Here is a 57,671-nt window from a genome sequence, read left to right as displayed (position 1 = left end):
AACTGGGACTGAACGTTCTTTTTGTAGATGATCTTGCCCTTTATCGTGAGCGTAAAGTGCGTATTCTCAACGGAGCGCATACGGCCATGGTTCCTGTGGGATACCTCTATGGGCTTGAAACCGTTGGGGAAACTGTGGAGAATGACATTACCGGAGCTTTCGTGGCCGCGGTGATGTATGAAGACATTGCGGCCATGGTGCCCATGCCGGCGGCAGAAGTGAAAGCATATGCCGACAGTATCCTGGATCGTTTCCGGAATCCTTTTATCCGTCACCAGTTGCTGAGTATCTCGCTGAACTCCATGAGTAAGTTCAATACGCGTCTCATGCCCACCTTGAATGACTATGTCGTCAAAGGTGAAAACCTGCCTGCCAAGATCCTCTTTTCATTTGCCTCCCTGCTTTATTTCTATCGAGGTAAGCGGGGCGACGAAATCATTCCACTATCCGATGATCCTCATGTGATGGAAGTCTTTTCAAAACAGTGGCAAGCCTGGGAAAATAACGAAATCTCTCTGGAACAGCTGGTGACCGAGGTGCTGGCCATGGAATCAATCTGGGGCCGAGACCTGAATCAGCTAAAGGGACTTGCCCAGGGTCTGGTAAGTCACTTGAAAAACATTACTACCAAACCCTATGCGGAAGCCCTTCAGGAGGTGCTGAAATGAAACCCGTCATGCAAATTCATTCCCGGGACAACGTGGTTGTGGCACTGAAACCGCTTTCAGCTGGAGAAGCCATAGCCATTAACGACAGGCAAATCCTGTTGCAGGAAGATCTTCAGCCGGGTCATAAAATTGCTCTCACTGCCATTGAGGCCGGTGAGCATATTATTAAGTATGGGTATCCCATCGGCCATGCCGTTAGCCCCATCAGCCCGGGCAGTTGGGTTCACTCCCATAACATGAAAACCAATCTTTCTGGTACCATCAGCTATACGTATGAGCCAAAACAGGAAACCATTTCCACCATTGATGGCCCTGCCACCTTTCAGGGTTACCGTCGGAAAAACGGCCTTATTGGCATCCGCAACGAGCTGTGGATTGTGCCCACTGTGGGGTGCGTCAATGGCATTGCCGAAATGATGATCAATCGGCTGGGAGAAGAAGTGGACTTGAAAAAAGTGGATCATGTGCATGTCTATAAGCACAGTTACGGCTGTTCTCAATTGGGCGATGATTTGGAAAACACCCGCACTATTCTGACCAACCTTGTGAAGCATCCCAATGCCGGCGGCGTGCTGGTGCTGGGTCTTGGTTGTGAAAACAACACCATCGACTCATTTCGGGAAGCCCTGGGAGAGGTGGATGATGAACGGGTGAAGTTTTTGGTGACCCAGAAGGTAGGCGATGAAATTCAGGCCGGCGTGGAGATGCTAAAATCCCTTTACGAAACCATGATTCAGGACCGGCGGGAGGAAGCATCGCTGGCAGAACTTAAGATTGGTCTTAAATGCGGCGGGTCCGACGGATTTTCCGGCATCACAGCCAACCCACTGCTTGGCGCATTTTCCGACTACCTGATCAGCCGTGGTGGCACCACAGTACTCACAGAAGTGCCGGAAATGTTTGGAGCTGAAACCATCCTTATGGGCCGGGCGGCCTCGGAGGCTGTTTTTGATGACATTGTTCATCTGATCAATGACTTTAAGAACTATTTCATCGAACATAAGCAACCGGTATATGAAAACCCGTCTCCGGGGAATAAAGATGGGGGCATCACCACGCTTGAAGATAAATCTCTGGGGTGCACCCAAAAAGGCGGCAAATCACCGGTGGTGGATGTGCTGAAATATGGAGAGCGCCTGGAAAAAACGGGACTGAACCTGCTGAACTCACCGGGAAACGATTTGGTATCAGCCACTGCCCTGGGAGCTTCCGGCTGTCATATGGTGCTTTTTACCACCGGCAGGGGAACTCCTTTCGGTTCATTCGTCCCCACCATGAAGGTATCCTCCAACAGTGCCATCCACCAACTGAAACCCCATTGGATTGATTTTAATGCGGGTACGCTATTGGATAAACACACCATGGATGAACTTTTGGCTGAGTTTGTGGCCTATGTGGTGGCGGTGGCCAGCGGAGAGAAACTGAACCATGAAAAGAACGGTATCCGTGAAATTGCCATCTTTAAGACTGGTGTGACCCTGTAAAACCATCGATTCAACAAAATAATCTCAACACAAAATAACCACTCCCGGTCTGAGAGTGGTTATTTTGTGTTGAATGATACAAGATAAAGAACTTACTTTTTCTTGAAAGATAAGTACTGGAGGATCAACTGGCCGGCGAGAACCAGAAATATTCCGATGCCGGAAAATGCAACAATCCGCATCCATTCTTCAATGTGCTCAAGCTCATGGGCAATTTCTTCCAGTTCGTGAATCATTTCATCTGCCTGCTCGGGGGATATTTCTGCAAATACCTGTGGAACAGCAACCATGATAAAAGCAAGAATCATAAGAATTGAAACAGTTAAAAAGACAATTTTTCGACGTTCGACGGAAATGTGGTTCAACATTATAACGCTCCTTTCGGTCATCTTTCTGATTAAAGAGAATAAAGAAGTGATCATCATCGCATTATCGGCCGAGTAATGAAATCGATAATCAATTCCATTTAGATGATATATGCTGCATGTGGGTTTTGTCAAGGGTATCTGTTAAAAAACCGAATACGCAGAGAACAATGGTGATTGGCACATTGGCAATACATCGGGCATGAATGCCCTGGAAATAGATACAGTGATTGACATAAGCGAGAGAACATGGTACATTTTAAAATGATAATCAATATCAATAAAAGGAGGGGAGGTGCTCGGATGGACTGGATGGCGACATTTAAAATACTGGCTTTGATCATATTGTTGATGGTATTCGCCATAACATATCTAAAAGTTAAATCAAAAACAGTGCGTATTGACATTCCACATACCTGTGGAGGCTGTGAAGGGGATTGTCAGTGTCATGGAAGCAGTTGTCAATGTGGCAGGACATAGCTGAAGCAGTTTCGGGTTGTGGCATTACCCCTTCGCTGCCATATCGTCACCATTCATTCATGAAAGTGCATCCATAGTAGGTGCAAATGAATTGCAATCAAGCCTTGACCTGACAGGAAAGAAACGGTACAATAAGGCTCAAGTGCAATTCATTTGCATTTAATAAAGCGAAATAGATGGCATATTTCAATTGGGAGGCGTTATCATGAGTCATATCCATGTTCCTGACGGGATTATTCCCTTAAGCTGGGGAGCGGGCGGTTATGTGGTGAGTCTGTTAATAATGATCCTCATCATCCGAAGCATGGATGCAGCAGAAGCGCGTCAACGAATACCCGCAACCGCCATGGCGGCGGCCATTATGATCATCGGCATGTCGGTACCGTTATTTGTGGTACCGGTGCATTTGAGCCTGGCAGTATTAACGGGAATTTTAGTGGGGCCTAAAATGGGATTTCTGGCAGTTTTTGTGGTGAATCTTATCTTGGCCTCTTTTGGGCATGGGGGAATTACCATTGTGGGGTTAAATACCCTGCTGATTGGCAGCGAGGTACTGGTGGGTTCTGTTGTTTTTAAAGGTTTGAAGCAGCATCTTTCTGTCAGAAAGGGCGCTTTTGGAGCGACGATGGCAGGTGTGGCTCTGTCTATGGTATTGATGGTTTTGCTGGTGGGATCAACAGCGGGGTTCTCTGAAGTGTTGCCCCATCACCATCATGGTGAGCACGATGAACTGCCTGCTGTCACATTAACAGAAACACAAGAAAACGAGCCTCATGGCCATTCTCACCAGCATGGTTCCTTTCATGAAGAGCTGGAACGGATCCGCTATTTCACCTTTACGGGATGGGCAGCGGTTGGAACGATTTTTTTGGCAGGGCTGATGTTGGAGGCCGCAGGTACATCTCTGATCGTTGGTTACTTTCAGCGGGTGAAGCCACAATTAATTGATCGATAGGGTGACAACATGCATCTAGCAGAAATGGACCATTTGTCAGTGAATGGAAAAGGATTTTTTCACCGCAGGGGAACTTTATCTAAATTGGTCTTCACCATATTCATGCTGAGCAGCTGGATCATCAGCCGGGAACTCTCTCAGTTATTGTTGCTCCTGTTATTGATTCTGTTTTTTTTTGTGATGGGCAGCATTCCTCTGAAAAAGGTGGGGCATCTTGCCCTTTACCCGGCTTTTTTCAGCCTTATTTTTGCATTGATGATGGCACAGCAATCGTGGGTTAATGGCTTGGTGATTATCCTGAAAGCAGTGGGGGCGGCATTGACCATGCTGCTATTAATTGCAACCACCCCTTACGTTGACATCTTTGCCGCTCTCTCCAAGGTATTGCCGGGTCTACTGGTGGACCTCATGATTTTCACCTACCGGGCTTTTTTTCTTTTGATGGAGAAGATGCAGGCTCTGCTTAGAATTATTCGACTTCGGGGCGGCTATGATGCCATGACCCCTCTTAAAAATCTGCAGAACCTGACACGTGCTCTGGGAACCCTTGTGATACAGGCCTTCGAAATGAGCGAACGTATCTATCAAATTCTCGCCATTCGCGGTTACAGCGGCCGAATCCCGTTGAGGCACTCCCTGAAACCTCGTGGAACGGCAGATTTTGGACTGATGCTCGCTGGAATGGTCATTTTAATGGGAACGGTGATGAAATGGAACCTTTAATTCATGTAACTAATTTAAAACACGTTTATCCCGATAAAACCGCCGTTCATCTTGGCGGCCTTGATTTTGCTGTAGAGGCCGGGCAACGGGTGGTGATTATTGGACCCAATGGTGCGGGAAAAACCACATTGCTGGCCCACCTGCTGGGGCTTCTGGCCCCCACTGAGGGAACTGTGACAGTGCTGGGATGTCGTCCGCATGAATCCTTTCGAAAAATAAGGGGGAAAGTGGGCGTCGTTTTTCAGCAAGTGGATGAGCAAATAATTGGACCTCGAGTGTATGACGACATTGCTTTTTCTTTGCGCAATGATGGACTTCCAGAAGATCAGGTACTTCAAAAAGTGAAAGATGTGGCAGCGTCGCTGCAGATTAGCCACCTGCTGGAAAAAATTCCCCACTACCTCAGCGGAGGCGAAAAAAAGAAAGTAGCCCTGGCGGGTGCGCTGGTGACATTGCCACAAATTTTAATTTTAGACGAACCCTTTCTTTCCCTTGACCCGGAGTCCCGGCGGGAGATGATAAGACTGCTCAATCACCTGAGCAGGGAGCATGAAGTGTCACTGGTGATAACCACTCATGACATGGAAGTGGTGGGTGATCTGGCGGATGTGGTGTATGTCTTCCATCAGGGAAGCATCATTGCCCGGGGTACCCCGCGGGAAATATTTGGGCAGGTAAACATGCTGAAAGAAGCCAATCTGGAGCCGCCGGTGCTGGCAGAACTGTTTCACCGTCTTCATCAGAAGGGGATGAAAGTTCCGGTGCCCCAGAGCATGGCTGAAGCAGAAGCATGGTTGATAAAAGCGTTGCAAAATAAAGAAAACCCTGAAGATATTGGCTAAATAAACCATTATTTTCAGGTTTTTTTTAAAAGGTTCTATTTGCTAAGTGATGTTGAACAATCATTTCGGGCAAGATACCAGGCGATGCTGGATAATAAGGGAATCAAGGCCAGAGAAATAAGGGAAGCAAGAACCATGGGACTGACCAAATCATTCAACTGGCGAATGGAAGCTGCCTGCACGCCCAAATTTGTAAACAGCAGGATCCCTGGGAGGGCACCCAGAACGGTTGCTGTGAAATAGGTGCGCAGACGCATCTCTGTTAGGGCAAAAAAAGAATTGACTGCAAAAGAAGGGGCAACTTCAATGACGCGGAGAAAAAAGAGCAAGGCAGCCCCGCGGTGATGAGAAAGCCTGCGGATCCAGGCATATTGCCGCTGGTATTTTTTCTCAAGGGATTCTTTAAAAGCATACCGGCTTAACAAAAAAACCACCACAGAACCAGTGCTGTTGGCCAGCAACACCAAAAAAGTGCCGGGAAGCCAGCCAAAGAGAGCGCCCCCCATAAGGGTAAACATGCCACTGCCTGGGAAGGCAAAGGCCGCACATAAAAACCGAACGCAGAAAAAAGCACAGGCCGCCAACAAATAATGCTGTGACCGATATTCATGCAGTTTTGTCATCAAATGATGCAGCTTGGTGTGGTGGTGGCCCTGATTAAGGACAAGAAAAAAAAGGCCGGCGACAAAGATGAGTAAATAAACGATTTGAGCCAATCGTTGAGCAGATTTCATTAACTGTCATCCTTTCTTAACCAGTCCGGCAATCATTGGACAGATGCTTCTCCGATGCATCAACCTTCAGCTGGAAATTGCAACAGACAAAAGATCTACCGAAGGCCGGTGCGTTCACGACAAATGAGGTTTGCTGAAACCGCTTTTTAGTATATCATAGTTAAACGAGATTGAGAAGCGTTATCATATTTGACTTTTGAGAAGGCCTGTGGTACCATCGACTTAATTAAATGATTGTTTCACGGTGCCCGTCAACAACCAGACGGGCTAAAAGGGAAGTGGGTGAAAATCCCACGCGGTCCCGCCACTGTAATGCTGAGAGAAATATCAAAACCACTGTTGCCTGCAGGCAATGGGAAGGAGATATTTCATCGATGACGCAAAGTCAGGAGACCTGCCGTGAAATGCTCCAGATTTTCCACGGAAGATGGAAAGGAGGGAACGCCAAAGAGATGCTTTGTGTTGGCACAAAACCCTTTTTCATGACTTGCGGAAATGGGTTTTTTTGTGTTGTTCAGCAAATGGAATGGAGGCACAGAAAATGAAAATATACACGCGTAAAGGAGACAACGGCGAAACAAGCCTGTGGAATGGCGACCCCATCTTTAAAGACGAAAGCCGTGTGGAATGCTACGGAACAGTGGATGAGTTAAACAGCTTCATCAGTGTTGCCAGAGAAAGCATAGAGAATGAAGAGGTTGTCAGAGTACTGACAGACATTCAGTTGGAACTGTTTGTGGTGGGGGGGGAACTGGCAACCCGAAACCCAGAAAAATTGAAAGCGGTGGTGACACAGGAACATATATGGAGGCAGGAGAGAATCATTGACGTGTTCATGAGTCGGGTGCCAGACATTCACCGTTTCGTTATTCCAGGAGAAACGTTGCCCGGAGCGCATCTCCATGTGGCCCGCACTGTTTGCAGGCGGTTGGAAAGGCGTATTCTGTGGCTTACCCGGGAAGAAGAAGTCAGTGATCTGGTGCTCACCTATGTGAATCGATTATCAGACACGTTATTTGCACTGGCGCTTTATATGGACATGAATGAAACCAACAGCCTGCATGACACGGCAGCGAATCATTGAAGGCATAAAAAAATGATGCTGCGGAAATTCTCAATAAGCATTCAATCAACACGTGGCATGTCAGCTGTCATCAGCCAGCAGTCATCAGATCTTCAGCGAAGCGAAAAGAAATCGTTGACAACTAAAGGAGGAGAATGGATGCAGTTCATTAAAAAGAAGCGTGTTCTTCAACAGCAGATGCGCGTTACCGCCGGTTTGGCAGTGATGGGATTAATGGTAATGATGTTGATATTAACAGGATGCAGTAACAGCGCATCTCCTGCAACCCCACAGGCAGAATCTGACAGAGTGATGGAAGTTACCGATGAAGAGAACCATCCAGGTGATGAAGCATCTGATGAGCCGGTGGTTGTGCGTCTTTCAGGGGGAGATTACGGATATCCCCAGCCCTATACCACCCATTCCAGAGGGCCTGGGCGCTACAAGGTAAATCTAATTTTTGATCGATTGGTGGAAAAAGATGAAAATGGATTTGTTCCATGGCTGGCCAGAGACTGGGAAATCAGTGAGGATGGCCTTTTGCTGACGCTGTATTTGCAGGAAAACGTGATTTGGCATGATGGCACCCCTTTCACCGCAGATGATGTGCTGTTTACATTGGCATACAGCAAGGCATTTCCCCCTGTGGGCTATGGAGGCTTACTGACAGATGATGCCTTTGTAGAAGATGTCCGAAAGGTGGATGACCACTCCCTGGAGATTTACCTAAGAGAAGCTTATGCCAACTATACAGAAGAACTGACAGCGCTGCAGATCATTCCCCGGCACATCTGGGAAGGTGTGACAGACCCTGAAAGCCTTACCGGCAGCGAAGGTGTTATTGGGACGGGTCCCTATCAGCTGACCCACTATGACGCAGAGCACGGCACCTATCGGCTGGAAGCGTTTTATGATTTCTGGGGACCGTCTCAGGCAGTGGATGTCATTGAGTTTGTGCCTGTGAGTGATGAAGTTCTCGCCTTGGAAAATGGGGACATTCATTTGGCGAGTATACCGGTGGATGTCATCCAGCGCTTTTCAGACGAGTCGGTCTATGGCCTGATTGATGTGCCAGGCGTATGGGGCTACCGGCTGCGCATGAATCTGCAGCAACGCCCTGAGCTGCAGCAGCGTGAAGTACGTCAGGCTTTGGCTTATGCCATTGACCGACAAGATCTGGTGGATAAAATTGCCAGAGGAGCTGCCCTTCCCGGCAGTATGGGGATTCTCCCACCCGATCACCGGTGGTACCATCCGAACCTGAATCCCTATGCGCCCGATGCGGAAACTGCCAAAGCGTTGTTGGCATCTGCCGGGTATGAACCAGGGGAACTTTCCTTTACTCTTTTGACAGGACAAAACCAGGAAGTGCGCATGGGAGAGCTGATTCGGGAGCATCTGGAAGCCGTGGGAATCACTGTTGTCATTCAGTCAGTGGATAGTAATACCCGGGATCAGCGGTTGGCGGAAGGAGCCTATGAAATCGGTCTTACAGGACATGGAGGCTGGGCCAGAGATGCAGACTATCTGAGGGATCGTTTTGCACCAGCTGCTTTTGACTGGTCGGATGGTGTTCCTGGCTATGAGAATGAGTGGCTGACGGCTGAATTGAACCGGCAAATCACCATAATGGATGAGCAGGAACGAAAAGCAAGCATCATGGCGATTCAGGAAGCGCTGGCAGAAGATGTGCCTGAAATTCCCCTCTATTTCAATACCGGCAGCACCGTCTATCGCCGGGATATCTATGATGGTTGGATGCATATCTTTGACCATCACGAAGTGACGCACAACAAGCTTTCTTTCTTAAATCGATAAAGTGAAATTTTGTTTAAAGAAGGGTACTTGGAAGCGAGGTGGTCTCTCATGATACACATACAGGAACTGAGCATTCAGTATAACACGCCAACCGGTCAGGTGACGGCGCTGGATCACCTGACCCTTTCGCTGGGGCCTCATGAAAACTGGGGCGTTGCCGGGGAGTCTGGCAGTGGCAAAACCTCACTGGCATTGAGCCTTTTGGGGCTCATTGAACCGCCTCACCAAGTAACCGGAAAGATTCAAACGGCATGGGGAGATCTGAACAATTTTTCTTCCAATGAGCTAAAAAGATGGCGTTGGCGTGAAATGGCCCTGGTATTTCAGAATGCCCTTGAAGTCTTGAACCCTGTGATGCCTGTGGGGCGTCAAGTGACTGAGCCCCTTCGGGAAAGTCAGGGAATATCTTCCCGGGAAGTAGCAGCGGAAGCACGCCGGTTACTGTCTCTTGTAGGATTGGAAACCCACTGGGAATCTGCCTATCCTCACCAGCTTTCCGGTGGCATGCGCCAGCGGGTGCTGTTGGCCATGGCACTGGCCTGTGAGCCGAAATGGCTGGTGCTGGATGAACCCACCAGCTCTCTTGACAGCCTTTCACACCAGGCGTATTTGAACACCCTTCAGGAACTGCAGCAGTCTCTGGGATTTGCCATGATGTTGATCTCCCATGATCTGACTGTCATTCGGCAGATGACAGATCAAACGCTGATACTTTACGGGGGGCGCGGGGTGGAACAGGCGCCGACGGCCAGCTTGTTTCGGTCGCCGTCCCACCCCTATACCGCCGGATTGTTCAACGCCGCCACTGATTTGTTTCCCTACAAGGACTTGTGGGGGATTCCTGAGCGGGTGGAAAAAGAAGTAACAGATTCCTGCGGTGAGGCAGGCGTATCAGATGAAGTCTATGGATCTGACCACTCCGGATGTCTCTTTTTTAAACGCTGTACCCAGTCCCGTATCTCTTGCAGGGAAAAACCACCAATGCTGCAGATGATTGAGGAACAACATCTGGTGGCATGTCATCAGGGTGGTTTGCAAAAAGTACTGGTGGGCCGTCAATTATCCAAAAGCTATCAAATGGGGAGCCGGAAAATAGATGCGCTGCACCCCACCAGCCTTTACCTGCGTCATGGTGAAACCACTGCTTTGGTGGGGCCCTCCGGGTCAGGAAAATCCACCCTGGCAGGGCTGCTGGCCGGGTGGATTTCTGCTGACAACGGGGAGATTATTTTTCAGGGAGAACCGCTGAAGGGTCGGGAAGCCGCAAGGCGGGAGCAGGGCATTCAACTGGTGCTTCAGGATCCCTTCAGCGCGTTGAGCCACCGACTTACCGTGCGTCAAGCCGTGCTGGAGCCTTTGAAAATCAATGGTATCGGCTCTCGAGATACTCAGGAGAAACGTCTTGTTGATGCCATGAAGGCCCTTGGATTAAGAGCAGATGAATCCTTTCTGAACCGGTATTGCAGCTCTCTCAGCGGTGGTCAGTGCCAGCGGGTAGCCATCGCCCGAAGTCTGGTCATGCGTCCCCGGGTGCTCATCGCAGACGAAATCACTGCCATGCTGGATGTCTCCACCCAGGCAAATATGTTGCGACTCTTGAAAGGACTTCAAAACAGCCAGGGATTCACCTTGCTGCTGGTGACTCATGACCTGAATTTAGCCCGTAAATGTGCTGACCGAATATGGGTGTTGAGTCAGGGAAATCTGGTGGAGGAAGGGACTGCCCACGAGGTGCTTGTAGAAAGCTAACTTCAGGCTGTGCAAGGGATGATGGAAGCGGGGCTGTCTCATGGATAAAAGGAAAACTGTCGGACGGTTACTGACCCTCTGGGTCATTCTGACCTTAAACTTTGCCCTGCCCCGGCTGATGCCCGGAGATCCCTTTTTACATATGAGTGGTGAAAGCGGCGACGTTTTTACCACTTACACCAGAGAACAGGCAGACTACTACCGGCATTATTATGGACTGGATGAGCCATTGATTCGCCAATATGGGCATTATTGGTGGGGAATGATCAAAGGGGATCTGGGTTACAGCTATGCCTTTAAACAGCCCGTCAGCGAAATGATCCTCCGCCGCTTACCCTGGACCCTGCTGATTACAACAGGCGCCCTTCTTTTGAGTCTGGCGGCAGGTACACTGCTGGGAGCCTGGTCTGCATGGAAGGGCAGTCGATGGCAAGACAGCCTCTTTTATACCGGTTTTATGGTGATTTCAGAAATTCCAGCCTTTTTGGTGGGGCTGGCATTGCTGGTCACTCTGGCAGCGGGAAAAAACTGGTTTCCTTTGTCGGGAGCGAAAACCCACTTTATGGTGTACGAAAACTGGTGGCAGCAGATGGGTGATATCGGACGTCACGCGGTTCTCCCCATTTTGACCCTGGGCCTGACCCGGACGGGAGGGATCTACCTGCTGGTACGCAACAGCCTGCGTACCGTTCTGACAAAAGACTATATTCGTACGGCTAAAGCCAAAGGGCTGCGGCACCGTATCCTGATGGTCCACCATGCTTTGCGAAATGCCATGATTCCCCTGGTGACCCGGGTGGCCATGCAGCTGGGGACGTTGATGGGCGGGGCAGTTCTGGCTGAGAATGTCTTTCAGTACCCTGGTCTTGGAACACTGATGAGCCGCGCCGTCACAGCCCGGGATTTTCCTCTCCTGCAAGGGGTTTTTCTGGTGATGACCCTGGGAGTACTTTCTGCCAACTGGTTGGCTGATTGGCTTTATCAGCAGGTGGATCCCCGGCTGAAGAAAAACCATGCCAGGCGGCAGAAAGGTGGGGTATCATGAGATGGCAGTTGAGATGGACATCCATCAATAATGCGATTCGCTGGTTCACCCTGCCGGGGAAGCTTGCCTTACTGGTATTCTGCCTGCTGGTGTTCATGGCTGTGGCAGCTCCCTGGATTGCCACCCATTCACCTTATCGTTCTGCCGGCCCTGCTTTGTCCCCTCCCAGCCAGGACCACTGGATGGGAACAGACCAACTGGGTCTTGATGTATGGGCCATGATTCTCTACGGAGCCCGCACCAGCCTGCTGATTGGTATGGGAACTGCCTTGCTGGCAGGGCTGGGTGGCGGCGTAGCCGGAATCATTGCCGGTTGGTACGGCGGCTGGATAGACCGGCTGCTGATGAGGATGGTGGACATCCTCATGGCCATTCCCCGGTTGCCTGCCATGATTGTACTGGCCGCTTTCTTTGGCGCGGGCATGAAACAAATGGTGCTGGTCTTGTCCCTTTTTTCCTGGGCGGCACCGGCCCGTACCCTGAGGGGTACCACTCTGAGTCTTAAAGAACAGCCTTATATTCGCATGGCAGCCCATCATGGCGCCGGATTATTGCACATGCTGGGGCGGCATTTGATTCCGGAAATGATGCCGTTGCTGCTGATCAGCATGATCCGTCTTTCAGGACGAGCCATTGTGGCAGAGGCATCCCTGGCCTTTTTGGGGCTGGGAGATCCGACTTCCCGTAGCTGGGGACTGATCATCAACCATGCTGTCAATTTCAGGGGCATCTATCTCACCCCATACTGGCAATGGTGGCTCTTTTACCCCTGGCTCTTTCTCACCCTTCTGGTTACCAGCCTGGCACTGGTAGGGCGTGATCTGGAAACCCTGGCAGACCCACGAATGCGCTCCAGGTGACAGACTCCCCGGCACCTCAGAATCGGAAACAAATCATACGCAAAAGTAAGCCAGAGGTGCAATCAGATGAACAACGAATGGAGGAAACACAATGAACACAGAACAGCAAAAAGCCAGTCAGTCCTTCTGGAACAGTCGGGCACATCACTTTGACCAAAAAGCAGCAGAACGTTCAGCAGAACGGGAAGCGTTGGTGAGCCGTTTGGAAGCAGGGGGACTGATCAACAGTGAAAGTCAGGTGCTGGACATTGGCTGTGGACCCGGCACTTATGCGGTGCCATTGGCAGAACGCACTTGGTGGGTCACAGCACTGGATGTTTCTTCTCAAATGCTCGCGTTTTGCAAAGAACGGGCAGCAATGGCAGGCGTTAAGAATCTCACGTTGCTGGAAATGGACTGGCGTGAAACAAACCTGGAAACTCACCAATGGGAAGGTGCCTTTGATTTAGTGATGGCATCCATGTCTCCGGGTGTTCACAATGCGGAAACCCTGGATAAACTCATGAAAGCCAGTCGTAAAGCCTGCTATCTCAGTGCCTTCGTCAGAAGGAATGACAGTCTGGGAGATGCGCTGCACAGGCATCTTCAAGTGGATTCAGGACCATACGACGGGTTTCCTGCCCCCTACACCAATAAAATTGACTATACAGATCATGTGCTTCAGCAGCAGGGATATTCTTTTACCCGAAACCATTTTGACCGCCGGTGGGAACAGTCCATGAGTTTGGAGGAAGCCATTGATCATTACACCAAAAGATTGCTGATGAGCCACTCTTTAACAAAAGAGCAGCATAAGAAGATCGCTGATTTTCTGCAAACACAGGCAGTTGATAATGTGGTGACAGAAATAACCGATGTGACCGTGGGCGAACTGTTTTGGACTAAATAACGAAAGAACGTCTAAATGGTGTTGTTTAGCAGAAAAAGGGAAGTAAGAAGCAGTATTACAAAAAAAGGTCAAACAGGGATTCTCTGATGGAAGACACTTCAGCCATTGGAAGAATCCTTTTTACTGTGAAAAGAAGAAATCAGATAAACCATCAGTGGAAACATGAAGACCAGACAAGCAATCAAAAACAGCAGGCTGCCCCAGATCACCAGGCTATCCTGGGAGTGAATACCGGAAATGAGGTAAAAAATGCTGCAAATAATAAACAAAACCCACCCGACAAGTTGGCAGCTTCTGTCCAGGTTCATGATACCATCCCCCATGTTATGATCAACGGCAAAATGTCATCAAAGCGCTTGACGGTTAAAGCACCTGCCTTGCGAAAACCATCACTGTCATTATAGGGAGTATCCAACCCAATGAACTGGGTGCCGGCTTGCATGGCAAAGGCAAGATCTGAAAGACTGTCGCCCACTACCACCACTTCCCGGGGATGCAAACCTTCCTGGTGAAAAAAGGCACGGGCAATTTCCGGGCTGGGTTTTCCGGCAGACACAGTGTCATCGGCACCAATAAAATGGAAAGAAGACAGCAACCCAGCCTGAGAGAGGGTGAAACGGGTTGAACTGAGAGTGTCAGCGGTGGCAATGCCAAGTCGTATGCCTGATTTTTCGAGGGCATATAGAGTGCTGACGACACCGGGGAGTGGACTGATGGGGCGATGTGGCCACGTGCTATGGTAAGACAGCAAATCAGACAGCTTCTCATATGAGCACCGAGTGCCGTCGGGGCGACAATGCAATGCCAGTCTGGTTTCCCACAGCCGTAGCAGTTGACGGGTGGAAGCATGCTGAAGAAGGCTTTCTTTTTCAAAATGAGTTTCATTAAACCCAGATACTGTTTTCAGATCTGAGACAACCTCATCGGGAATCAGCCATTCATACTGAAGGCTGTGAAAAAAATCGGCATAAATAGAATGCCAAAACTCTTGAAAAGGGATAAGGGTACCGTCTTTATCGAAAAGAACGCCTTTGATCACGTTTAAAAAACTCCTTTATCAAATGTCCGAGGGGGCGGTCCGGCGGATGTGGGTGGCCCCAGTGAACAGGGTTAGTGAATGCATGGAGCGTGTGTTGTTCATCCAGCAGACTGATACGGCTATAACCAGTATCGCCTGTTACCGGAATAGTGATTTCAAAAGAGGGTTGATCAGCGGTTAAGCGCTGCTGGTGGTAAGGTTGACCATTAAGGTAGACAACAGCCCAATAGGCAGGCAGTACGGGAGACTGCTCAAAATTAGTGACAGTAACAGCCCAGGTGACAGCTTTAACAGTGTCAGGAATTCGGTCGCCGGGCAAAAAGGGCTCAGGCTGCAATCCAACTGAAAGAGCAATATAACGGCTGACAAAGGAATGACCTTGCTGAAGTCCGTCGATGAGAGAAGCGGTGGTGAGATTTCTGGCGGCCACATGGGTGGCGGGATCACCAAACAGACTGGGAAGCAGGGCACCTTCATAAGGTTCAGAGGGTAATTGATGGCTGTCGCTGCCACCAACGCCATACAGCCGATAACCCTGATTCCAGAGATGATCCCAAAAATCGACAGCCAGATGATTCGCTGTATGTGCCCCAGCGTAAGTGGGATCACACAAAATCTCAAGTGATTGGACCTGCGAAACCAGCAATGTATCATCAATGAAATGCCAGGGTTCCATAAAAGGATGATTGACACATACATGTGTACCCGGGTGGGTGTTCCACTCAACGATATCAGCCAGGGAAAAGGGGCTGTCACCTGACAGATTATCAAAAATAGCTGGATGTGAAAGACCATGAATATTCACATGTCCCTGCTGAAAGGTCAGTTCAACAGACGGGATCAGGTGGGTGGATGAAAGCGGAAACCACTGGGCGACTCGGTTGTGTTCAGTAAAGGCCATGAAATCAAGCTTTTGTTGTGCCAGAACAGATAAGGCTGCCTGTGGTGTCAGACTGCCGTCTGAGAGGGTGGTATGGCCATGAAGATCCCCCTTGTAGTAGCGGGGTTTCTCAGAAACGGTAGCAGAGCAGTCAGAACCAACTGAAGCAGATGTCGATCCGTTTGGAAGGAACAATGGTGAAAGCATCGGTGTCGGCTTTTCAATGAGGTGGGGATGATCAGCGTCATCCATAAGGCAGGACAAGTTTAACGGATACCCGCCAACAGGAAAAGTAGCAGGATCAGTCAGCATACGAAAACAAATGAATGCTGGTACCGGTGAAACGGTTGAGGCAAAATAGCACGAAGGTTCAGCGCTAAGAGTGATCATAAGAGGCTGTTGGTGAGATCCCTGCATGATTTCTCCCAGATAATTCTTTTCTGGGTCATAAAGCATTAAAATGGCGTTGATCGTTTTTGGAATGTGAAGAATGAGCGTCAACCGTGAAACCGGAGAAGGCAGGTGGAGACACCAGGTCTCCACAGCCTTGTTGATCCGGCGTTCATAGGGGTGTGTTGGAGAAATAAACAGATCCATGATTATTGGCTCAAATGGTTGTCGAGGGCACTCTGGGCAACTTTCTGGGCTTCATCCAAAGCTGTTTTGGCAGGCACATTTTCGATCTGTACCCGATCCACCGCTTCTTGAAGTGCCCCGCTAATAGCACCGCCGGTGGGATCAAGAAATTCCGGCACGGCATAGCGGTCAATCTGAATAAGGGCTGCATCGGCATCTGGGTTGCTTTTCAGGTAATCCTGGTATTCGGGCAGATCCAGCACAGAGCGGCGGACGGCTGCATAACCGGTGGAGATGGCAAATTTAGCTGTGTTTTCAGTGCTTGTGGCGAATGCAACAAAATCGGCAGCGGCTCTTTTTTGAGCCTCGGAAAGATTGGCGCTGTCAGGAATAAAGTACATCAGGCTTCGAAAATATGGAGCAGGAGGACGGTTTGACCATCCGGGCTGGGGAGCAACGGCGAACTCATTGATATAACCTTCTTCAATGGCTTCAGCAACAGCATCCAGCGCGATGACGTAGTCACCGGGTGAACCAGTGTACCCCAGTGATTTTCCATATACCCAGTCATCCATGGTCTTGTACCAGTATTCCCAGCCCTGGCCGCCTGAATGAATCCGCATGATCTGATCATCGTGAATCCAACGGCGCATGGTTTCCAGGACATCCACCCATTCTGAGCTGTTGATGGTCACCTGAGTGCCGTCTTCAGACAAAAAGCGGCCGCCGGCACTGGAAACAATATCTGCCACATTGTCAGGTCCCCACATGGGTTCCCACACATACTCTATGGTGCTTTTTCCTGTCTCGGTTCCAATGATATCATCAGCCATGGCTGCTAAAGACTGCCAGCTTGAAAGGTCATCCAGGCTTTTACCGGCATTGGACAACACTGCTTTGTTGTAGTACATGACCTGAGAAGTACCGTAAGCAGGAGCAAAGATCATTTTTCCATCCCGCATGGCAGCATTCATGAAACCGCCGACAATATCATCCTTTTCATAATGGTCAGGCATATAGTCTTCAAAGGGAGATACAAGACCATTCTGATAAAAAATCTGCATGGAACCGCCGGCTACCAGAGCAGGTGTATTTCGAGCGGCATAGGCAGCCTGTAAGCGTTCATCAATTTCCTGGTAACTGCCAATGGTAACGGGTTTGATGACCACATTTTCGTTTTGCTCATTATAAGCTTCCACAATTTCCATTAATCCATCACCCAACGAACCTCCCAGAGCATGCCAAAACTCAACCTCCACAATACCAGATTCCTGTGTGGTGCCTGAAGTACAACCCGTCAAGCCCAGGCTTCCTGCCAGCAGGGCAGTGGCACAGATAACTGTCATGACCCTCTTTTTCCACATTTCTTTTCGTTTCATTTGATTTATTCCTCCTTAGTTTTCATCCTGAAATTTTCTGTCGCTTTAGCAGCAGCTACTTTAAGCCGCTGTCTTCAGTAATTCCAGTGGTAAACCAACGTTGACCCAGTGCAAAGATCACCAGAATGGGGATTACTGTCAAAGTGCTGCCCAGCATCACCTCCGACCAGTTCATGCCATAGGCACCTTCCTGAATGAAAAACTGACGCAATCCCTGGGAAACCAGCAGTTTCTCCCGGGAGCTTAAAATAATACTGGGCCACATATAACTGCTGTAATTTTGAACAAAGGTCAACAGTCCGACTGTAATGAATGCGGGTTTATTCATGGGATACACCACATGCCGTAAAATGGCCAAATGACTGGCACCATCCATTTGGGCCGCTTCAATGTACTCATAGTTCATTTTAAGAAAAGACTGGCGCAGAAAAAACACGGCAAAGACACTGGCCAGATTGGAAAACATGAGTCCGGTTAAACTGTCCAGAAGGTTCATTCGTGCCAGCAGCACATAAGAAGGAACATAGGTAACGGCAGATGGCAGCATATATGTTACCAAAACAAGCCAGAAAAGACGGTGATGAAAACGGCCTTTAACAAACACAAGGGCATAGGCAAAAAGGGCAGCGCACAGAATGGTGGCAGCAGATCCCACAATGCCCACCAGCAGGCTGTTAAAGATATAGGGACCAAATTGAATTCCCCGGGCAGTATTAAACACATCCGTAAAATGCCAGTTTCCGGGCAACAGGCGATAGGGTTGCTGCCAGATTTCGTTATTGGTTTTAAATCCACCCAGTACCATCCATAATAAGGGGAAGAGAAAGATAAAACTGATACTTCCCATAATGAAATGACGCGTCAAGTGAAAAAACCAGGTTTTAAGTATATGAGACTGCATGACAATTGCACCTCCTTAATCGTAGTGAACCCATCGTTTGCTGATTTTCATGCTCAGAATTGACAACACCAAAATGAGTACAAGAATTACCATGGCAACAGCATTGGCAGGTCCCATCTGAAAGTTTTGAAAGGCTTGTTGATAATAGAGGTAGAGAAGCGTAGTGGTGCTTCCTCCCGGACCACCCTGAGTCATAATCTGAATCTGATCGTATACCTGAATGGAAGTGATCATGTTGACAATGAACAGAAAAAAAGTGGTGGGAGAAATCAATGGCAGTGTAATATAGCGGAATCGATTCCAGGCCGAACAGCCATCCAGGTGAGCTGCTTCATACAGACTCTGTGGAACGCGTTCCAGAGCACCAATATAAAAAAGCATGGTCCAACCCACAGTTTTCCAGATGGTGAAAATCACAATTCCCAACATGGCAGTATCAGAACTGTGAAGCCACTGGAGGGGAGCGAAGCCCAGGGATGTCAGCAAATAGTTTGCCAACCCCCGTTCAGGTTGATAAATCCAGGACCATACCATTGACACAGCCACAGCCGGTGTGACCCAGGGGCTGAAAATGGCCATTTGGTAGAAGCGTGAACCGCGATAATGATTTTGGAAACCCATTGCCATAACAAGCCCCAAAGCAATGGTGGTCATATTGGTGCCAAGAGAAAATAAGATAGTGTTACGAACTGCCCGTTGAAAACCATGACTTGTGAAGACATGAAAATAATTGTTCAGACCCACAAAGTTCATGCGTGGCGAAATGTAGTTCCAATCAGTGAAGCTGATGAGAAAGCTGCCTATCAGCGGTAGAATCCAGAAGATCGTCAAGGGGATCATGAATGGAATCATGAAGCGCAGGACGGTACTACGGTGCCACCAGCAAATGAACATCTTTCTCAAATCCTGTATCTGGCTTGAACCAGCGGTTGTGCTTTCTGAATCGGGTGTTCGCAATGATGAGTCTGACAGAGCGATGTGCTTATCCATCATCTACCTCCTTTCAGGGTCTATCCTATCAGTGGCAAAGAAGATAGATGTTAAAAACAGGTTAATAGACTGTGAAAGTTTGGTAAAATTTTGCAAATTAAAGTAAAAATTTGGTATTTTGTTGGATTATTTGTGATATGCTGAAAAAAAGAGATGGATTTAGAAAGGACTGTTCGAAATGACGTCAAAAGTGGACAAACGTCGAATTGAGATACTCCATATTCTTGAAACAGAGGGTTCGGCCGGGGTATCTGAAATGGCAGCACTCTTTAAGGTGACACCGGAAACGATTCGGAATGATTTCGACAACCTGTCAGAAACTTATCAACTGGAACGGGTTCATGGTGGTCTTAAAAAAGAGTCGGGGCGTCGCATTATGGAAACGTATCATTATCACCAACGCCAGGGAGTTCAACAGCAGGTGAAGCGAGAGCTGTGCTTTCAGGCTATGAAACATATTGAACCGGGTGACTGTTTGTATGTGGACACAGGGTCAACACTTACCTGGTTGTTGCCCTTTATGAATCGCAAAAAAGACGTTACCATAGTAACGCCTTCCATTGCCCTGCTAAGTAAATATGTGATGGAGGGATACGAATCTGTTTTCAAAAATCATCAGCATCGGCTGATTTTTCTGGGTGGTGAAGTCAATTCAGAAATCCTAACCACCCAGGGAACACTCATGACGAACTGCATAAAGGATTTTTATTTTTCAAAAGCACTTTTTTCGGTGGATGCTGTTGATAAAAAAGCAGGTTGCATGAATGTGGATATCGAGGCTTTCAATGTGACAAAAAGTGCTTTGAGGCAGGGAAAGAAAGCAATTCTCATTGCTGACAGCACCAAATTTAATCAAACGGCTACCTATCGGATTGCCGGGTGGCATGAAATTGATGTTATTATCACTGACCAGCAGCAAGATGAAGAGTGGGAAGCCATTTGCTACCAGCACTGTATTGAATGGGTGCGGTGAATGATCAATTTCCATGCCTCTTGGCAGGGTTCAATTTCATTATAAAGATCATGGCTACTCATGATTAAAGATAGATGCATTTCTAAATTAAATACTCATGCGGATTTGGATTTGATAATTCGATTTGAGTTGCGACATGGATACGGTTACTATTAGAGGCAAAGGGAGGAGATCAGTTTGGAAAGAAAAAGCATACTATCTATTTTACTGGTTCTTGTCATAATAATGGCACTGTTCACAGGCTGCCAGCCTGCACCTGCAGAGGAACCGACAGAAGTATCGGAGGAAACGCCGGAACAGCCTGTCGAGGCTGCTGCTGAACCGGCAGATGAACCCTATACCGGAGAACCTTTGCAAATTTATGCCGCCTATGGCGGTCTGGAAGAAATAGCTCAGAAATTTGAATCTGAAACCGGTATTCCAGTTGAAATGCTCAGCATGTCCTCTGGCGAAGTGTTATCCCGCATGCGGGCAGAAGCGGGGCGGGCCCTGGGAGACGTGTGGTTTGGCGGCGGCATCGACAGCTTTATGGTAGCCGCAGAAGAAGGCTTGCTGCATCCCTACCAATCTCCGGAAGCCATTAGCATCGAAGACCGGTTTAAAGATCAGGAAGGCTATTGGACAGGTGTTTCCATTGTCTTGGTCACTTTTGTAGTCAATAAGCCCCTGGCAGAAGAGCTGGGTGTTGATATTCCCCGCACCTGGGAAAGTCTGACAGATCCGGCATATCAGGGTGAAGTTTCCATGCCGAATCCGGGTATTTCCGGGACAGCCTATACAGCCATTGCTTCCATGATTCAAATGCGTGGAGAAGTTGCGGGCTGGGAGTATCTGGATGTCCTGGATCAGAACATCCCTTATTATGCTGAACGTGGCAGTGAACCGCCACAGCAGGCGTCTTTGGGAGAAGTGCTGGTAGGTATCAGTCCTGATGGGATCAACTCTCTGCGGGAAGGGTACCCAGTTGAAGTTGTCTATCCGGAAGATGGTACACCCTGGTGGCATTCTCCTGTGGCCATTATTGAAGGCACCCAAAATCTGGAAGCTGCGCAAAAGTTCGTAGACTGGGTATTAACGGAAGAGGGACAAGCATTTCTGGCAGAAGTCAGCCCCCGGCCCAGTACGCGCCCCAATGTACCCCTGCCGGAAGATGTGCCCACGCTTGACGAATTGAATCTGGTTGATTATGATTTTGCCTGGGCGGCACAGGAGAGGGATCGTATTGTTGAAGAATGGACACAGCGTTATACTCAATAAAAGACGTATCAGCGATGTACTGTTTGCAGGGATTGCCGTGGCGGTCCCTGTCTTTTTGCTGTTATTTGTTTTCTTTCCACTGGTCAAAATGCTAACTTACAGCTTTTTTCAAAACGGGCAATGGAACTTCTCTCATTATCAACAACTATTGGGTGGCCGATATATTACTCTTTTTCGCAATACCCTGTTGGTTACTTTCAGTTCAACCTTTTTAGCAGTCATGCTGGGACTGTCGGTTACCCTGGCGATCCACAGAAGCCGTATAAGATTCCGAAAGCTGTTTCATTATGCCGCCATTCTGAACATGATTTCCCCGCCTTTTGTCAGCGCCATTGTCTTTATCATGCTTTTTGGACGGCGTGGTCTCATTGCCAACCGGTTGCTTGGAATGAGCATCACCTTAGTGGGACCACAAATGATAGTGGTGTTACAGACCATTGCCAATGCCAGCATAGCCTATCTGGTGATTTCCAGTGTACTGCGGGGCATCGATCCCAACATCGAAAAAAGCGCTACCGATCTGGGCGCTTCCCGGTATCGCGTCTTTTATACGGTGACACTGCCGTTACTGGCACCGGGTCTCATTGCGTCGGCCTCTCTTATTTTCGCCAATGTACTGGCGGATTTCGGCACACCCATTCTGGTGGGCGGTGGGTATCGGGTACTGGCCAGCGAAGCTTATATTCAGCTCTTGTCCAATTACAACTTGGGTTATGCGGCGACGTTAAGTGTGGCGCTATTATTTCTCAGTTCATGGATGTTTACTGTTGAACGACTGCTCTTGAAAAACAAAGAGTTTGTTTCTGCCAATATTGCAGAACAAACCAGTGAACTGGTAGATCATACCAATGAAAATCCTTATTCTCTATTGAATGGGTTGCTGGCAACGCTCTTTTCCCTGTTGATTGTGACCCAGTTTTTCACTGTGGCAGCCGGTGCCTTTACCAATGTGTGGGGATATGATTTTAGTTTTAGTCTCCGTCACTTTCAAACTGCTCGTTTTCAAATATCAAAAAGCCTGCAAAACAGTCTCTATTTTGCTTTTCGAGTTGCTCTCATAGGACCGATGCTGGGTATTACAGCTGCTTATTTGTATCAACGCAGCCGGGGACTTGTGAGAACTGCCATTAATCACATGGCCATGGCACCTTTTGCTGTGCCAGGAACCGTTATGGGTATCAGTTATGTGATGGCCTTTAACCGGCCGCCCCTGGCCCTGACCGGCACGGCTATGATCATTATCATTGTGTGTATGATTCGCGAGCTTCCCATCAGTTTTAACAGTGCCAAGGCAATTCTGAAGCAGGTTTCCAATAACTTAGAAGAAGCCTCCAGAGATCTGGGAGCCTCCCGATGGCATACCTTCACCCGGATTATAGTCCCCATTCTTTTTCCTGCCTATAAAGCGGGCATGCTTCATGGGTTTATTCATGTGATGATTACTATCGGGGCTATCATTTTTCTCATTACTCCACGATATGTTACCATTACCTTTGAAATATTTCGGGCGGTAAATTCCGGTAGACTGGGAGAAGGAGCTGCTTATGCCTTTACACTGGTTGTTTTCACGGTGTTGGGTTTGGCCGGGCTTCACCTGCTTTGGAAGATGCCAGCCCTCTTTTGTAGAATAAAGGAGAAAATGGCAGTCAAATAGATCGGAGCTTCGAAAGGAGGGCTTAGGCCATGACACTGGGATTACATCAGGTAACTAAAAAATACGAGGCAGTGGAAGCGGTTAAAAAGATAGATCTCTTTATTAAGGAAGGTGAACTGCTGGTGCTAGTGGGTCCCAGCGGCTGTGGCAAAACAACCATTCTGCGCATGCTTGCCGGATTGATCATGCCCGATGAAGGAGTCATTGTTTTCCGAAACGAAGACATCACCGCAAAACCGCCGGAACTACGGCCAACTGTTACTGTTTTTCAGGATTACGCCCTGTTTCCCCATATGAATGTGTACAATAACATTGCTTATGGTCTAAAAACCCGAAAACTGCCTGCCAGAGAAATACAGCAACGGGTGAATCACTTTATGCAACTCATGAAAATCGACGGATTGGAAAAAAGGGCCATCAGCGCCCTCAGTGGTGGGCAAAAACAACGAGTGGCCCTCGCCAGGGCCATGGTGGTGGAGCCGGATATTCTTCTTTTCGATGAACCCCTCAGCAGTTTGGATGCCAAGTTGAGGGTGGAAATGCGGGAAGAAATCCGAAATATCCAGCAAACCACCGGTATCACAGCGGTCTATGTCACCCATGACCAGGAAGAGGCGTTAGCCATTGCCGACCGGGTGGCGGTGATGAATCAGGGAATTATTGAACAAATCGGGTCGCCGGAAGAAATCTATTATCGGCCGACGACTGCTTTTGTGGCCGACTTCATTGGCTATGGGAACTTTGTGAAAGCTCAAATGAGGCGTCTATCAGAAAACATCTATCAGCTTAAGTGTTTGGGCCAACAATGGAATCAAATTAAAGAGGACCTTCATCTGACTGTTGATGAAGGTTCAAACCGAGAGTTGAAACAAGAAAAAACCGTCGATGTGCAGATTTTTTTCAGGCCGGAAGATGCAATACCCGATGAAGAAGGCTTTTTAAATGGAACCCTAATTCAAAAATCTTTTTTAGGAGCGGTGACCCGTTATTTTATTGAAACGCCCTCAGATGAGGTGGTGAAAATGGATGCTCCGTCAGGTGCAGGAGCCTTTGAAATTGAAGATACGATACGTTTTCGAATCAGTCGTTTGCAGGTGATTCCAAAATAAAAACGACAGCAAAACGCCACATGGGGTTGATCTCCATGTGGCGTCAGCATGTGACCACATACTTGTTTCAGTGGCCGTAAATGATCAATGCAAATACACGGGTTATAAAAGGGGTATTGATCTGTTTTGTTTCCATTACCAGTTAAAACGTTGAATGGCTTTCTGCATATCCTCGGCCATCTGAGCAAGCGATTCACTGGCGTTGGCAATCTCATCCATGGAGGATGCCTGTTCTTCCACGGTAGCCGAAACCTCCTCTGTAACTGCAGCATTTTGCTGAGAAGAGGAGGAGAGACTCTGGATGATATCAATAATTTGTCTTTTTTTGGCCTCCATTTCCTGACTGCCCTTGGTGATGGTGGCAATGCGAGCTTCACTGATAACAATGGCATCTCGTATTCCTTCAAACTTGGCGTCAGTCATTGAAACGCTTTCAGCCTGAGAAGTGATGGCTGTGCCAACTTCATCCATGGTGATCACTGCCTGTTCAGTTTTCTCAGATAATTCCTGAATTATTTTAGCGATTTCCTCGGTGAACCGGTTTGATTGTTCCGCCAATTTACGAATTTCATCAGCCACCACTGCAAACCCTCTGCCGGCTTCGCCGGCCCGTGCGGCTTCAATGGCTGCGTTAAGAGCTAAAAGATTGGTCTGTTCGGCAATATTCTTGATCATATCACTGGCAACGGCGATTTTCTCAGCACTGGAGTTGGTGGCGTGGATCATGGTTCCCACTTCATGGGATGAACTTTTGACCACCCGGGTCTTCTGGTTCAAGTCAGCCAGTAAAGTGATGCCTTCATCCTTTAAATGCGATACTGCCTGAATGGCACTTTGCAAATCAGAAACGTGTTGTTGTTCTGCCTCTATCAATTGACCCAACTCCTGAATATGTGCAACACCATTCTCGGTATCTTTGGCCTGAGAACTGGACCCCGAAGCGATCTCTTCAGTAGCTTTGGCAACTTCAGTTACTGAAATGACGGTTTGCTCAGTGGTGGCTGTCAATTCTTCAGAAGAAGCTGCCACTTGTTCGGCGTGGTGGGCAATATCATTCACAAGAGCAACAAAATTGTGTTGCATGCGTGACAAAGCCTGGGCAATTGTGCCAATTTCATCTTTGCGACGACTGTCTGACTCAATCTGATCAGCTGGGTTTAGCGCTAACTGATAATTTGAGAAACGATCGATTATAGCGGACAGTCGGATGATGGGTCGGGTGATGGATCGACTAATCAATGCTGTTGCAGCAATGGCAATGAGGAGAACAATCAGGCTGAGAATCAGGATATCACGGCGGAGCACCTGCATGGCCATGGCCACTTCACTATGTGGGATGGTTAAGAGCAGTGTCCATCCTGTTTGAGGGATCTCGGTGAAAAAACCATAATGAAGACCATCGGAGTTTCTAAAAGAGAACTGCCCTTGGTAATTGTTGAGAATCAGGTCGCTCTGCTGGGCCAAGTCTGTGTCACTATCCTGAATCAGTGGCTGATTCATCACTCGATGGGGATCGGCAGAAGCAATAAAGTTACCGCTGGCGTCCAGCAAATGCGCTTCGCCCATGAGACCAACCTCCAAGTTGCGAACAATATCCTGAAGCACATCGAGGCCCATGTCGCCGGTAACCACACCCATAAACTGGCCGCGGTCATTATAAAGAGGAGCAGTGGCAGTTATAAACGTATAGTCCAACACTTCATCATAATAGGGTTCGGTCCATACCACCTGATCCTGAAGTCCTTTAGCCATGGTATACCAGTCCTGGCTGGGATAGTCATAATCCTCAGTGGCATATTCTTCGGTATAGACTAACTGATTCTCATCTTTGTAGACATAGGGGCCAAAATAACGAATGTCAGAGTCATATTGAAAGGGCTCAAACCATACCCCGGCACCCAAAGCAGCTTCATTTATCATGGAAGCGCCTGACAGGAGTGTCTGGTACTGGGCAGGAGTCATGGTAATTCCAGTGGCTTCAACGGCTTTAGACAAACTGAGCACCACGTTGTTATGGGCAGTAAGGTAGTTTTCGATTTCATGACTGGTGGCATCCATTTGATGTTCCAGTCGTTCCTGAATTTCCTGCTCCACAATATTACCGGATACCCGATAAGTGACCAGCCCAAAAGTGGCGCTGACAAATATCATCAACAAGCCGAAGAAAAGAATTAGTTTGCCGGTCAGACCCTTAGATACAAAACTCATTTAATACACCTCTTCCTATAAATTGCGTTATTAAAATAAAAGAATTATACCGATAAATAATGCCGTTGTCATCAATAATAGGTTAAAAGACTTAAAAAAACGAAACACAAGCATTGCGTTGTGTCTCGCTTTCGAAAGGACTTGCATAATTGGGTTTTTGAGGATTATCCAAACTCATCATAAAATATTCTCTCTTCAGGAATCTTTTTCTTTTTCAGTTCAATCACAGCTGACTCAATCATGACAGGGCTGCCACACATATAGGCTTCCTGGTCAATGCCTTCCTCAATATAGGTTTGAATCGAGTCGGTGACACGACCCCGGTCACCCTCCCACCCGGAATCGTCTGGCTCCCGCGACAAGACTGGTCGGAAGTGGAAGTTGGGAATGCTCTTTTCAAATGCGTACATTTCCTCCGCGCATACCAGGTCTTTTTGGGTACGGGCTCCAAAGAAGAAAGTGGCTTTCCGCTGAATCTGTTCATCCTTCATCTGGTACAGAATACTGCGAATGGGGGCAATTCCCGTACCAATGGCCACCAGGATAATCTCAGCATCTGAATCCCGGAGATAAAAGTCACCAAAAGGACCGTTGAAGGAAACCTCGTCTCCCTCAGAAAGATGTTGGTGAACATAGGTGGTGACCAGACCTTCCTCCACATATCCAATGATCAGCTCAATGGCATTTTTTTCCTTAGCAGAGGAAGCTACCGAATAAGCCCGGTAGACTGATTCTGGATTCCCGGGATAAGGAGGAGCCAGCAACTGGACGTACTGGCCGGCTTTAAAATCAACTTCCTGCCCGTCGGTGATTTTAAAACGCAGCAGTTTGATGGTTTTCGTTTCATCTTTGATGAATTCAACCACAGCCTCATATTTACGGGCGTTCAAGAGGTCTTCGGGAATACTCAGTTTCATATCCTGTTTGACCTTAACCTGGCAGGAAAGACGCATGTTGTCGGCCAGTTCATCTTTGGTGAAAAAGGGCGTTTCAGTGGGAAGTACAGGGCCGCCGCCTTCAAGAATTTTGCAGGTGCAGAGTCCGCAGGTGCCTTTGCCGCCACAGGCAGAAGGAAGAAACAACTCTTGCTCATTCAGGGTGGAAAGCAGCGAACTGCCACCGTCTACCACCAGTTCTTTATCGTTATTAATGACAATTTTGCACTCACCGTAGTTGGCGATATACAGATTGGCGAGGGTTAGCACCAATGCCAGAGATCCTGATATGCCGGTGATAATGAGAACTGTTTGGACAATTTCCGCCACAGGAATCCCTCCTTTATTGTACGTTGACGATGCCTGAGAATCCAATGAAAGCCAGTGCCATCAGGCCGGTGATGATCAGCGTAATGCCGGCACCCTCCAATCCTTTTGGAATGGGCGCATTTTTGATTTTCTGCCGAATTCCCGCCAGGGCCACAATGGCAAGTGTCCATCCAAGGCCAGAGCCAATACCGAAAGCGGCTGACTGTATCAAGGTATATTCGCGGATAATCATAAACAGTGATACTCCCAAAATAGCACAATTGACTGTAATCAGCGGTAGAAAAATTCCAAGCGAATAGTACAGCGTCGGCACATACCGTTCCACAATCATTTCCACCAGCTGCACAAAGGCGGCAATGAGAATGATGAACACAATAAATCGCAGGTACTCCAGACCAAAAGGCACCAGAATATAGTGGTAGATCAGATAATTAATAATGGAGGTGCCGGTCAGAACAAACGTAACGGCCTGCCCCAGTCCCCAGGCTGTTTTAATTTCTCTGGAAACCGCAATGAAAGAACACATACCTAAAAAATTGGCCAGGATCATGTTATTGGTAAAAATGGAAGCCATGAAAATAACAAATGGATTGATATTACCCATTATTGCCCACCTCCTGCCGCCGGCGCTTTACCGTCCTTGGTTGGAATATAGGTGTTGGCCACCCATATGAGAATACCCAGCATAAAAAAAGCACCTGGGGGCATAATCATAAATACCCAGTTGACCCAGTTTTCCCCCAGCACATTGATGCCAAAAAGGGAACCAAAGCCAAGTAATTCTCTGAAAAAAGCGATGGTCAACAGCACCAGGCTGTAACCGGCACCAGAGGCAATGCCGTCGATAAAGCTGTCCAGGGGTGGATTGTTCTGAGCATAAACTTCACAACGTCCCATAATAATACAGTTGGTGATAATCAGGCCCACATAAGGTCCCAGGGCTTCGCTCATTGCCGGGAAATAGGCTTTCAGAACAATGTCAACGATGATCACATACGCTGAAATAATCAGAGTTTGAACCATCATGCGGATATGTTTGGGTGTGTACTTTCGTAAAATGGACACAGTTAGGCTTGAGAGGGAGGTGACGAAAATTAAGCCAATTCCCATAACCAGAGAGTTCATCAGCAGATTGGTCACTGCCAACGCGGAACAGATCCCCAGAATCTGACGGAAAACCGGATTATCTTTCAGAAGTCCCAAGGTGAAAATGTTCTTGATTTTTTTAATCATTGGCAAGTGCCTCCCGGGTTTCTGACATAAAGACAGCCATATTATCGTTGAAAATACGCCTCACTGCGTTTGAAGTACCAGTGGCACCAGAAATGGCATCCACCTGTCCATCAGGGTTGGGGCGGTAAACCAAGAAGTCGCTGCCCGCTTCAGGATCAATCTCAATATCCCGAAACTGCTCCTTAAAAGAAAGTTCGTCGATGCGGCCTCCCAAACCGGGTGTTTCGGAATGGGAAAGAAAATCAATGCCCAGCACTGTTTCAAAATCAGGACTCAAGGCAACAATGCCCTGCAGCTCACCCCAAACAGCGCCTCCGACAATGGGAACGATATAGGCAAAAACTTCCCCTTCATCATTTAGTCCCTCGAAAATGATTTCGCCATTGACATCAATCTCACGTACATGCTGTTCATAGAGCGAATTGATGGCGGATGCTTCCTGGGTATCGGGAAGTAAATCCAATACATACAAAAATGAAGTTTGTTCCGACAATCGCTCGTTTAACCGGATTCTGTCTACGGTGATGGCGTTGATACTGGCCAGAATAGTGGTATAGATCAGGGTGAGCACTACCATGAATAGAATCGGTTTTACCGTAAACTTCTTCATGAGGTCACCTGCTTTCTTTGTTTTTTCAGGTATTTAACCCCTTCATCCATAATAGGAACAAAGGTGTTCATAATAAGGATGGCAAAGGAAGCACCTTCGACGAAAATACCAAAATAACGAATCAGGACGGTGATCATACCGATAAGAATGCCATAAACCCACTTAGCGGGAACTGTTTTGGGAGCGGTGGTGGGTTCGGTGACGAAGTAGATGCACAGAAAAAAGAAAGCGCCTGTGAACATGCCATATAATGGATGAGGGATGCCGGCAACGCCTGCCAGTTTTAAGATAGAGGTAAAACCCATAAAGCCAATCATGGGAGCTGCCATCAGTTTCCAGTCAGCGGCTTTCTTCAATACTAAAAAAGTGCCTCCCAGCAATAGAAGCACGACGCTGGTTTCACCCATCGATCCAGAGGTGTATCCCCAAATCACTTGAGAGAAGGGAAGTGTTTCACCGGCACGGGCCAAGGCCAGCGGTGTGGCTTGAGTCAGGGTATCCAGCGGAGATGCCATATACCGCACAAAGCCTCCGGGAAAACCCGTGAACACCTGGCTCCATGAGGCAGTCAGAAACTCGGGGAAAGAAATGAAGATGAAAGTTCGGCCGACAATGGCAGGATTAAACACGTTTCTGCCAAAACCGCCGAAAACTTCCTTTGCAAAAAGAACACCAAAAACAATGCCCACAACGGCTACCCAAAAGGGAGTCGCCACCGGCAACGAAAGTGTGAAGAGAACAGAAGTCACTAATACTGCCTCTGTTACCTTTGCATTTCTTTTTTTGGCAAATATGTACTCAGTAGCGATTCCTGCTGCGGTGACCACTGCCAATAGTGCCAGCAGGCGCAAGCCAAAAAGATAAACAGCCCCCAATCCCACTGGAATCAGACTAATGAGTACTTTCCGCATAATCGGCTGGCGTTGAAAAAAACCGGATGACTTGTTTTGTACAACCATATGCATGACCTCCAATGAATGTAAATGAGAAATAGTTCTTCCGCGAAACTGAAAACAGTTTCAATTGGCAAACCTTTTCAATAATTACCCGGAAGCCGAGTCAGCAAACAAAGATTAGAAAATCTGAATATGAAATTTGAATTAGAATTCCAGAAGAACCATTCCAAAGAGATTATTTTCAAAATGTCATAGAATTGACTTCTTGTTAGGATGGTTGTAAAATATATGGGCATTAGATAGAAATAGCAAGCAAAAGCAAAGGAATGTGAATTGGTTATGACTAATGGACGCAGATATTATCCGGGCATATGGCTTTCTTTGGCAGTGGCATTCCCTGCGTGGATTTTGGGGAAACAGTTTAGTCTCGTCGGAGGGCCTGTTTTTGCGATTTTAGGCGGGGTGTTGATGTCGATTGTAGTGACCAATAAGCAACATTACGCTCCGGGATTTTCCTTTGTCTCAAAACGAATATTGCAGAGCGCGGTCATTTTACTGGGATTTCAGCTTAATCTGACGAGTATTTTCCAGGTGGGGCAGGCTTCCATTTTACTCATTTTCACCACCATCTGCACAGCGTTGATCACAGCCTTTATAGGGTATCATCTATTTCATACCGGTTCAAATGAAAGCGTGCTCATTGGCGTTGGCACCGCCATTTGTGGTGGATCAGCCATTGCAGCCACGGCTCCTGTCATTGGAGCAAGTGATGAAGAAATGGCATCGGCTGTATCCACTATCTTTCTTTACAATATTGCAGCTGTTCTGATCTTTCCCCCTTTGGGAAGGTTAATGCAGATGACAGATGCATCTTTTGGGTTGTGGGCGGGAACAGCCATCAATGATACTTCTTCTGTTGTAGCGGCAGGGCAGATTTGGAGCGAAAATGCACTCAAATCTGCCACGGTGGTTAAACTGGTGCGCACACTGGCTATTTTGCCAGTGACGCTGGTGCTTGGAATTCGACAATCGAAACAGAAAGAAGCTGGTGATCGGGCGAAGTTCAGTAAGATATTTCCCTGGTTCATCATGGGGTTTTTGACAGCAGCTCTCATGGTGACTGTTGGAATAGTGCCATCTCTTCTGCAGGTTCAACTGATCAATCTGGGGAAGTTTTTGATTATCATGGCGATGGCGGCCATCGGACTGGGTATAAATGTCACCGAGATATACCGTAGTGGCAAAAAACCATTAATGCTGGGTCTTTTTTGCTGGGGGGCTGTGACGACGATGTCACTACTGATGCAGCGGATGTTACAAATGCAGTAACAGGAGTTTTGTTGCATATCAGGATGAGTATCTTTATAAGGCGGCGGAAAAACTTCTACTTCACGATGGGAAATAGGTACCGAAAAACTGGATGGCATACGTAATGTGTGCTAAAGAAGCAACTGCCTTCAGCTCAGCGGGGTAGTTGCCTGTCAGTTTTGAATACGACGTGAATTGGAGTGACGACAAATGGTCATCTGCCACCAACTACAGCAAACACAGAGTCTTACAAGACCTAATGAACTGGTTGAAAACACATTGCATATACCTTTAGGTGATGGCCAAGAAGTTCGAATCCTGGTGGCAGAAGATCATCTTCTGAACCAGATGTTAATGAAACGGATTTTTGAAAAAATGCATATTGATTGTGACTTTGCCAATGATGGACAGGAAGCCGTTGAAGCTTGCCATAGAAACAGATATGATCTTATATTTATGGATATCACCATGCCATTACGGGATGGTTATGAAGCGACAAAGATGATACGTGGTATTAACTCTGAGCGACAGCCTTATATTGTCGCATTGACGGCCAATGCAACCAATGATGACAAACAGAAGTGTTTTGAAGCAGGCATGAATGAGTTTATGCCTAAACCCATTTCACTTGAAAGAATAAATCTGATAATGGAAAAAATGGCAAAAATAACAATGGACAAGATGTCTGGCGATTGAAAGATGATGCTCAGCGTCACAAAGAGCAAGAATGACAAATGTGTGGACTTGTTTCAATGCTGCATTAATCAGATTGAAATGAGCGACAAGATAAAAGCAGATGGAAATCGAGCTGTCCTGATAATTACCAGGGTTCGAAGTTCATCTGCTTTTTGTTGATTTCACATGATTCGCGATTAACAAGATTCTCTGAAGTGTCGAAAACAATTGCCATAACCGCCATCATTCGATACAATATAGTTCTGATGTTTAATTGAAAACAAAAGTCGCGATAAGTGATTGATTAAAACGGTTGATGACATTCATCACTGGCCGGGATTTGAATAATAACACCGAGATGATATTTGAAAGACTAAATTGAAAAACAAGGAAGTGCATGGATGCATAGCATTAAGTTTAAAATGCTGCTGCTGATGTTGTGTTTGTTGATCCTCATATCTGCAACAGCTGTGCTGGTATTGGGAAGAGTGGGCAATGATACGGTGATCAGGGAATCCAAGGCAGTGGTTCAACATTTAGCGGAAGAGGGAGCTGAAAGAATCTCTTTAGAGATGACACACTACTTTCACACCCTGACACTGCTGGCAAGTCTCGAAGAGGTTCAAAGCATGAAGCTGGAGCGACAAATGGCTGTGCTGGCACCCAAGTTGGCAGCGACTCAGTTTCAGTCACTGGCAGTGGTGGAGGCAGATGGACTGGCTCACTATACTGACGGCACAAGACTTTCGGCTGCTCATCGGCCTTATGTTCAACGGGCACTGGCGGGAGAACCATCCTTATCTGATTTAACTTATAGCCCCAGTACAGGTCAGCCGGTACTGCTCATAGCGGTTCCCATTGATTCTGCTGATGGATCCCCGGCTGCCCTGATGGGACAACTGGATGGTCAACTCCTGAATGATATGACCCAGGCAATTATTTATGGTGACAGGGGCGTCGCCTATATCATCAATCGAAAGAGCGTGTTTCAGGCATACCCTTACGATCCCCAAGTGGCGTTTAAAAAAATAAATTTGCAGCAAATTGCAACTGATTTTCCATCCCTTACCTCTTTTGTGGCATTTGCAGAAGATGCACTGGAAAATGGCAGTGGAGTCGGAACTTACAAAGCTTCGCACTCAGAGGTATACATGGGGTACAGTGCCATTCCCGGGACTGACTGGGTACTCTTCAGCGGACTGGCAGATGACGCCGTTTTTTCCATACTGAAAGTGTATCGAAATCGGCTCTATCCACCGTTGATTGCGATTCTTCTCATCAGTTTTCTGGGAACTTTGTGGTTGGCTGAACGTTTCACAGAGCCAGTGATTCAGCTTGAGAGTCTGTTCACGCGCGCAGCATCCGGCGATCTGACGGTGAGGGCGCAACCTTTAGGAAAAGATGAAATCAGTCGTGCCGGCAACAGTTTCAACCATATGATGAAACGCATCAACCAGCTGACATATTATGACTCGGTCACGGGGCTGCCCAACAGTCGGGTCATGGAAGATGTCTTTGAAGAACTTCTAAAGATGCCTGATGCTGATCAACTTGCAATGAATGACACGCTAGATCGGCACTCTTCAAAAGCAGCACTTTGGGTGATAGAAGCAGGGAATCTTCATCGGGTGAATGAGCAGTTTGGATATCAGCAGGGAAACCAGGTATTTAAGGCCGCGGCGCAGCGACTAAAAAATCTTTTGACAGAACAGATGACGGTGTACCGGGGGGCCAGTAATGATTTGCTGGTACTGTGTTCTGATTATGAATCGGAGCAGGAAATGTCGAAAAAGCTCGCCGAGACGATTCTGCAGCTGGATGAACCATACATGGCTGGGGAAGAACGGATCACCCTGGTATTTCGGGCTGGTGTGGCCCTTTATCCTGAACATGGAAAAAACCTTGAAGAGCTGCTGAAGAACGCTGGCTTTGCCAAGAACTTAGTGCGGCAACAGCCATTGAAGCAAGTCATTTTCTTTGATGAAGATATTCGTCACCGCGAACTGGTCATTCGGAGAATGGAAGAGGATTTGGCCCTTGCGTTGGAGCAAAATCAACTGCAATTGGTATACCAGCCCATTTATCATCTCGAAACCGGAAAAATTCGTGGTGCAGAAGCTTTGCTGCGCTGGCACCATCCTCAGCAAGGCTACATATCACCTGAGATATTTATTCCTGTCGCTGAACGAACGGGGCTCATTGATACCATTGGCCACTGGGTGTTGACAGAAGCTTTTCGCCAAACAACTGAATGGAAGTCAAAAGGTTTGGAGAAAATGAAGATATCGGTCAACCTTTCGGCGCGTCAGTTTGAATCCCCGAAATTTATCGGCATGGTCCGCCAATTGGCAGAAGAGAATCATGAAATGCCTTCTAAAATTGAGCTTGAGTTAACAGAAAGCACAGTGATTCATCAGGTGGAAGAAAGTGTTGAAAAACTAAAAGAGCTGCGCCATATGGGCTTTCAAATAGCCATTGATGATTTTGGCACAGGTTATTCATCACTCAGTTATCTGGTGCGATTACCAGTGGACACGCTGAAGATCGATCGCTCCTTTATCATGAACATGGAGGACAGCTCTCAGGCGCGTTCAGTTGTATCTTCCATCATTGCCATGGGAAGATCGCTGCATCTTGAGCTTGTGGCAGAGGGAATTGAAACAGAAGAACAGCTGGCAATGTTGCGTCAGGAAAATTGTCAGCTGGGGCAAGGCTTTTACTTTAATTCGGCGATGACCGCAGATAAGTTCATACAGCTCGTCGGAAGGCATGGCCAGCTAAAAAGAACAAACAAATTATGATTCAAGCGGTATAAAAAAAGTCACCTGGAGGCAACACCCCGGTGACTTTTCAACTGTTAAAACTTAAAGCGAGCGATTTGTTCCTGCATTTCTTCAGCCAACTGTGAAAGGGTGTCACTTGATTCTGCAATCTCAGCCATGGCGGCTGTTTGTTCCTCCACAGAGGCAGAAGCTTCCTCGGTGCCTGCAGCGTTTTCTTCAGCGATTGCCGAGAGATTTTCAATCACACCTATAATTTCATCTTTTTTTCGAGCCATCTGTTCTCCTGAACGGTTTAAATCGGCTATGGCCGTTTGTACTTCCTGAATGGACTGATCAATACCATCAAAACGGTCATTGGTATCGTTCATGCGGAGAGCTTGTTTTTCGATGATTTCCCCAACGCGTTTCATGGTGGTGACGGCATGTTCTGTCTGACCGGTGAGTTCACTAATCACTGTGTCAATTTCGCCGGCAAACTGATTTGACTGTTCTGCCAGTTTGCGAATTTCATCTGCCACAACCGCGAAACCTCTTCCGGCTTCGCCGGCCCTGGCAGATTCAATGGCTGCATTTAGAGCCAATAAATTCGTTTGCTCAGCGATACTTTTAATCATGGAACTGGCTGACTGTATTTGATTGGCCTGCTCGTGAGTGCGTTGGATGACCTGGCTCACGTTATCGGCGGAGCGACTGGTTTCGTCGGTTTGGCTGACCACTTCTTTAAGTGCCTGCATCCCCTCGTTCTTCAATTGCTGCATGGTACCAGCAGATTGATTGAGGGAGGCAATGTGCTTTAGATCTTCTTCAATAATAATTGCCAGTTCATTGACGCGTACTGCGCCTTTTTCGGTATCGCTGGCCTGCTCAGCTGCTCCATTGGCAATTTCTTCGATGGTGCGTGCGACCTCGTGAGAAGCAGTTGTGGTCTGCTGGCTGGTGGCGGTCAGTTCTTCTGAAGAAGCGGCGACACTCTGGGCACTTTCTGTAATGCTTTTTATCAGCGACAGCAAGTTTTGCTGCATGGCTTCCAATGAGCGTGAAATGGTTCCGATTTCATCTTTTCGTTTGGCATATTTTTCCAGGTTATCATCAGTATGAATGCTTAAATCATAGCCGGCAAACCGATCCAGCACCGCAGCAAGTCGAATCACCGGTTGGGCAATAGACCGACCTGTAATAAAAGCGATTACAAAGCCGATGAATGCAAATAGAAGTGTGGCAATAAAAATGGTATACCGCAGCGCATTGAGGCCGGCAAGTGCCTCTAACTGATTGGCGGTATTGACAAGAATCCAGTCGGTGCCGGGAATGGGTGTGAAAGCAGCCGAAGAGTCCACCTGATTAAAGCGATAACTTCCAATGCCGGATTCTTCTGCAAGTATGAAATCACTGAAATCAGCCAATGGCTGATAAATGGGATTCTCTTTGACAGCCTCGTTGGGCGAAAACTGATCCATCACAAAATCACGGTTGGGATGGGACATGACAACACCCTGTCGATTGACCACGTAGGCATATCCTTCATTTCCGTAACCCATCTGATTTGTCAGCTCGCTGAGAGCATTCCCGTCCTTTCTTCCAATCAGCACGCCAGCTACCCGACCATTGACTTCAATGGGGACGGCCAACATGAGCACGGCCGAATCAGTTACTCGACTGATGATAACATCAGAAATATTCTGTTCGCCTTCAAAAGCGCGCTTCACATATGTTCGATCACCCAGTTCAGCAGTGTTATCTCCCAGCACATACGAAGCAACACCATTTGGGGTGACTACAGCCATATCCAAAAATCCCAGACGTTCCACATCGGGTCGTAAGGAAGACTGTTGTTCTTCCCAGTTCATGGTGCGGGTCCTGGCCCGGTTGGCAATTTCCTGCAAGACTGCCAAGTCACTGCGTAATTCAGATGCGATCACCTGCGATTCTGAAGTGACTTCTGACAGAAGTGCCTGTTCAAACTGTTCCATAACGGTGTTGGTGCTCAGATAGAGTGAAACCATTCCCAAACATAAAACAAAAGCTAAAATCAAACATCCAACAATTAGTGCAATTTTTCTTGCCAAACTCATAGTTACTCCCCCTATACATTTTGTTATGATGCGCTTTCCATAAATTGTTAAATATCTAACATGAAACAGCACGATTCTCCGTTAATCTGTGCAGGAAAATAAAAAAAGTGCGGTAACCAAACAGCGTGCCAAATGATGACTGTTATACATGTCATTATATGTCCTTTTGCAGGGTAAAGCAAGAAATGCAAGACGCAATTCTATCTTTTGTCGAATATTCATGAACATGTGCCGGAAATGATCTGGTTTCAACGCCATACTTTGTGCAAATTGTCCAACCTTGGAAAGATCATGATTTTGCAGTGGAATAATTTCAAAAAACAAAGCAAGCAGAAGCAGTCTGGCGAGTCAGCACATATTTGGCTGAAGAGTCTTTACACCATCTTCTTCATATGTTACAATAACATAGGCCGTGGGGAATTAACTCAGCTGGTAGAGTATCTCCTTGACGTGGAGGAAGCCATGGGTTCGAGTCCCTTATTCCCCACCACTGCAAAAGCCCACTTCTTGGGATGCTGAGAAGTGGGCTTTTGTGCGTTTTTGTCCATCAGCTTCTCCATCAGTTATTTAGCGCCCTAAAAAACAAGCATATCGGGGACGGTCTTGCATTGAATGGATTGCATGGGAGCGTGCGATGAAATCAGAGACATCTTCCTGGTACTCATATGTTATAATTTCATATAGCAGAAACCCTTAAAAATAGTCATGGATGACCCTGCACGTATTATTAGAGTTACACTCTCGCCAAAAGGAGTCTATTATCATGAAAGATCATCGGCCAGAAGCTTTCCAGATATTAAGAGCCATTGACGGTAAGCGCAGTTTTTCCGTTGACAAGTTGTTTGCCCTGATGAACCAGATTCAGGTGACGGGCTCCATCAGTGGCGCAGCAGCCAATTTATCAGTCTCCTACCGGTATGCCTGGGGGCTTATTCAGGATGCTGAAAAAGCACTGGGAGCAGAACTGGTGATCAAACAGGTGGGAGGTGCAGAGGGAGGCGGTACCACCATTACAGAAAAAGGAAAGCGTCTGCTTTATCAATATGATCACTTGAAGCAGGAAATTGATGACCAGCTAAATGGATTGTTGACTTCTATCGAAGACAAGTATGTTGATTCTCATGATGAACGGCCACTAAGAATTGGTGATCATATACTGCTGATGGCCTCTACCATCGGTCCTGTTGAAGCAGGTCTGGTGGACGCGTTGGAACAAGCATATTATCGGGAGACTGGCACGCTGGTGCGTCATATTGCAGCCGGCAGCGGCAGGGCCCTTGACATTGCCCGGCAGGGGCGTGTGGATCTGGTGTTGGTACATGCACCGGAGCAAGAGCAACTGTTCATGGAAGAAGGATGGGGAATTGAGCGTCATTATCTCATGAGCAATTCATTTCTTTTGGTAGGACCGAAGTCAGATCCTGCCAGGTTGTGTAACATCCGAAGTGAAGCAGGTGTCACAGGCCTTTTCCAGCAAATCGCACTGACTCAAAAGCCTTTTGTGAGCAGGGGAGACCGATCAGGAACGCACCTTCGTGAAATGAAAGTCTGGAAGTTGGCAGGTATTCAGCCAGCGGAACCCTGGCACATGAAGACTCCGACAGTGATGGGAAATGTGGGGGCATTGCAGCTGGCCGTGGAAAAAGAAGCGTATACCCTCACTGACGCTGCCACCTACTGGCAGATGCCATGTCAGGACTCTATGACGGTATTTTCGGGCGAAACATCAGATGACGTTCTGTTGATGAATCATTATTTTCTGATTATCGTCAATCCTGAACGATTTGCCCATGTGAATGTGCAGGATGCCCGCCGCTTTGCCGAATGGTTAACCAAAGGTGCTGGACGGGCGCTTATTGCGGGATTTGGAAATGATAATAGCCCAAAATCATTTTTTTAATACCTGATTAAAACTTGGGTTTCATTGCCAGACATAATGGATCGAGGCGGATATATTATTGAATGCATATCGAAATCATTTGTTTACTGAAACAAGGAATCGTCAATTTCTCATTCTGATTGCCTCGCATTCATCCAAAAGATGGATGCGAGGCAATTTGATAGATGGATATAGATTGGGTTGACAGTCGTTTCACAGTGAACTATACTGAGGCTGCAGGGTTTTTTCAAATTTCGATATGCATTTAAATACATATAGATGAAACGATGATAGTCATCGTTTGCCTCCGAGTCTGAATTTCTAAGGGCGTTGCCGATGAGATCAGACCACTGGGTACCACCGGAAACGGTGTTGCCTCCCCTTCAGAAAAGGAGAGCTGTTGCAAATGCAATGGATATAGGCGCCTTCCTTTGGGTGCTTTTTTATTGCTCAGGTTAAGATATGTCAAGTGTGGATCCATCGGAAGGAGGTATCTACTAGAGAAATCTAAACGCTGATGCTTTATAAAGAATGTTTCATAGAAGGAAGTTGAAAAATGATCACAGGCAGATTCTGGAAGCACTGAGAGATACCATGATCAATCAAGTGAAGTTTGCGATGATGTTGATTGTGAGGTGTGCCATGGGCGAACGAAGTTTTCCGCATGAGGAGTTTGTTGCAGTGACTGGAATTACTCAATATCGGGTGGTGGAAAAGTATCTGAGCAAAAGAAATGATGTTTATCGCTTGGCGTGTGAAGAGAACCATAATCAGGAAAAGAAGCATATTGTCGTGAAATACTATTCCCTGTCGACATTACATCTTCTTCCTCAGGAAGTAAAAACTTTGGAGTTCCTATATTGGCAAGGTGTTTCCGTCCCCAATCTATATCGCGCAGGAAGTAACTTGCTGGTGATGGAACATATCATCGGCCCCACGTTGCTGGAGCTTATTGAGACGGCTGAGCATGATTCCAAACACCAACAATTCAATCGATATCAGGTGAGAAAGCAACTGATTTTTGAACTGCTTCCATGGATGGAGAAAGCGTATGCGGCACTGGACGCGGTATATGGGGAGCCTGTTATTTTAGGGGAAGTGCATTTGCGTCATTTTATTGCAGGAAAACGATTGACGGGGGTGGATTTTAAGAGCTGCACAGCAGGTCGAAAAGAAGCTGATCTGGCTACTTTAATGGCGTATATCCTCCACTATAATCCAGCCTGGAGTCTCTGGAAACGTCAGTTGACCCAAGAGCTAAGAGAAGCAGCTATCCAGTTGCTGAGGCTGGATGAACGCATACTCGGTCAATACCTTGAAGAAAAAATCAGCAAATTAATTCACCGGAGGCATCACCAGCAGGAACAACTTTTTCTTGGATAACAGGTGAATGTGTATTCGAAATCTCAGAGTAAAAAATATCCTACAAATAGTTTGAATATTAATAAAAATAGACTTAACTGCCGTGGGCAGCCATTTGAAAGGAGCAATTGTGATGACGGATATGATGAATGGTAAATGCAGATGGATGACATGGTTACTGGTATTGTTGCTGCTTTTTTCACCCTTAACAACATTTGCGCTGGACAAACAGGATTATGCGGTTGAAATCAGCGGTTCAGGAGTAGCAGAGGTGCTTCAGCTTTCCATTGATGATTTAAAAGCCATGCCTGCTGAAGCCCAGATTAACGAAGCCTATGTGTATAACAGCCGGGCCGGTGAAAAAACAGCTGCGGTGAAAGGTGTCAGCCTGGCATACGTACTCACCGAGGCCGCTGGTGTGACTGCTGTGACGGGAACGGTCTCTTTCACAGCTTCAGACGGATATCCCATTGAGCCACAGCCCCTTGAAGATGTATTAGATGCAGCACTTCAGTATGTGCTGGCCTATGAGGTGGATGGTGTAATGATTGATGAAGATGACAATCCAGAAACTCAAGAAATCATTGTTTATCGTAAAGTAAAAGAAACAGGGGAATTTGGAACAGTTTTCAAGATGATTGAGCGAATTGAAGTTGACGGTGCGTTGGCTGTTTCAGAGAATGAAGAAGCTGCAGAAACTGAGGCTGCAGAAGAGACAGAAGATGAAACGCCTGAAATGGAACTTGAAGAGAGCGGCGATGAGAGTCCTGCCATCAGTTTCACAGACATTACCCCAACATTTGCCTATGCCACAACGGCCATTGAAGGACTGGTGAACCAGGGAGTTATCTCAGGTATGGGAGATGGACGCTTTGCACCTGCCGAAAGCCTGACACGGGCACAAATTGCCACTATCATGGTGAAAGCGCTGGGGCATGAACCCACAACCTACCGGGGCGGCTTTTCAGATGTGAAAGAAAGTGACTGGTTTGCTTCCCATGTACAGGCAGCTGTCGATGCGGGGATTTTCAGCGGGTATCCAGATGGCACCTTCAAACCAGACCAGGTGATCAGCCGCCAGGAGCTGGCCGTTGTTACCGGTAAAGCAGCAGTTGAAAACGGTGTGGTGGAACAGCAGCGTATGGCTAAATTTGTCATGGAAAAATCTGATTACGCGGATAAAGAGGCGGTGCCAGCCTGGGCAGCTCATCAAGTGGCCTGGTTGGAAGCTCAGGGAGTTTTTCAGGATTTTATTGGAGAGGATTTTGAGCCTGCCAGAACAGTCAATAGGGCAGAAGCAGCTACAGTGATTTTTAAAACCCTCTATTAATCAACCATTGCGAGTTATTCGAAACTACACCCGGCGATCCTATAAGATTGCCGGGTGTTAGACAATAAAAGTGAGGTGCCATCATGAATTCCATGAAAAGAAATCTTTCCAAACAACTTATTGCCTTGATCTTGACCATGGCACTGGTCCTGACCTCGCTGTTGACGGGTTTTCCTGTGGAAGTTCTTCGAGCCAACGCAGCGTCTGGATCTCTTGTCATCACCGGAACAGGGGTGGAGCGTGAGGTGACGCTAACCCAGTCTGACTGGCAAAACGTCAATCATCCTCAGATGGTGGAACGCATTTTTTCTTCCAACAACAATTTCAATTTCCATAAAATTTGGCAGGTCAAAGGGTTTGACTTGTTTTCACTGCTGGAGGAAGCTGGGTTAAAAGGTGGTGGGGCACAAAAGATTACGTTCATTGCTGCTGATGGATTTAAGCGGACCTGGACGGTTGATGAGTTAATGGCATTGTCGACTCATCCAGACATGATGCCAGGTAATGCAGTGAAAGTGGCCCCCGTGATTGGCAGTTTTCGAACAGAACTGTTGGATGTTCCGGGGAATGAACTGAAAGCACCTGTGGCCTGGTCTGAAATGAAATTGTCAATAGCAGACCTTGACCCTGAAGGGCCGCGTTTGTATCTGGGTCAGGAATCCGGAAAAGTCAGTGACATTAATCAGATGAATTTCATCCGCGACCTGAGGCGCATTGTTGTGGGTGAGGAACGGTCGGCTGCCTCAACAGGTTCGATGCCGGCTGCATCGGCAGACGCATTTGGAAACAGTCCTTACCGGCACACTTCCTATGAAGGTGCTCCTTATCATATTGATTCAATTACAGGAGCCACCATGACCATTGAAGGCCCAGGAGTGGAGTCTTACCGGGCTTTGTCTCTGCGACAAATTGAAGAAGAAATCGCCGGCATCCATCGGGATACATATCAGGAAATGATGAATGGTGTTCTTCGTTCTAATCAATATGAAGGCGTTCGGGTGGCGCATCTGTTGGATCATTTTGTAACGTTGCGAGAGAATCTTGGTAAAGTGGTTTTTAGGGATGTGAACCGGAGAATCATTGCTTCTTTCACCCTTGATGAAATTAGAGACCAACAGCGGGGAATGATGGTGGCTTATGGCATTAACGAAGTACCACTGGTTTATGAGCGGACAGATGCCGGTTACCAGGCCGTCGCAGCCAATGATAATGGATGTTTTAAACTTGTTTATCATCCGGCGCCTGGAGAAAAGCCGGTGGCTTTCACCAATGTGGCGTATCTTTATGTGGAGGAGAATACCCGACCAGGCTTTGAGCATGCAGTGCCTCCTTACAATGATCCAAAGCTGACAAATAATATATTTGCCCTGTCGGGCAGTGGGCTTGGAAAAGAAGTGAACTACACAGTGGCAGAGCTGGAATCAATGGCGGCCCTGCACCTTGAAAAGGAATACAGTTTGTCCAATAGTGAACACTATTGGTATTACAATACGTATAAAGGAATACCCCTTTGGGACCTGTTGCTGGCTTCCGGAATGGATGAAAACATTGATGAAGCCACACCGGTCACCTTTATTGCGGCGGATTATTACCAGATTCCGCCGGTGACTGTGGGTGACTTGAAGCACCATGACCGATGGGGGTACTATGAAAAGGATGCCCTGGATCAGGGCGATGGTGAGTTCGACGGAAGCAATGTGCCGGCGTTAAAGAGTGGATACCCAGTCATGGTGGCGTATGGATTCGATGGATACCCCTATGTACTGCATCCATCAGATGAAGGGCACAACTCAGGCCTTCGGAATGCTGACGGACCGTTACGCATTATTTTTGGCAAGCGAAGCTATGACCACACCAATGGATCTCATCAGGTGAAGCTTGCCAAAAGAGTGATAATCGGGGATCCTGCGGATCATACCACCCACCAGACAGCTCCATACACACAGCTGAATGAGTGGTCGTTGAGTCTGGAAGTGGTTGATGAGGAAGGTGTGAAGGTATCATCAGAAAAAATGAATCTGTCCAAAGTAGAAGAGTTGGTATATGGTGGCACTCCCAGAGAAAGGGATGCTTCACGGGTGAAAGCTTATTACGTCACTCAAGATGATGATCAGAAGGATCTGGTTTCTGATCTTTATGAAGGGATTGGGCTTGGTCAGCTGTTGTTCGAAAAAATCGGACTGCCAGGAACCATGGGGACGGTCACCTTCGAGAATGTGGTCGGCGAAACGCTGACGGTGACGCTGGCAGACATATTAAAAAAAGACTACTTTAATGAAGTCAATGGTTCCAACAACCTCCATCCGCTGCTTGCTTTTGGGAAAAATGGATATCCACTGGTTGAAACCGCTGAAAGTGATGGTTATCAAGGTGGCTCCATTCATAATCAAGGCGGTCCACTGAAGGTGATTTTTGGTCAATCGCAACAAGGGAGACCCGGGCATCATCTTGACCAGATTATCAGTATCAGGGTGCAGGTGGAGAAAGATCACTGGGCGCATCTATCCATGCCATATGACCAGTATGCAGATGAAACCATTTCTTTCACCGGGACTGGTGTCAGGCAGGCAACTGTCATCACACTGGCTGAACTGGAGCTGATGCAGCAATATATCACCATGGCAGACTACGCTATAGTTGACAGAAACAATCATCAAACCAGAGAAACATATCGGGGAATTGATCTCTACGAATATCTTCGACAGGAAGTGGGCTTGACGGCGGGAGCCAATGAGGTGACAGTGGTGGCTGCCGACGGTTATAGCCGCACTTTCTTGCTGGAAGAGATTGGTAAAAGAGACTACATCAATGAAGCCAGTGGTGCCAATGACCTGTTGGTTCTTTTGGCCTATGGCAAAAATGAAACGCCTTTGGTGCCGGATGACACTTCAGAAGGCTATGTGTCGACAGTTGATAATAGTGGCGGTCCATTGCGCCTGGTGATCGGCCAGACAGAAAAAGGTGACCAGAACAGTGGCAAAATGGTCCGCAATGTGACTGAGATCAAAGTGACTGCAGCAGCGGGTGACAGCTGGAAACACAACGTGGGCATGTACACACAGTATCTGGACATTCCTGTTCTTCGGATCACCGGTTCACAGGTGAAAGAACCCCGCACTTTTAGTTTGAGACAGCTTCAGGCTCTGGATGAGCATATCATACGTGATGTGATTTCCGGCACTGCTGAAGTGGAAGGACTGGTGCTCTGGAATCTGATCAAAGAAGTGGTGGAACTGACTGACGGTGTCAGCGTTCCCAGTGGGATTCGAGTGTACGCAGGGCCTGGCTACAATCAGCTGCAGGTGACCAATGATGTGATGAATGGCATGGTGAACAGCCGGGGAGAAAGGAAAGAAGTACTTCTTGGATACGCACTTAACGGATACCCGCTGGTACCGCATGCTCACAGTGAAGGGTATGTGCACAATAATGAATATGGACCGCTGCGGTTGTATGTGGAAGAAAATGAGTCCATGTGGACCAAGTGGGTTGACTGCATCGTGGTGGGCACAGGTGAGTATGAAGAGCCGTTGGAAAAAGATTTGCAGGCGGATGAGCTGCCCATGGCAACGAGCAATGCTTCCGCGGGATTACCTTCCATGGAACGTACCCCAGGGTACACTTGGGAAAGCCATCGAAATGATACCGGAGAGGGGCTCCCCTGGGCCAGCGTGAGGGTCATCTCCACTGATCAGCAGGGAGGTCTCTGGGTGGGAACCAATGGCGGTGGAGCAGCTTACCGTCATGCCGCTGGGGGCTGGACCCTTTTCAATCAGCAGAACAGCCCATTGCCCCACGATACTGTCTATGATATTGCCGTTGATGCCAGCGGCGGTGTATGGTTTGTTGGTGGAAGTCCTGAGTCTGGAATGGGAATTGTGGAGAAAAAAGGGGAAGAATGGCAGGTATACACCAGTGCCGATGCCTTACCCACAGGAACTGACTTTGCCCAGGCCATTGCACAGGATTCCCGGGGCGGCATGTGGTTTGGAACGGCAGCAGGACCATTATATCGTTCGGCAGGCGGTGATTGGCAGCTGATGACAGATGAATCATTGCCAGCCAGCTCAGTGACGGTACTGACCCCTGATGATCAGGGCGGATTGTGGATGGGTTTCTACCCAAAAGAGACTGAAGCGGGGTATCAGGGTGGCTATGCTTACAGAAATCGAAGCGGTGAAATAACAGTGTACTCTAATGATTCGGGCGAGTTCTCAGGCAGCTGGATTCGAGAAATTGCACCTGACCTTCAGGGTGGCGTTTGGATTTCCCGGTTCGGAAAAAACGACTATATAGACCCGCGAGGGAATCGAACCATCTATCACAGCGACCGGGAACTGCTGCCACATCTGACTGATGAAGACAGCATACGGCTCATATATCCTGACAAAAGTGGAAATGGAATTTGGATCGGAACCACTCAAAGTGGTTTGTATCATCGAAGTCTCAATGGCACCATCACGGTGAATCATTCTGAAAACATCCTTCCTTTGGCTTCTTTTGACAGTATTTGGACGGTGACAGAATCACCTGATGGCCATTTGTGGGTCGGCACCAACGGAGGGATTGTTAAAGGCGTGTTCGGATTTTCCAAGTGAAACGGCATCAGGAATCAATGAGAATGATGGTGAAGGATGCGCCGTAAACGATAGGTGCTGAGTTGATGGACCATGACAGTTGAAGGAGGTGGCGCGATTCGCTGCTTCCTTCCTGTTTGGCGTGGATGGACTGAAATTTGCCTGAAGCTGAATCCTGAAGGCAGATGAGAAAGAGGAACCAAAGGTAACAGGAAGGCGGCGAATACGGAATGACCATAGGATACACCTCTGCTCATAAGAAATGGCTTCGATTATTACTGGGTATACTGCTGCTGACTGTTTTATTTACAAATGGTTGTCGCAGTGAAAAAACCGGGGACGACAAGGCTGTAATCGAAATCAATGGGGAAGGCATTCTGGCTCCTGCAAAGGTAAGCCTGGAACAAATGAAAGGAATGGAGGCCGGATTGGTGGAAGCCGACTTCTTTTCCCTAAACTCTTACGGAACAAGGGAATACACTGCTTTCAAAGGCGTCTGGCTGTGGCATTTGCTGCAGGAAACCGTTCAACTGAAGACTGATGCCACCCAGGTGACCATTGTAGCTGAAGATGGCTATCAGGTGACGTACACATTGGAAGAGGTTCAACGGAAAGACTATCTGGACGAGCAAAATCCTGATAGCACCTATCCCATGATCATTGCCTGGGAACAGGCGGGTCAGGCCTTTGACCCGGATCAAGGAAATCCATTCCAGCTGGTGATTGGTCAACGGGAGCCAGGTGATGTGAACAAACCTTATTGGGTGAGACATATCATCACATTGGAAGTTAAGTGATGGAGAGGATTTTGAAATGAGAGACCTGCAAAGTGCTAATAGCCATAATGAACGGCTGACAACTCCCTATCATTGGGTACTGACTGGTTTACTGGTGATCCTGTTTGCCTGCTGCGCCTGTGTTCCACTGGCTGAAAAAAACGTTGAAGTAGGTGTCATCGGAGGAGTGGTGACTGCTCATGAGAAAGATAAGCTTCAGGTTCGCGCAACAGCGCCTGAAACCATCATCCACTTACCGGAAGCTGAAAAAGATGGACAAATGATGAGAATAAATCTGAAAAATGTATGGGCAGCTCATCTTCAGGTGATCCATGAACAAACAGGAGAGACAACAAGGATGACGCCTGTCGCCTTTGAAACCCTCACACCTACTTCTGTTATGATGCAGGTGCCGTTGACATCTGAACCTCAGAGCATTTATGCAGACTGGAGCCGGAACCTGCCACAGAAACCCCTGATCATGGCGGTTGTGGGCGACAATCAGGGAAACGATGATGTGCTGGCTCGGATCATTGAAGAAATCAATGAAACCGAAGCAAGCCTTCTTATCCATCTGGGCGATCTGGTGCCATCAGGACAACCGGAAGAATACAGTGCCTTTCTGGAGACCATGGAAGCCCTGACCATTCCCTGGTATGCGGTGCCTGGCAATCACGATGTCAGAGGAGATGGAATGGCATACTTTGAATCATTGATAGGTCCCCGGGAAACCGGCTTTCAATTGGGAGATTTCAAGTTTCTTCTGTTGGATACTTCTTCCCTGAACATGACAGGGGAGCAACTCAGTCGACTGGAAGCACAGTTAAACCACGTGAAAGACACCCAGCAACTCTTGTTCATGCACTGTCCGCCAGCGGATCCCCGGGGTCGCAGCCATGGCTTTCTTGATATCGGTGGAGCAGAGGCCTTCTATGAACTGATAGCTGAGCCTGAACTGAAGGTTCAGGGAGTTTTTGCCGGTCATGTGCATTTGTTCCATCATCGCAATGAAGCAGGAGTCGACCATGTGATCAGTGGTGGTGCTGGTGCCCGGCTCTATGCATCAGAAGATGAAGGTGGTTTTTATCACTATACGTTGGTCACTCTGGCAAAACCTTTGCTGGTGACACCGATTCCAGTGGAAGCGCCTCCGCGCAGCACTGATGTGGTGATCACTGGCAGCAAAGGTGATCTCATTCTGCCAGCGGATACCCTGGATGAAATGGCTGTTTTATCACGAAAGGGAAGCTTTCAGAATTTTCATGGCAATTTTCGGGGAGAAGGAACTTACCGTGGTGTTCCAGTGAAAGACCTGGTTGACTTGGTGGGGGGTATGACACTTGATGATTTCCTGCGGGTTCATTCCTGGGATGGCTATCGACAGGATTTTGCCTATGAAAATGTGTATCCTGAGTCATCGGGATGGTACGATGAACAGGGAGATATGGTGTTGGCTATCGCCTATAATCAATCAACTTTACCCGAATGGGAAGATGGCTACCGAATAGCTTTTTTACCGGATGATGGTGTGTTTGATAACGAGAATCTGCTGAAGACTTCATTGCCAGGTTTGGGAGGGCATGATTATTTATCAGCAGGCAGTGTATGGGTTCGAATGGTCAACCGCCTGGAGGTGATTCCATGGAATCAACAAGAAACAACACCTTAAAGACTGACTCAGGAAAAGCGCGCTACTGGCACAACCGTGACTTGCTGATCATTGCCATCCTCAGCGGATTGGGAGGTGTGATGAGCACCTATGTGGGCTACCTGGGAAATTTGCTAAATCGGATGCTGGGGGTTCCCTTTGGTGCAGGTCAATTTGTTGCCGGGTTGCATGTATTTTGGATTGTGCTGGCGGCAGGATTGGTGCGTAAACCAGGGGCTGCCACGATGGCCGGATTATTGAAAGGAGTCATTGAACTTCTCACAGGGAGTACTCATGGCGTAGTAATCGTCATGATCTCGTTGGTACAGGGATTTCTGGTGGAAGTGGTCCTGCTGCTGTGGCGGCGTCATTCACTGCCGGCTTATATGCTCGCCGGTGGACTGGCTGCTGCTTCCAATGTGGTGATGTTTCAGCTCCTCTACTTTTCGGGAGCGCCCATCACCTATCTCTTTTTCATCAGCACTCTGGCTTTTTTTTCTGGCGCATTGTTGGGAGGAAGCTTTGCCATGAGTGTTATGGAAATGGTTTTTCAGGCACGTCCCATTCGTATGAGTGGTGCTGCCAGCCATGATTTTCAGGCTGATCACAAACGTCAGCGGTTGAAAGGAAGGCACTGGATCACTCTGGGGCTGACCCTTGCCTTATCTGCAGGAGCACTCTACTACTTTACCTTCGTGTTCGAACTGCCGGGCAGAGGGCCAGCTCTGCGGGTGGAAGGGGCTGTGGAGAATCCGGCGACCCTGAACCTGTCACAAATGTCCGATGCAACCACCACCATTACAGCAGAGCTGATTGGTGAGATCACCCATGTGCCACCTCAGGAATACACAGGCATCCCCATATGGGTAATCCTGAAACAGGTGGAACCATTGCCTGATGCTGTTACTTTGGAAGTGATTGCTTCAGACGGCTATACAGTGACTTTCAATTTGCAGGACGTGATGGATGACCATGAAATGGTTTTGATTGAAGAATCAGACACACTAAGACTGATAGCCGGCGCTTACCCTGGCGGCCATTGGGTTAAAATGGTGAATCGTCTTGTGGTCCGATAATCGGTTGGAGAACGTCAATAGTAAGGCCAAATGCAGAGAGGGAAAAAAGAGATGACACCTGTGATTGAAATCAATCAACTTACGTTTACGTATCAAGGGGAACAGAATGCTGCATTATCACAGGTGGATCTACGTCTTTACCCTGGGGAGTTTATCACCATTACGGGACCCAGTGGGTGTGGCAAGTCCACGCTGGCCATGTGCCTCGCCGGTTTTATCCCCACTGCTTTTCCGGGAGAAATGATGGGGGAAGTACTGATTCAGGGACACGATACCCGTAAGTACCCTGAGGGAGGGCTTTCGGGAATTGTGGGACTTGTTCAGCAAGATCCCGAGGGGCAGCTCTGCACCCTCACCGTCGCTGATGAGGTGGCCTTTGGTCCCGAAAATCTGTGTGTACCGCCGGAAGAGATTCGAAGCCGAGTCATCACATCTCTCGAGGCAGTGGATGGTATGCATTTGTTTCATCGTCAGGTGCACACCTTATCAGGAGGAGAAAAACAACGTGTCGCCATTGCTTCGGTACTGGCCATGAAACCTGCTCTCCTGATTTTGGATGAACCCACCGCCAATCTGGACCCCCGTTGCACCAGGGAAGTGCTGCAAGTGCTGGCGAAACTGCAGCGGGAACAGGCCGTTTCTCTGGTGATTATTGAACACCGACTGGAACAGGTGCTGCCATGGACGGACCGATTGATCCGGATGGATCAAGGAAGGATTGCAAGTAGCATTGACAGGGCTGTAATGCTCCAGGGAGGGTTGGAGGCGGCATCTCAAACCAGCTATGTACCTGAGGCCTTCGAATCATGCGATCAAAGCAGGCACAGTAAGGCAAGTGACGAAGAAGTATCTGTGGCTGAGCAAGCCTTGCTCAGTGTGGAACATCTTCAGGCAGGGTATGAAGACCGAGTGGTTTTGTCAGATGTGAGCTTTCAACTTTCGCCAGGTGAAACCGTTGCCCTTATGGGTGACAATGGGAGTGGCAAAACCACGTTGATCCTTTCTTTACTTGGAATCATCAAACCTTCTGGAGGAAAAATCTGGTTTCAGCAGGAAGAGATGACTGGGAAAAAAGTAGCTTATCGTGCCCGGCATATGGGACTGGTTTTTCAAAATCCCCATCACCAGTTATTTGAAAACAGTGTATGGCGTGAAGCGCTGCTGCCGGCCTCCTTTCTCAGCGAGACTTCTTCTGACGCTGTTGAGGAGATAACCGGAAATCTATTGGAGGATTTCCATCTGATCCAATATCGGGAGAAGAATCCCTTTACCCTCAGTCTGGGAGAAAAAAAGAGATTGGCATTGGTGTCGGTGCTGGCCTATGGTCCATCTCTCCTTATTCTTGATGAACCATTGGTGGGCCAGGACCGAGAACGGATGCTGACTTTGATGAATGTGCTTCAGTATCATCGAAGGCAGGGTGGATCAGTACTGATGGTATGTCACGAACCGGCAGTGGTGGAAACTTTCTGCCAACGGATCCTGTTTGTGAAGGATGGAAGCATCGCTATTGATGCACCTACGGCAGAGGCCTTTCAAATGTTGAAAGCCCAAGGACACCATGAATACCTGCCAGCCTGTGGACATGTGCAGATCGGTGAAGAAGGGGGAGACTGATGAAGGCAGCCTGTTCACCAAAAAGTAAAACGAGTTCGCCGATATCGAAGGGGTTTTTTCCGGGACTGAGTTATGTGGAAGGAACTTCATCGCTGCATCGAGTTCATCCAGGTGTCAAATTGATGCTGCTGATTAGCTTTAGCATCTGTGCCATGCTGGTGACCTCTGTGGCTGGAGGAATGTTGTTATTGGTCATTCTCATCAGTGCTTATGGAGCAGCAGGATTGGGATGGGATTTCTTTATTCGCAAATTGCGGTGGATCCTGCTGTTTGGGTTAATGATGTTGCTGGCCCAGGTATTATGGGTTAGAACGGGAGTGCTTCTCTGGCATTTCCAGGGGAGTTTTTTTTCATTTGAAGTTTGGTCGGAAGGGCTTCTGGGAGGGCTGGCAATGGTATTTCGCTTTATCAATGTCATCGGATCAAGCTATTTGTTTGTTGCCATCACGAATCCCAATCAACTGGCGTACACACTGATGCAGGCTGGTCTTCCTTATCGGGCAGGCTTCATGCTGATCACAGCACTGAGATTCATCCCGCTGTTTCATCTGGAACTAAATCAAATCAAAAACGCTCAGATGGCCAAAGGAATCGATCTTGAGGGGTTATCGCCTGCCAAACTGGTGCGCAGTATTCGATACTTGTTAGTACCATTGGTGATCTCGGTACTGGGAAGAGTGGATACACTGACGGTATCCATGGAAATAAGAGCTTTTGGTTTGACGGATCACAGAGAGTATCGGGAAACGCTGTTAATGTCAAAAGCAGAGAAAAGGGGGATGGCTGTGATTCCCCTGGTTTTTGGAATCATCTGGGCGGCTTTGAGATAAGATGGTATGATGGAAGGGGTTGATGGCGTGAGGATGACTCATTGGCGCAGATGTGGCTGTTTGGCGGGCAAGACCATTTTTATGGCAGGCGTGTTGCTGTTACTGTTGCTGATGATGAGCTGCATGACCGGCTGCGGAATAGAAAAAGAGGTGGAACCGGCAGAAGAAGTAACGCGGGAGACTGCTGCTGAACAGCAAGTTTCTGAAGCGGTGGAAGAAATCCATGTGCCTGACGAGTTGGAGGCACCTGACGAAGCAGTTGAATCCAGTGATCCCAAGGATTTTCATGAGGCTGGAAAAGCAGTTGACGAAACTGACAAAATTGAAGCCACTAACAGCCACTCTGATGATAACGAATCAGAAGGGTCTAAAATCATAGTTTCTTCCGAAGATTATGAACCAGTGGAAGCTTCTGAAAAAGAGTTTCGGGAGATGACACCTCGGGTTCAAGCTGAACCGGGGGCACTTATCATTACTGGAGACGGATTGGAAAATGAGCTGGTGCTGAATCCTTCTGAATGGCAGTTGAATCACCCCTGGTGGACAGAACGCTATTATTCTTCCAATAATAATTTGGGATTCCATAAAATATGGTTGGTGAAAGGGTATGACCTGGGATCCCTTTTGAAAGAAGCTGGATTAAAAACTGATGAGGATTACTTGATCACCTTTGAATCTGCTGATGGGGTGATTTACAGCGAGAAGTGGAGCTCTCTTCAGAATCGCTACTACTTCTCAGACTTAACGACAGATACAGGCCAGCTCATTGGACCGCTCATCGGCTTCTATCGAAAAGAAGTCTTCGATGCCATTGAACCACAACCGCCAGTGCACTGGCAGACCCAAGAGCTGACAGCTTCAGATCGTGACCCTCAGTGGCCCAGGCTATACATGGGGCAGCAACAGGATCATCCCAGTGATATTAATCAGCCAATGTTTCTCAGGGAGCTGGTGCGTATTGTGGTGGGACAGGAACGAAAGGAGTGAAATCATTGAAGGATTATTATGATCCGGCCCATGAACCGGGAAGTGTCGTGGTTTCTGGAACGGCCTTAAAGCGACCAGTGGTGCTGAACCCATCTCAGTGGACACTGGCAAATCAACACTTTCAGGAAGTTTTTTTCTCATCCAACAATCATTTGGGATTTCACAAAATCTGGCGAGTGAAAGGGTATTCTCTTCTGGGGTTGCTTCAGACAGGTGATGTGACGGTCAATCCTCAACTTGCCATAACCTTCTTCGCCAGCGACGGGCTCACTTATCAATCATCGCTGGGAGCACTGACCAACCGTTATTATTACCCCGGCCTCACCCTCGCCAACGAAACCAGGGTTGACCCTGTGATTGCTCTTTATGCAGCTGCAATGTTTGATGATCAGGTACCGCAAGGGCCAGTCCAGTGGACACCGCGCCCACTGACGGAAGACGATTATGACCGACAGCGTCCAAGACTGTTCATGGGACAACGGAAGGGTGACCCCAGTGATGATAATCAACCCTGGTTTCTGGGCAATCTTGTCGAAATCGAAGTGAATTGTCAAGAATAAGGGGCTTGTCACATTTAACGTTGGAAAAATCGAACCATCATAAGTATCATGTGTGCTTTGGCAGGAGAAAAAGAGCCAACGAATAGCATTTTCACGAATGCTGAAAAAAACTACTAAAAAAATGACGCAAATGTTATAATTGAGGGAAAAATGATAATAGATTGACAATCTGATCGTTCTTTGCTATCATTTAATCAATCTTCATAGAATGACTCCGAGCTAGAAAACCTACAACACAAGTCATGGTTTTCTAGCCTGTAGGGTATTGCTGGAAACGGCAGTGCCTCCCAGTGTGGAAAGGAGGAAATGGCTGAGGCGTAGGCAGGATTTCACGTCTTTGGTTGCGGTGCCGTTTAATGGAACGGTTCAAAACTCCTTTGCACAACAAGGGAGTTTTTTGTGTGCTTTAACAGATGTTCTCTAATATGAAAAGGATGGTGATTTCCAATGACAGAACCTGTACAAAAAAATGCCGGCATACTTCATCACCAATTAACGAAATCAGCAGTATTATTGGCCTTGGCACTTATTTTTCAAATTGGGTTCATGCCATTTGCCCAACCAGTTGTAGGGCCTTTAGTCAATATGACCTTGCTGTTGGCCGTGTTGACTGTGGGTCCTTTCCACGCGGTAATGATCGGCTGTATAACCCCGGTAATGGCATTTATGCTTGGCATTATGCCAATGCCTTTGCTGGTACCTGTTGTGGTGCTGGGGAATGCGGCGTTTATCACTGTTTTTTATGGGGCTGCAATCAAGATGAAACGAATCAATCAAATGATGGCGCTGGTGGCAGCAGCGTTGTTTAAATACGCCATCATGGCGTCTTCTATTCGTTTGATTGCTGCTCAGTTTATGCCTGGAATGCCGGACAGGCTGATTCATGCTTTTTCTCTGCCTCAGTTTTATACTGCAATGCTGGGAGGAATGCTGGCACTTTTGATAGGTCGATATTTGCCGAAGGAGTACACTTCTGCTGATTGATAGAAGAACAATTGGTATCAATAATGAGATGAATAAATGTGGAAAAAAGAGAGTGGTTTTAAATTAAATTGTTAATTAATTAACTATTTCTGCCTGGGATGGGGAGGCATAATCATGAAAATTGCTGCCGCAGCACATGGTTGCGACACAAAGGCTGTCATCGGAAAGCGTCTGCAGACCGAGGATACACTTTTTATTCTTGAACTGGATGACGATACCGGTGAGTTGATGACAGCTGATCCGATGCCGAAAACAGCATCTATACTGGAACTGGCATTGCTGATTGTTGAAAATGACTGTGAAGCTGTGATCTCTGGAATCATTGAAAAAGAAGGATTTGATATTCTGGCAAAAGAGCAGGTTACCCGTTATAAAGGGACAGGTCTGACTGTTTTGGAGGCAGTTGAAAAAATGGCTGGCCGGCAGCTGGAACTCTTCACCCATGCAGAGGGTGAATCTCACAGCCATGAACATGGAGCTCTCTATGGTCAAAGTGAAATAAGAAACAGCAAAGGTAAGAGAGAAGAGGGTTGACAGCGATTGAATGGATACTCTGAAAGGGGTCGATACAAGACACAGATAAGATGGAAGGTCATATGTTCCACACAAAAAGGAGGCTGGTGCAAAATGGCAGAAGAAATGAAAAAAATGTGTCGAAAAGTGCTTCATGTCAATGGGAATGAAATCAGTTTAGTCGTTGATTCTGAAGATCTTCTCTCCAATGTCATCCGAAAGCAGCTTGGACTAACGGGTACAAAAGTAGGATGTAAAGCCGGACAGTGCGGTATTTGTTCAGTGATTCTTAACGGTAAAGTGGTGCGATCCTGTGTTGTTAAAATGAAAAAAGTGGAAAACGGTTCCATCATTACCACCATCGAAGGCGTTGGAAACAAAGATCACATGCATCCATTGCAGGTGGCCTTTGCCAAACATGGTTCTGCTCAATGCGGTTTCTGTACTCCTGGATTTATTGTTTCGGCCAAAGGGCTGCTGGAAGAGAACCAGTCACCAACAAGGCAGGAAGTAAGAGAATGGTTCCAGAAGCACAGAAATGTGTGTCGGTGCACAGGCTATAAGCCCATTGTTGATGCAGTCATGGATGCAGCCAAAGTGATCCGTGGTGAAATGGATGTGGAAGCCCTGCTTTACCAACACAAAGCAGGCGACTCGATTTTAGGCTCATGGATCCCCCGGCCTTCAGCACTGGCAAAAGTCAGCGGAACGTACGATTATGGTGCAGATCTGGGACTTAAAATGCCCCCAGAGACACTGCATCTTGAACTGGTACAGGCAAAAGTGTCACACGCCCTTATCAAGAGCATTGATACCAGCGAAGCTGAGAAAATGCCAGGGGTGGAAGCTGTTTTAACACATAAGGATGTTCAAGGGACCAATCGAATCAATGGCATGGCGCTGTTCCCATGGAACAAAGGCGATGGCTTTGACAGACCAATTCTGTGTGACGAAAAAGTGTTCCAGTTTGGAGATGCACTGGCCATTGTCTGTGCCGACACACCTGAACATGCAAAAGCGGCTGCGGAAAAAGTCGTGGTGGAGCTGGAAGAGTTACCAGCCTATATGAATGCGCCTGAGGCAATGGCAGATGATGCCATTGAAATTCACCCCGGTACACCCAATGTGTATTTCGAACAGCCAACCATCAAGGGTGAAGAGACGAAGCCAATCTTTGAAAAAGCAGCACATGTTGCCGAAGCCAGCTATTATACCACCAGGCAGCCTCACCTGATTTTAGAACCCGATGTGGGATTTGGTTATTATGATGAAGAGGGCAGACTGACCATCCATTCCAAAAGCATTTGCCTGTATGTACACATTGAAATGATTCGGGAAGCATTGGGAATCGAAGCAGAAAATATCAGACTGATTCAAAACAATATGGGAGCCACCTTTGGTTATAAGCTGAGTCCAACCAATGAAGCATTGTTGGGTGTTGCCGTCATGGCAACGGGAAAACCGTGCTATCTTGAATTTGATATGTTCCAGACCATTACCTATACGGGCAAACGTTCTTCATCTTATACAGATATTCGTATGGCAGCTGATGAAGAAGGCATGCTGACAGGAATGGAATACGATATCATTTTTGATCACGGAGCCTACTCTGAATGGGGCGACTGCCTGGCATTCAAAGGCAATATGTTTGTGGGTGCCGGTTATGATATCAAAAATATTCGGGGCAAATCATCGGCTGTGTGCACCAATCATGCCTATGGAACAGCATTCAGATCATACGGATCGCCACAGGCCCTTTTTGCCAGTGAATGTCTGGTGGATGAGTTGGCAGCGAAGATGGGAATGGATCCTTTTGAAATGCGCTATAAGAACGTTTATCGACCAGGGGCCACCACACCGGTGGGTGCCACGCCAGAGGTGTTCACCTGGCCGGAGATGTTTGATTATCTGAGACCGCATTATGAGAAAGCAGTTAAAGAGGCGAAAGCCAAGTCAGCAGAAACGAAAAAATATGGTGTGGGATTATCACTGGCAAACTATTGTGTAGGCGGTGACTTTGCAGACTTTTCAGAAGCCTGGGCCGAGCTT

Annotated in this window: 47 protein-coding genes, 1 tRNA gene and 3 riboswitches (2 of these 51 running past the window's edge); of the genes, 33 read left to right on the top strand and 15 right to left on the bottom strand. The window is 47.6% G+C overall.

Translation table 11 applies throughout. The features are described 5' to 3' along the window. Nucleotides 1-668 carry the final stretch of a tagaturonate reductase gene (locus QOL74_RS01805; RefSeq protein WP_283407713.1) on the top strand. It extends 784 nt beyond the left edge of the window, so only the last 668 of its 1,452 coding nucleotides appear in the window; its start codon lies off the left edge, out of view; it ends in the stop codon at nt 666-668. Continuing rightward, nucleotides 665-2,152, top strand: coding sequence for a UxaA family hydrolase (locus QOL74_RS01800; protein WP_283407712.1), 1,488 nt, complete (start codon nt 665-667; stop codon nt 2,150-2,152). Before QOL74_RS01805 ends, QOL74_RS01800 begins: the two co-directional genes overlap by 4 nt. Before the next feature lie 92 nt (nt 2,153-2,244). On the opposite strand, the gene QOL74_RS01795 is transcribed toward QOL74_RS01800, so the two are convergent. Continuing rightward, a complete protein-coding gene (locus QOL74_RS01795) occupies nt 2,245-2,520 on the bottom strand; it encodes a hypothetical protein (protein ID WP_283407711.1) in 276 nt (91 codons plus the stop codon). A gap of 682 nt (nt 2,521-3,202) precedes the next feature. Here QOL74_RS01795 and QOL74_RS01790 point away from each other — a divergent pair. Genes QOL74_RS01790 through QOL74_RS01780 form a run of 3 tightly spaced genes read left to right on the top strand, consistent with a single transcriptional unit; the run spans nt 3,203 to nt 5,517 of the window. Next, on the top strand, nt 3,203-3,952 hold the full coding sequence (locus QOL74_RS01790; protein ID WP_283407710.1) for an energy-coupling factor ABC transporter permease: 750 nt from the start codon (nt 3,203-3,205) through the stop codon (nt 3,950-3,952). Nucleotides 3,953-3,961: 9 nt separating this feature from the next. Further along, nucleotides 3,962-4,675 (top strand): energy-coupling factor transporter transmembrane component T family protein, encoded by a 714-nt coding sequence (locus QOL74_RS01785; RefSeq protein WP_283407709.1) that lies wholly within the window; start codon nt 3,962-3,964, stop codon nt 4,673-4,675. Beyond that, complete coding sequence (locus QOL74_RS01780) at nt 4,663-5,517, top strand: energy-coupling factor ABC transporter ATP-binding protein (RefSeq protein WP_283407708.1); 855 nt, start codon at nt 4,663-4,665, stop codon at nt 5,515-5,517. The genes QOL74_RS01785 and QOL74_RS01780 overlap by 13 nt, the downstream gene beginning before the upstream one ends. Nucleotides 5,518-5,552: 35 nt before the next feature. On the opposite strand, the gene QOL74_RS01775 is transcribed toward QOL74_RS01780, so the two are convergent. Continuing rightward, nucleotides 5,553-6,251 (bottom strand): TVP38/TMEM64 family protein, encoded by a 699-nt coding sequence (locus tag QOL74_RS01775; protein ID WP_283407707.1) that lies wholly within the window; start codon nt 6,249-6,251, stop codon nt 5,553-5,555. Between the two features lie 225 nt (nt 6,252-6,476). Beyond that, nucleotides 6,477-6,667: riboswitch (cobalamin riboswitch) on the top strand. Nucleotides 6,668-6,792: 125 nt separating this feature from the next. On the opposite strand from QOL74_RS01775, the gene QOL74_RS01770 reads away from it, so the two are divergent. The 6 genes from QOL74_RS01770 (at nt 6,793) to QOL74_RS01745 (ending at nt 13,675) form a co-directional block, all read left to right on the top strand. After that, complete coding sequence (locus tag QOL74_RS01770) at nt 6,793-7,335, top strand: cob(I)yrinic acid a,c-diamide adenosyltransferase (RefSeq protein ID WP_283407706.1); 543 nt, start codon at nt 6,793-6,795, stop codon at nt 7,333-7,335. Between the two features lie 138 nt (nt 7,336-7,473). Beyond that, nucleotides 7,474-9,132: an ABC transporter substrate-binding protein gene (locus QOL74_RS01765; protein WP_283407705.1), complete on the top strand. Its 1,659-nt coding sequence runs from the start codon at nt 7,474-7,476 to the stop codon at nt 9,130-9,132. A 48-nt stretch (nt 9,133-9,180) separates the two neighbouring features. Beyond that, the gene (locus QOL74_RS01760) at nt 9,181-10,881 is read left to right on the top strand and encodes an ABC transporter ATP-binding protein (RefSeq protein ID WP_283407704.1); all 1,701 of its coding nucleotides are present in this window, start codon (nt 9,181-9,183) and stop codon (nt 10,879-10,881) included. 40 nt (nt 10,882-10,921) lie between these two features. After that, the gene (locus QOL74_RS01755) at nt 10,922-11,926 is read left to right on the top strand and encodes an ABC transporter permease (protein WP_283407703.1); all 1,005 of its coding nucleotides are present in this window, start codon (nt 10,922-10,924) and stop codon (nt 11,924-11,926) included. Continuing rightward, a complete protein-coding gene (locus tag QOL74_RS01750) occupies nt 11,923-12,786 on the top strand; it encodes an ABC transporter permease (protein WP_283407702.1) in 864 nt (287 codons plus the stop codon). The genes QOL74_RS01755 and QOL74_RS01750 overlap by 4 nt, the downstream gene beginning before the upstream one ends. A gap of 91 nt (nt 12,787-12,877) precedes the next feature. Beyond that, a complete protein-coding gene (locus QOL74_RS01745; RefSeq protein WP_283407701.1) occupies nt 12,878-13,675 on the top strand; it encodes a class I SAM-dependent methyltransferase in 798 nt (265 codons plus the stop codon). Between the two features lie 98 nt (nt 13,676-13,773). On the opposite strand, the gene QOL74_RS01740 is transcribed toward QOL74_RS01745, so the two are convergent. Genes QOL74_RS01740 through QOL74_RS01715 form a run of 6 tightly spaced genes read right to left on the bottom strand, consistent with a single transcriptional unit; the run spans nt 13,774 to nt 19,440 of the window. Continuing rightward, the gene (locus QOL74_RS01740) at nt 13,774-13,983 is read right to left on the bottom strand and encodes a hypothetical protein (RefSeq protein ID WP_283407700.1); all 210 of its coding nucleotides are present in this window, start codon (nt 13,981-13,983) and stop codon (nt 13,774-13,776) included. Then, nucleotides 13,980-14,714: an HAD family hydrolase gene (locus QOL74_RS01735; RefSeq protein ID WP_283407699.1), complete on the bottom strand. Its 735-nt coding sequence runs from the start codon at nt 14,712-14,714 to the stop codon at nt 13,980-13,982. The genes QOL74_RS01740 and QOL74_RS01735 overlap by 4 nt, the downstream gene beginning before the upstream one ends. Continuing rightward, nucleotides 14,689-16,191: a CehA/McbA family metallohydrolase gene (locus QOL74_RS01730; protein ID WP_283407698.1), complete on the bottom strand. Its 1,503-nt coding sequence runs from the start codon at nt 16,189-16,191 to the stop codon at nt 14,689-14,691. Before QOL74_RS01730 ends, QOL74_RS01735 begins: the two co-directional genes overlap by 26 nt. A 2-nt stretch (nt 16,192-16,193) precedes the next feature. Next, entirely contained in the window at nt 16,194-17,549 is a 1,356-nt protein-coding gene (locus QOL74_RS01725; protein ID WP_283407697.1) for an extracellular solute-binding protein, read from the bottom strand. 55 nt (nt 17,550-17,604) lie between these two features. After that, nucleotides 17,605-18,450, bottom strand: a complete 846-nt coding sequence (locus QOL74_RS01720; protein ID WP_283407696.1) for a carbohydrate ABC transporter permease — start codon at nt 18,448-18,450, stop codon at nt 17,605-17,607. Nucleotides 18,451-18,465: 15 nt separating this feature from the next. Then, entirely contained in the window at nt 18,466-19,440 is a 975-nt protein-coding gene (locus QOL74_RS01715) for a carbohydrate ABC transporter permease (RefSeq protein WP_346771696.1), read from the bottom strand. A gap of 178 nt (nt 19,441-19,618) precedes the next feature. Between QOL74_RS01715 and QOL74_RS01710 the strand changes: the two genes are divergently transcribed. The 4 genes from QOL74_RS01710 to QOL74_RS01695 all read left to right on the top strand — a co-directional run bounded on the left by QOL74_RS01710 (nt 19,619) and on the right by QOL74_RS01695 (nt 24,433). Then, entirely contained in the window at nt 19,619-20,413 is a 795-nt protein-coding gene (locus QOL74_RS01710) for a DeoR/GlpR family DNA-binding transcription regulator (RefSeq protein WP_283407695.1), read from the top strand. A gap of 177 nt (nt 20,414-20,590) precedes the next feature. Continuing rightward, nucleotides 20,591-21,670, top strand: a complete 1,080-nt coding sequence (locus tag QOL74_RS01705) for an ABC transporter substrate-binding protein (protein ID WP_283407694.1) — start codon at nt 20,591-20,593, stop codon at nt 21,668-21,670. Beyond that, nucleotides 21,636-23,324, top strand: a complete 1,689-nt coding sequence (locus QOL74_RS01700) for an ABC transporter permease (RefSeq protein WP_283407693.1) — start codon at nt 21,636-21,638, stop codon at nt 23,322-23,324. The genes QOL74_RS01705 and QOL74_RS01700 overlap by 35 nt, the downstream gene beginning before the upstream one ends. A gap of 29 nt (nt 23,325-23,353) precedes the next feature. Next, a complete protein-coding gene (locus tag QOL74_RS01695; protein ID WP_283407692.1) occupies nt 23,354-24,433 on the top strand; it encodes an ABC transporter ATP-binding protein in 1,080 nt (359 codons plus the stop codon). A gap of 135 nt (nt 24,434-24,568) precedes the next feature. Here QOL74_RS01695 and QOL74_RS01690 read toward each other — a convergent pair whose 3' ends face one another. From QOL74_RS01690 to QOL74_RS01665, 6 genes are all read right to left on the bottom strand, one after another. Continuing rightward, nucleotides 24,569-26,641 (bottom strand): methyl-accepting chemotaxis protein, encoded by a 2,073-nt coding sequence (locus QOL74_RS01690; protein ID WP_283407691.1) that lies wholly within the window; start codon nt 26,639-26,641, stop codon nt 24,569-24,571. 164 nt (nt 26,642-26,805) lie between these two features. After that, the gene (locus tag QOL74_RS01685; RefSeq protein ID WP_283407690.1) at nt 26,806-27,906 is read right to left on the bottom strand and encodes an NADH:ubiquinone reductase (Na(+)-transporting) subunit F; all 1,101 of its coding nucleotides are present in this window, start codon (nt 27,904-27,906) and stop codon (nt 26,806-26,808) included. Between the two features lie 13 nt (nt 27,907-27,919). Continuing rightward, nucleotides 27,920-28,510: an NADH:ubiquinone reductase (Na(+)-transporting) subunit E gene (locus QOL74_RS01680; RefSeq protein ID WP_283407689.1), complete on the bottom strand. Its 591-nt coding sequence runs from the start codon at nt 28,508-28,510 to the stop codon at nt 27,920-27,922. Next, entirely contained in the window at nt 28,510-29,139 is a 630-nt protein-coding gene (locus QOL74_RS01675) for an NADH:ubiquinone reductase (Na(+)-transporting) subunit D (RefSeq protein ID WP_283407688.1), read from the bottom strand. The genes QOL74_RS01680 and QOL74_RS01675 overlap by 1 nt, the downstream gene beginning before the upstream one ends. Beyond that, nucleotides 29,132-29,749, bottom strand: coding sequence for an RnfABCDGE type electron transport complex subunit G (locus QOL74_RS01670; protein WP_283407687.1), 618 nt, complete (start codon nt 29,747-29,749; stop codon nt 29,132-29,134). The genes QOL74_RS01675 and QOL74_RS01670 overlap by 8 nt, the downstream gene beginning before the upstream one ends. Further along, the gene (locus tag QOL74_RS01665) at nt 29,746-30,708 is read right to left on the bottom strand and encodes an RnfABCDGE type electron transport complex subunit D (protein ID WP_283407686.1); all 963 of its coding nucleotides are present in this window, start codon (nt 30,706-30,708) and stop codon (nt 29,746-29,748) included. Before QOL74_RS01665 ends, QOL74_RS01670 begins: the two co-directional genes overlap by 4 nt. Nucleotides 30,709-30,984: 276 nt before the next feature. On the opposite strand from QOL74_RS01665, the gene QOL74_RS01660 reads away from it, so the two are divergent. The 3 genes from QOL74_RS01660 to QOL74_RS01650 all read left to right on the top strand — a co-directional run bounded on the left by QOL74_RS01660 (nt 30,985) and on the right by QOL74_RS01650 (nt 35,429). Beyond that, entirely contained in the window at nt 30,985-31,974 is a 990-nt protein-coding gene (locus QOL74_RS01660) for a YeiH family protein (RefSeq protein ID WP_283407685.1), read from the top strand. 189 nt (nt 31,975-32,163) lie between these two features. Further along, entirely contained in the window at nt 32,164-32,649 is a 486-nt protein-coding gene (locus QOL74_RS01655) for a response regulator (protein WP_283407684.1), read from the top strand. A gap of 380 nt (nt 32,650-33,029) precedes the next feature. Continuing rightward, nucleotides 33,030-35,429, top strand: coding sequence for a putative bifunctional diguanylate cyclase/phosphodiesterase (locus QOL74_RS01650; RefSeq protein WP_283407683.1), 2,400 nt, complete (start codon nt 33,030-33,032; stop codon nt 35,427-35,429). A 56-nt stretch (nt 35,430-35,485) separates the two neighbouring features. Here the strand turns inward: QOL74_RS01650 and QOL74_RS01645 are convergent, their stop codons facing one another. After that, the gene (locus QOL74_RS01645) at nt 35,486-37,483 is read right to left on the bottom strand and encodes a methyl-accepting chemotaxis protein (RefSeq protein WP_283407682.1); all 1,998 of its coding nucleotides are present in this window, start codon (nt 37,481-37,483) and stop codon (nt 35,486-35,488) included. Nucleotides 37,484-37,897: 414 nt separating this feature from the next. Here QOL74_RS01645 and QOL74_RS01640 point away from each other — a divergent pair. The 15 genes from QOL74_RS01640 to QOL74_RS01570 form a co-directional block, all read left to right on the top strand. Beyond that, nucleotides 37,898-37,973: transfer RNA gene (locus QOL74_RS01640), tRNA-Val, on the top strand. Nucleotides 37,974-38,246: 273 nt separating this feature from the next. Further along, nucleotides 38,247-39,383 (top strand): substrate-binding domain-containing protein, encoded by a 1,137-nt coding sequence (locus QOL74_RS01635; protein WP_283407681.1) that lies wholly within the window; start codon nt 38,247-38,249, stop codon nt 39,381-39,383. 272 nt (nt 39,384-39,655) lie between these two features. After that, a riboswitch (molybdenum cofactor riboswitch) is annotated at nt 39,656-39,774 on the top strand. A gap of 230 nt (nt 39,775-40,004) precedes the next feature. Next, the gene (locus tag QOL74_RS01630) at nt 40,005-40,745 is read left to right on the top strand and encodes a phosphotransferase family protein (RefSeq protein ID WP_283407680.1); all 741 of its coding nucleotides are present in this window, start codon (nt 40,005-40,007) and stop codon (nt 40,743-40,745) included. Between the two features lie 112 nt (nt 40,746-40,857). After that, nucleotides 40,858-42,054, top strand: coding sequence for an S-layer homology domain-containing protein (locus tag QOL74_RS01625; RefSeq protein WP_283407679.1), 1,197 nt, complete (start codon nt 40,858-40,860; stop codon nt 42,052-42,054). Nucleotides 42,055-42,137: 83 nt separating this feature from the next. Beyond that, nucleotides 42,138-46,652, top strand: a complete 4,515-nt coding sequence (locus tag QOL74_RS01620) for a two-component regulator propeller domain-containing protein (RefSeq protein ID WP_283407678.1) — start codon at nt 42,138-42,140, stop codon at nt 46,650-46,652. 209 nt (nt 46,653-46,861) lie between these two features. After that, on the top strand, nt 46,862-47,428 hold the full coding sequence (locus QOL74_RS01615) for a molybdopterin-dependent oxidoreductase (protein ID WP_283407677.1): 567 nt from the start codon (nt 46,862-46,864) through the stop codon (nt 47,426-47,428). 16 nt (nt 47,429-47,444) lie between these two features. After that, nucleotides 47,445-49,076 (top strand): metallophosphoesterase family protein, encoded by a 1,632-nt coding sequence (locus QOL74_RS01610; RefSeq protein WP_283407676.1) that lies wholly within the window; start codon nt 47,445-47,447, stop codon nt 49,074-49,076. Further along, entirely contained in the window at nt 49,049-50,131 is a 1,083-nt protein-coding gene (locus QOL74_RS01605; protein ID WP_283407675.1) for an ECF transporter S component, read from the top strand. Before QOL74_RS01610 ends, QOL74_RS01605 begins: the two co-directional genes overlap by 28 nt. A 51-nt stretch (nt 50,132-50,182) precedes the next feature. After that, a complete protein-coding gene (locus QOL74_RS01600; protein WP_283407674.1) occupies nt 50,183-51,748 on the top strand; it encodes an ABC transporter ATP-binding protein in 1,566 nt (521 codons plus the stop codon). Continuing rightward, on the top strand, nt 51,748-52,578 hold the full coding sequence (locus QOL74_RS01595; protein WP_283407673.1) for an energy-coupling factor transporter transmembrane component T family protein: 831 nt from the start codon (nt 51,748-51,750) through the stop codon (nt 52,576-52,578). The genes QOL74_RS01600 and QOL74_RS01595 overlap by 1 nt, the downstream gene beginning before the upstream one ends. A 27-nt stretch (nt 52,579-52,605) precedes the next feature. Beyond that, nucleotides 52,606-53,565, top strand: a complete 960-nt coding sequence (locus QOL74_RS01590) for a hypothetical protein (protein ID WP_283407672.1) — start codon at nt 52,606-52,608, stop codon at nt 53,563-53,565. 5 nt (nt 53,566-53,570) lie between these two features. Next, entirely contained in the window at nt 53,571-54,125 is a 555-nt protein-coding gene (locus tag QOL74_RS01585; RefSeq protein WP_283407671.1) for a hypothetical protein, read from the top strand. 200 nt (nt 54,126-54,325) lie between these two features. Then, a riboswitch (molybdenum cofactor riboswitch) is annotated at nt 54,326-54,444 on the top strand. A gap of 128 nt (nt 54,445-54,572) precedes the next feature. Next, a complete protein-coding gene (locus QOL74_RS01580; RefSeq protein ID WP_283407670.1) occupies nt 54,573-55,109 on the top strand; it encodes an ECF transporter S component in 537 nt (178 codons plus the stop codon). A 114-nt stretch (nt 55,110-55,223) separates the two neighbouring features. Beyond that, nucleotides 55,224-55,643, top strand: a complete 420-nt coding sequence (locus tag QOL74_RS01575; RefSeq protein WP_283407669.1) for a NifB/NifX family molybdenum-iron cluster-binding protein — start codon at nt 55,224-55,226, stop codon at nt 55,641-55,643. Between the two features lie 114 nt (nt 55,644-55,757). Then, a protein-coding gene (locus QOL74_RS01570; protein WP_283407914.1) for a molybdopterin-dependent aldehyde oxidoreductase crosses the window boundary here: on the top strand, nt 55,758-57,671 show its 5' portion. It continues 819 nt past the right edge of the window; only the first 1,914 of its 2,733 coding nucleotides appear in the window; its start codon is at nt 55,758-55,760; the stop codon falls past the right edge of the window.

It is taken from the genome of Anoxynatronum buryatiense (assembly GCF_900182905.1).
GTDB classification, from domain to species: Bacteria; Bacillota; Clostridia; order Peptostreptococcales; family Tindalliaceae; genus Anoxynatronum; species Anoxynatronum buryatiense.
This window is presented reverse-complemented; position numbering and strand designations above follow the sequence as displayed.

Bases quoted from the DNA above. Each gene is read 5' to 3' on its own strand.
- QOL74_RS01680 (WP_283407689.1), bottom strand. From the start codon at position 28,510: ATGGGTAATATCAATCCATTTGTTATTTTCATGGCTTCCATTTTTACC.
- QOL74_RS01620 (WP_283407678.1), top strand. From the start codon at position 42,138: ATGAATTCCATGAAAAGAAATCTTTCCAAACAACTTATTGCCTTGATC.
- QOL74_RS01740 (WP_283407700.1), bottom strand. From the start codon at position 13,983: ATGAACCTGGACAGAAGCTGCCAACTTGTCGGGTGGGTTTTGTTTATT.
- QOL74_RS01600 (WP_283407674.1), top strand. From the start codon at position 50,183: ATGACACCTGTGATTGAAATCAATCAACTTACGTTTACGTATCAAGGG.
- QOL74_RS01775 (WP_283407707.1), bottom strand. From the start codon at position 6,251: ATGAAATCTGCTCAACGATTGGCTCAAATCGTTTATTTACTCATCTTT.
- QOL74_RS01625 (WP_283407679.1), top strand. From the start codon at position 40,858: ATGACGGATATGATGAATGGTAAATGCAGATGGATGACATGGTTACTG.
- QOL74_RS01575 (WP_283407669.1), top strand. From the start codon at position 55,224: ATGAAAATTGCTGCCGCAGCACATGGTTGCGACACAAAGGCTGTCATC.
- QOL74_RS01645 (WP_283407682.1), bottom strand. From the start codon at position 37,483: ATGAGTTTGGCAAGAAAAATTGCACTAATTGTTGGATGTTTGATTTTA.
- QOL74_RS01725 (WP_283407697.1), bottom strand. From the start codon at position 17,549: ATGAAACGAAAAGAAATGTGGAAAAAGAGGGTCATGACAGTTATCTGT.
- QOL74_RS01610 (WP_283407676.1), top strand. From the start codon at position 47,445: ATGAGAGACCTGCAAAGTGCTAATAGCCATAATGAACGGCTGACAACT.
- QOL74_RS01755 (WP_283407703.1), top strand. From the start codon at position 10,922: ATGGATAAAAGGAAAACTGTCGGACGGTTACTGACCCTCTGGGTCATT.
- QOL74_RS01655 (WP_283407684.1), top strand. From the start codon at position 32,164: ATGGTCATCTGCCACCAACTACAGCAAACACAGAGTCTTACAAGACCT.
- QOL74_RS01650 (WP_283407683.1), top strand. From the start codon at position 33,030: ATGCATAGCATTAAGTTTAAAATGCTGCTGCTGATGTTGTGTTTGTTG.
- QOL74_RS01785 (WP_283407709.1), top strand. From the start codon at position 3,962: ATGCATCTAGCAGAAATGGACCATTTGTCAGTGAATGGAAAAGGATTT.
- QOL74_RS01675 (WP_283407688.1), bottom strand. From the start codon at position 29,139: ATGATTAAAAAAATCAAGAACATTTTCACCTTGGGACTTCTGAAAGAT.
- QOL74_RS01690 (WP_283407691.1), bottom strand. From the start codon at position 26,641: ATGAGTTTTGTATCTAAGGGTCTGACCGGCAAACTAATTCTTTTCTTC.
- QOL74_RS01770 (WP_283407706.1), top strand. From the start codon at position 6,793: ATGAAAATATACACGCGTAAAGGAGACAACGGCGAAACAAGCCTGTGG.
- QOL74_RS01800 (WP_283407712.1), top strand. From the start codon at position 665: ATGAAACCCGTCATGCAAATTCATTCCCGGGACAACGTGGTTGTGGCA.
- QOL74_RS01710 (WP_283407695.1), top strand. From the start codon at position 19,619: ATGACGTCAAAAGTGGACAAACGTCGAATTGAGATACTCCATATTCTT.
- QOL74_RS01635 (WP_283407681.1), top strand. From the start codon at position 38,247: ATGAAAGATCATCGGCCAGAAGCTTTCCAGATATTAAGAGCCATTGAC.
- QOL74_RS01595 (WP_283407673.1), top strand. From the start codon at position 51,748: ATGAAGGCAGCCTGTTCACCAAAAAGTAAAACGAGTTCGCCGATATCG.
- QOL74_RS01605 (WP_283407675.1), top strand. From the start codon at position 49,049: ATGGAATCAACAAGAAACAACACCTTAAAGACTGACTCAGGAAAAGCG.
- QOL74_RS01665 (WP_283407686.1), bottom strand. From the start codon at position 30,708: ATGGTTGTACAAAACAAGTCATCCGGTTTTTTTCAACGCCAGCCGATT.
- QOL74_RS01790 (WP_283407710.1), top strand. From the start codon at position 3,203: ATGAGTCATATCCATGTTCCTGACGGGATTATTCCCTTAAGCTGGGGA.
- QOL74_RS01780 (WP_283407708.1), top strand. From the start codon at position 4,663: ATGGAACCTTTAATTCATGTAACTAATTTAAAACACGTTTATCCCGAT.
- QOL74_RS01765 (WP_283407705.1), top strand. From the start codon at position 7,474: ATGCAGTTCATTAAAAAGAAGCGTGTTCTTCAACAGCAGATGCGCGTT.
- QOL74_RS01630 (WP_283407680.1), top strand. From the start codon at position 40,005: ATGGGCGAACGAAGTTTTCCGCATGAGGAGTTTGTTGCAGTGACTGGA.
- QOL74_RS01760 (WP_283407704.1), top strand. From the start codon at position 9,181: ATGATACACATACAGGAACTGAGCATTCAGTATAACACGCCAACCGGT.
- QOL74_RS01695 (WP_283407692.1), top strand. From the start codon at position 23,354: ATGACACTGGGATTACATCAGGTAACTAAAAAATACGAGGCAGTGGAA.
- QOL74_RS01795 (WP_283407711.1), bottom strand. From the start codon at position 2,520: ATGTTGAACCACATTTCCGTCGAACGTCGAAAAATTGTCTTTTTAACT.
- QOL74_RS01580 (WP_283407670.1), top strand. From the start codon at position 54,573: ATGACAGAACCTGTACAAAAAAATGCCGGCATACTTCATCACCAATTA.
- QOL74_RS01750 (WP_283407702.1), top strand. From the start codon at position 11,923: ATGAGATGGCAGTTGAGATGGACATCCATCAATAATGCGATTCGCTGG.
- QOL74_RS01720 (WP_283407696.1), bottom strand. From the start codon at position 18,450: ATGCAGTCTCATATACTTAAAACCTGGTTTTTTCACTTGACGCGTCAT.
- QOL74_RS01670 (WP_283407687.1), bottom strand. From the start codon at position 29,749: ATGAAGAAGTTTACGGTAAAACCGATTCTATTCATGGTAGTGCTCACC.
- QOL74_RS01745 (WP_283407701.1), top strand. From the start codon at position 12,878: ATGAACACAGAACAGCAAAAAGCCAGTCAGTCCTTCTGGAACAGTCGG.
- QOL74_RS01615 (WP_283407677.1), top strand. From the start codon at position 46,862: ATGACCATAGGATACACCTCTGCTCATAAGAAATGGCTTCGATTATTA.
- QOL74_RS01730 (WP_283407698.1), bottom strand. From the start codon at position 16,191: ATGGATCTGTTTATTTCTCCAACACACCCCTATGAACGCCGGATCAAC.
- QOL74_RS01715 (WP_346771696.1), bottom strand. From the start codon at position 19,440: ATGGATAAGCACATCGCTCTGTCAGACTCATCATTGCGAACACCCGAT.
- QOL74_RS01660 (WP_283407685.1), top strand. From the start codon at position 30,985: ATGACTAATGGACGCAGATATTATCCGGGCATATGGCTTTCTTTGGCA.